48 protein-coding genes and 1 tRNA gene (1 of these 49 running past the window's edge) are annotated in these 57671 nt (G+C 60.4%); 31 read left to right on the plus strand and 18 right to left on the minus strand.

Features of this window, described 5'->3' with window-relative positions; genetic code table 11:
• The 5 genes from BV034_RS26470 to BV034_RS26490 all read right to left on the minus strand — a co-directional run.
• A partial coding sequence (locus tag BV034_RS26470) for a tetratricopeptide repeat protein (protein ID WP_265593500.1) occupies nt 1-2599 on the minus strand: 2599 nt, incomplete at its 3' end.
• Between the two features lie 82 nt (nt 2600-2681).
• Nucleotides 2682-3707 carry a polysaccharide deacetylase family protein gene (locus tag BV034_RS26475; protein ID WP_050029967.1) on the minus strand — a complete coding sequence of 342 codons (1026 nt, stop codon included), beginning with the start codon at nt 3705-3707 and terminating at the stop codon, nt 2682-2684.
• A gap of 51 nt (nt 3708-3758) precedes the next feature.
• Entirely contained in the window at nt 3759-4325 is a 567-nt protein-coding gene (locus BV034_RS26480) for a hypothetical protein (protein ID WP_265593501.1), read from the minus strand.
• Between the two features lie 159 nt (nt 4326-4484).
• Nucleotides 4485-5657 (minus strand): glycosyltransferase, encoded by a 1173-nt coding sequence (locus BV034_RS26485; protein ID WP_050029969.1) that lies wholly within the window; start codon nt 5655-5657, stop codon nt 4485-4487.
• Between the two features lie 33 nt (nt 5658-5690).
• Nucleotides 5691-7337, minus strand: coding sequence for a hypothetical protein (locus BV034_RS26490; RefSeq protein WP_265593502.1), 1647 nt, complete (start codon nt 7335-7337; stop codon nt 5691-5693).
• Between the two features lie 124 nt (nt 7338-7461).
• Between BV034_RS26490 and BV034_RS26495 the strand changes: the two genes are divergently transcribed.
• Genes BV034_RS26495 through BV034_RS26510 form a run of 4 tightly spaced genes read left to right on the plus strand, consistent with a single transcriptional unit; the run spans nt 7462 to nt 11580 of the window.
• Complete coding sequence (locus tag BV034_RS26495) at nt 7462-8487, plus strand: SDR family oxidoreductase (RefSeq protein ID WP_050029971.1); 1026 nt, start codon at nt 7462-7464, stop codon at nt 8485-8487.
• Nucleotides 8488-8547: 60 nt separating this feature from the next.
• Entirely contained in the window at nt 8548-9285 is a 738-nt protein-coding gene (locus tag BV034_RS26500) for a class I SAM-dependent methyltransferase (RefSeq protein WP_050029972.1), read from the plus strand.
• A gap of 18 nt (nt 9286-9303) precedes the next feature.
• Nucleotides 9304-10476, plus strand: a complete 1173-nt coding sequence (locus BV034_RS26505) for a glycosyltransferase family 2 protein (protein ID WP_050029973.1) — start codon at nt 9304-9306, stop codon at nt 10474-10476.
• A gap of 9 nt (nt 10477-10485) precedes the next feature.
• Complete coding sequence (locus tag BV034_RS26510; protein WP_050029974.1) at nt 10486-11580, plus strand: hypothetical protein; 1095 nt, start codon at nt 10486-10488, stop codon at nt 11578-11580.
• Between the two features lie 70 nt (nt 11581-11650).
• On the opposite strand, the gene BV034_RS26515 is transcribed toward BV034_RS26510, so the two are convergent.
• The 5 genes from BV034_RS26515 to BV034_RS26535 all read right to left on the minus strand — a co-directional run bounded on the left by BV034_RS26515 (nt 11651) and on the right by BV034_RS26535 (nt 18433).
• The gene (locus BV034_RS26515) at nt 11651-13936 is read right to left on the minus strand and encodes a polysaccharide biosynthesis tyrosine autokinase (RefSeq protein ID WP_050029975.1); all 2286 of its coding nucleotides are present in this window, start codon (nt 13934-13936) and stop codon (nt 11651-11653) included.
• 65 nt (nt 13937-14001) lie between these two features.
• Nucleotides 14002-14754 (minus strand): polysaccharide biosynthesis/export family protein, encoded by a 753-nt coding sequence (locus tag BV034_RS26520; RefSeq protein WP_050029976.1) that lies wholly within the window; start codon nt 14752-14754, stop codon nt 14002-14004.
• 197 nt (nt 14755-14951) lie between these two features.
• Nucleotides 14952-15797, minus strand: coding sequence for a hypothetical protein (locus tag BV034_RS26525; protein ID WP_050029977.1), 846 nt, complete (start codon nt 15795-15797; stop codon nt 14952-14954).
• A gap of 55 nt (nt 15798-15852) precedes the next feature.
• A complete protein-coding gene (locus BV034_RS26530; RefSeq protein ID WP_265593503.1) occupies nt 15853-18147 on the minus strand; it encodes a hypothetical protein in 2295 nt (764 codons plus the stop codon).
• Nucleotides 18148-18154: 7 nt separating this feature from the next.
• Nucleotides 18155-18433: a hypothetical protein gene (locus tag BV034_RS26535; RefSeq protein ID WP_050029979.1), complete on the minus strand. Its 279-nt coding sequence runs from the start codon at nt 18431-18433 to the stop codon at nt 18155-18157.
• A gap of 241 nt (nt 18434-18674) precedes the next feature.
• Between BV034_RS26535 and BV034_RS36485 the strand changes: the two genes are divergently transcribed.
• From BV034_RS36485 to BV034_RS26550, 4 genes are all read left to right on the plus strand, one after another.
• A complete protein-coding gene (locus tag BV034_RS36485; protein ID WP_265593504.1) occupies nt 18675-18833 on the plus strand; it encodes a hypothetical protein in 159 nt (52 codons plus the stop codon).
• Nucleotides 18834-18910: 77 nt separating this feature from the next.
• Nucleotides 18911-19183: a type II secretion system protein gene (locus BV034_RS26540; RefSeq protein ID WP_050029980.1), complete on the plus strand. Its 273-nt coding sequence runs from the start codon at nt 18911-18913 to the stop codon at nt 19181-19183.
• 33 nt (nt 19184-19216) lie between these two features.
• Nucleotides 19217-20359 (plus strand): endonuclease/exonuclease/phosphatase family protein, encoded by a 1143-nt coding sequence (locus BV034_RS26545; protein ID WP_081888130.1) that lies wholly within the window; start codon nt 19217-19219, stop codon nt 20357-20359.
• 26 nt (nt 20360-20385) lie between these two features.
• Nucleotides 20386-21690 carry a glycosyltransferase family 4 protein gene (locus BV034_RS26550; RefSeq protein ID WP_050029982.1) on the plus strand — a complete coding sequence of 435 codons (1305 nt, stop codon included), beginning with the start codon at nt 20386-20388 and terminating at the stop codon, nt 21688-21690.
• Here the strand turns inward: BV034_RS26550 and BV034_RS26555 are convergent.
• From BV034_RS26555 to BV034_RS26580, 6 genes are all read right to left on the minus strand, one after another.
• Nucleotides 21677-23203, minus strand: a complete 1527-nt coding sequence (locus BV034_RS26555; protein ID WP_265593505.1) for an O-antigen ligase family protein — start codon at nt 23201-23203, stop codon at nt 21677-21679. The genes BV034_RS26550 and BV034_RS26555 overlap by 14 nt on opposite strands.
• A 16-nt stretch (nt 23204-23219) precedes the next feature.
• A complete protein-coding gene (locus BV034_RS26560) occupies nt 23220-24065 on the minus strand; it encodes a class I SAM-dependent methyltransferase (RefSeq protein WP_050029984.1) in 846 nt (281 codons plus the stop codon).
• A gap of 5 nt (nt 24066-24070) precedes the next feature.
• Complete coding sequence (locus BV034_RS26565; RefSeq protein ID WP_050029985.1) at nt 24071-25534, minus strand: sugar transferase; 1464 nt, start codon at nt 25532-25534, stop codon at nt 24071-24073.
• A gap of 110 nt (nt 25535-25644) precedes the next feature.
• Nucleotides 25645-26772, minus strand: a complete 1128-nt coding sequence (locus BV034_RS26570) for a glycosyltransferase (protein ID WP_050029986.1) — start codon at nt 26770-26772, stop codon at nt 25645-25647.
• Nucleotides 26765-27586 (minus strand): class I SAM-dependent methyltransferase, encoded by an 822-nt coding sequence (locus tag BV034_RS26575; RefSeq protein WP_081888132.1) that lies wholly within the window; start codon nt 27584-27586, stop codon nt 26765-26767. The genes BV034_RS26570 and BV034_RS26575 overlap by 8 nt, the downstream gene beginning before the upstream one ends.
• Nucleotides 27583-28617 (minus strand): glycosyltransferase family A protein, encoded by a 1035-nt coding sequence (locus tag BV034_RS26580; RefSeq protein ID WP_081888133.1) that lies wholly within the window; start codon nt 28615-28617, stop codon nt 27583-27585. Before BV034_RS26580 ends, BV034_RS26575 begins: the two co-directional genes overlap by 4 nt.
• Nucleotides 28618-28789: 172 nt before the next feature.
• Between BV034_RS26580 and BV034_RS26585 the strand changes: the two genes are divergently transcribed.
• The 21 genes from BV034_RS26585 to BV034_RS26685 all read left to right on the plus strand — a co-directional run bounded on the left by BV034_RS26585 (nt 28790) and on the right by BV034_RS26685 (nt 50522).
• Nucleotides 28790-29518 (plus strand): glycosyltransferase family 2 protein, encoded by a 729-nt coding sequence (locus BV034_RS26585; protein WP_050029989.1) that lies wholly within the window; start codon nt 28790-28792, stop codon nt 29516-29518.
• 73 nt (nt 29519-29591) lie between these two features.
• A complete protein-coding gene (locus BV034_RS26590) occupies nt 29592-30125 on the plus strand; it encodes a hypothetical protein (protein WP_050029990.1) in 534 nt (177 codons plus the stop codon).
• A gap of 115 nt (nt 30126-30240) precedes the next feature.
• Nucleotides 30241-31242 (plus strand): glycosyltransferase, encoded by a 1002-nt coding sequence (locus BV034_RS26595; RefSeq protein WP_265593506.1) that lies wholly within the window; start codon nt 30241-30243, stop codon nt 31240-31242.
• Between the two features lie 36 nt (nt 31243-31278).
• Nucleotides 31279-32190 (plus strand): ABC transporter permease, encoded by a 912-nt coding sequence (locus tag BV034_RS26600; protein WP_081888135.1) that lies wholly within the window; start codon nt 31279-31281, stop codon nt 32188-32190.
• Between the two features lie 16 nt (nt 32191-32206).
• Nucleotides 32207-33487 carry an ABC transporter ATP-binding protein gene (locus BV034_RS26605; protein ID WP_050029992.1) on the plus strand — a complete coding sequence of 427 codons (1281 nt, stop codon included), beginning with the start codon at nt 32207-32209 and terminating at the stop codon, nt 33485-33487.
• Nucleotides 33488-33526: 39 nt separating this feature from the next.
• Nucleotides 33527-34342, plus strand: coding sequence for an FkbM family methyltransferase (locus tag BV034_RS26610; RefSeq protein ID WP_050029993.1), 816 nt, complete (start codon nt 33527-33529; stop codon nt 34340-34342).
• Between the two features lie 51 nt (nt 34343-34393).
• Complete coding sequence (locus BV034_RS26615) at nt 34394-35476, plus strand: glycosyltransferase (protein ID WP_050029994.1); 1083 nt, start codon at nt 34394-34396, stop codon at nt 35474-35476.
• Nucleotides 35477-35520: 44 nt separating this feature from the next.
• Nucleotides 35521-36549: a glycosyltransferase gene (locus tag BV034_RS26620; protein ID WP_050029995.1), complete on the plus strand. Its 1029-nt coding sequence runs from the start codon at nt 35521-35523 to the stop codon at nt 36547-36549.
• Nucleotides 36550-36596: 47 nt separating this feature from the next.
• The gene (locus BV034_RS26625) at nt 36597-37514 is read left to right on the plus strand and encodes a glycosyltransferase family 9 protein (protein ID WP_050029996.1); all 918 of its coding nucleotides are present in this window, start codon (nt 36597-36599) and stop codon (nt 37512-37514) included.
• A 92-nt stretch (nt 37515-37606) separates the two neighbouring features.
• A complete protein-coding gene (locus BV034_RS26630) occupies nt 37607-38725 on the plus strand; it encodes a glycosyltransferase (RefSeq protein WP_050029997.1) in 1119 nt (372 codons plus the stop codon).
• Nucleotides 38726-38730: 5 nt separating this feature from the next.
• Complete coding sequence (locus tag BV034_RS26635; protein WP_265593507.1) at nt 38731-39807, plus strand: FkbM family methyltransferase; 1077 nt, start codon at nt 38731-38733, stop codon at nt 39805-39807.
• Between the two features lie 127 nt (nt 39808-39934).
• Nucleotides 39935-40816 carry a glycosyltransferase family 9 protein gene (locus BV034_RS26640; protein ID WP_050029999.1) on the plus strand — a complete coding sequence of 294 codons (882 nt, stop codon included), beginning with the start codon at nt 39935-39937 and terminating at the stop codon, nt 40814-40816.
• Between the two features lie 204 nt (nt 40817-41020).
• Nucleotides 41021-41683 carry an FkbM family methyltransferase gene (locus tag BV034_RS26645; RefSeq protein ID WP_265593508.1) on the plus strand — a complete coding sequence of 221 codons (663 nt, stop codon included), beginning with the start codon at nt 41021-41023 and terminating at the stop codon, nt 41681-41683.
• 117 nt (nt 41684-41800) lie between these two features.
• Nucleotides 41801-42655: a hypothetical protein gene (locus BV034_RS26650; RefSeq protein WP_265593509.1), complete on the plus strand. Its 855-nt coding sequence runs from the start codon at nt 41801-41803 to the stop codon at nt 42653-42655.
• A 331-nt stretch (nt 42656-42986) separates the two neighbouring features.
• Entirely contained in the window at nt 42987-43682 is a 696-nt protein-coding gene (locus BV034_RS26655; protein ID WP_265593510.1) for a hypothetical protein, read from the plus strand.
• 79 nt (nt 43683-43761) lie between these two features.
• Nucleotides 43762-44943, plus strand: a complete 1182-nt coding sequence (locus BV034_RS26660; protein ID WP_081888141.1) for an acyltransferase — start codon at nt 43762-43764, stop codon at nt 44941-44943.
• Between the two features lie 102 nt (nt 44944-45045).
• Nucleotides 45046-46128, plus strand: coding sequence for a glycosyltransferase (locus BV034_RS26665; protein WP_265593511.1), 1083 nt, complete (start codon nt 45046-45048; stop codon nt 46126-46128).
• A gap of 8 nt (nt 46129-46136) precedes the next feature.
• Nucleotides 46137-47441, plus strand: coding sequence for a glycosyltransferase (locus tag BV034_RS26670; protein ID WP_050030005.1), 1305 nt, complete (start codon nt 46137-46139; stop codon nt 47439-47441).
• On the plus strand, nt 47438-48688 hold the full coding sequence (locus BV034_RS26675) for an acyltransferase (protein WP_050030006.1): 1251 nt from the start codon (nt 47438-47440) through the stop codon (nt 48686-48688). Before BV034_RS26670 ends, BV034_RS26675 begins: the two co-directional genes overlap by 4 nt.
• Nucleotides 48689-48709: 21 nt before the next feature.
• On the plus strand, nt 48710-49597 hold the full coding sequence (locus BV034_RS26680; protein ID WP_050030007.1) for a hypothetical protein: 888 nt from the start codon (nt 48710-48712) through the stop codon (nt 49595-49597).
• 94 nt (nt 49598-49691) lie between these two features.
• Nucleotides 49692-50522: a hypothetical protein gene (locus tag BV034_RS26685; protein ID WP_265593512.1), complete on the plus strand. Its 831-nt coding sequence runs from the start codon at nt 49692-49694 to the stop codon at nt 50520-50522.
• A gap of 4 nt (nt 50523-50526) precedes the next feature.
• On the opposite strand, the gene BV034_RS26690 is transcribed toward BV034_RS26685, so the two are convergent.
• Nucleotides 50527-51654, minus strand: a complete 1128-nt coding sequence (locus BV034_RS26690) for a glycosyltransferase family 2 protein (protein ID WP_050030009.1) — start codon at nt 51652-51654, stop codon at nt 50527-50529.
• A gap of 235 nt (nt 51655-51889) precedes the next feature.
• Between BV034_RS26690 and BV034_RS26695 the strand changes: the two genes are divergently transcribed.
• Nucleotides 51890-56407 (plus strand): PVC-type heme-binding CxxCH protein, encoded by a 4518-nt coding sequence (locus BV034_RS26695; RefSeq protein WP_081888144.1) that lies wholly within the window; start codon nt 51890-51892, stop codon nt 56405-56407.
• 224 nt (nt 56408-56631) lie between these two features.
• Here BV034_RS26695 and BV034_RS26700 read toward each other — a convergent pair.
• Nucleotides 56632-56706, minus strand: a tRNA-Arg gene (locus BV034_RS26700).
• Nucleotides 56707-56874: 168 nt separating this feature from the next.
• Between BV034_RS26700 and BV034_RS26705 the strand changes: the two genes are divergently transcribed.
• Nucleotides 56875-57671, plus strand: partial view of a DNA alkylation repair protein gene (locus BV034_RS26705; protein ID WP_050030010.1) — the 5' portion only. The gene runs 310 nt beyond the window's last position; the window shows 797 of its 1107 coding nt (coding positions 1-797); it begins with the start codon at nt 56875-56877; the stop codon falls past the right edge of the window.

The raw sequence follows: 57671 nt of genomic DNA on the forward strand, positions 1-57671 counted from the left end.
CAGGAGACTGAAGTTTCAAAAGCAGTTCATGACCGGCACGAAAGCGGGGAGCCTCCGCCAGAGCATCCAGCACGTGCAGACGCGCGGCCTTGGCATCCGTGGGCTGCAAGAGCCGTGCCAGCGCGAAGTTCACCTGCACAGGATTGTCCGGCCCCAAGGTCATGAGGTGCTTCAGGGCCACCACCGCGCCTTCGCAATCCCCCTGCGCTTCACAAGCCGCCGCCATCGCCTCGTGAGGGCGTTTTAGGAAGGGATCGATGGCCAAAAGCCGCTTCACCGCCACGAGCACACCCGGCCACTGGCGGGCCTCGGTCTCCAGTTCGATCAGGCGCAAGCTCGCCTGGGAGGCATCCGCCGTCCGCCCCATCCACTCCCGCAACATGCCAGCCTCCTCAGTGGGCTGCTTGAGCCCACGGTAAGCCTGGGCGGCCAATTGATAGCCGTTCGTTGGCTCAGGGTCTTCAGGGAACAACGCAATCAACTTGCGTGAGACCTCCAGCGCCTCCGACCAGCGCTCCCCGGCAAGCAAGCGGCGCGTAGCTTGCCGCAACCCCCAGAGATTGTTGGGCCGATCCTTGAGCCACGCCGCCATGGCCGAGGCGTCCCGCACATCCAGCGCATCTTTCTCCGGCTCGGTCCAGTCAGCCTTGGCCCCCAACTGTTGGGCCTTCCCTTTGAGGTGAACGGCAAAGGTGGCATCCATCTTTTGCACGGATGCCATGTTACGATCCAGCGCTTCGTTGATCCGCCGCCCCTCTGCCAAATCCTTCAGCACACCCTGGAACTTGGCCTCCCCATAGGTGGCGATCATCCAGTCCACCGCCTGCGCCGCCTCAAAGTAGGCAAACATGAGGTGATCACTGCTCTCCGGGTTCAGGAAAGCGCCGCTCATTTTGCTCAGCGGTGTGAAAGTCTTCTCATCCAGCACCATCTTCCGGTAGGTGCCGGACATCCGCATGCCCCAGGCCGGATCCCGCCGTTGCTCCTCATACACGGAGATGCCCTCGCTGAGCCAGCGCGGCATGCGATTCCGCGTCACCGTGAGGGTCACCACATGGCAAAACTCATGCCACAGCGTGCTCTCCCAGTTACTGCGGTTGGCCGCCACGCTGCCCGGGCTGTTCATCGTCACCACCGTGCCGAAGCACGCCCCCAGGATGCCCTGTCCGCCCAGATTGCCAAAGGTGCGGATCGCGAAATCCTGCTGCGAGGGGAAGAACTCCACCAGCACCGGATGGTCCAGCACCAGTCCATAGCGGGCACACAGCACTTCCTTTGCCTCACGCAGCAGTTGCAGAGCCCGGTCGCCGTAGATAGCTGCATCCCGCATGGGCATCTTGAGCACAAAGTCCGGCTCTGTCCTTACCGCGAACCCCTTCATCTCGGCCTCCAGCAGACCGATGTTGTACGCCTGGACGTTGTAGGCATCCGCCTTGCGGATCTCCTCGCCTAGCTTCCAGGCCTCCTCCTCACGGCCGAGGCGGAAGAGGGCGTGGCAGAGCTGCAGCTTGGCCTCCAGATGACTGGGGTCCATCTTCACCGCCTCACGCAAATGATCGCTGGCCTCCTGGAAGCGATAGGCACGGGACAGGCAGCGACCAATGACATAGTCCACCTCCGGGTTTTGCGCCCAGGCTTCCAGCGCCTGCTTCCTCGCACTCGCAGCCTCTTTCTCCCGGTTGGATACCAGCGTGGCCAGCACGGATCTCATGGCCCAGGCTTCGGGGTGATCCTCATTCACGGAGGTTACAGCGTCTAGGGCCTTGTCCGCCTCCGCGAACTGCTCAGCTCCAATGGAGTGCTCCGCAAGCAACAGCAGCGCCCCGGCGTGCGAGGGATTGCTCTCCACCACCTGTTGGGCCAGCGTCAGACTTTGCTTCCGGTCGGAGGACTGAAAGGCGCGTGCCAGACCGTAGCGAAGGTCATTGTTCTGGCTGTGCTCCTTGAGCCCTGCCCGAAATTCATCGGCCGCTTTGGCAAAGTCGGACTTCTGGAGCGCCAGTTCCCCACCCGCCAGATACGCGTCCAGCAGGGTGCGGTCCTTCTTTTTGGCAGGCACGTAGAACTGCGCCACCACCTTCTGCGGATCCGCCCCGGCAGCGAGGGCAGCACGCCCTAGCACCACCAGATCCTGGGCGGTGCGCTGGCTGGCAGACTGTTTCTTTGCGGCGGCATTCACCTGCTGGAGATACCCTGCGGCGGCATCCCTTTGGCCGTAGGCCAGCACGGCATCATGGCAGGCCATGAGCGTCTTCAAGTCATTGCCGTGGGCAAGGGCCGCCTCCTTGGCGACACGCAGCACATCGTCCTTCCGTCCCAAAGCTCTGAGCGCCTCCAATCGCAATATCCACCATTCCGGAGAAGGCGCACCGTTCTGGATATACAACTCGCTCAACCGGGCCACCTGCTGATACTCGCCCTCCTGGATGAGCACCCGCACCGGAGGCAGATTGCGCTCGTCAAAGACCCGCTTCAAATCCAGCGTCTGTGCAGGGAGCAAAGCGGCGGAGGCAAGGAATCCCCCCGCTACCAATCCACACCAGAGGACGCTCCACCGGCGGCTTGCACAGCCGTTGCCGGTGACTCGAAGTCGGAGCATACGTGAGGTTAAACGTATTCCGACAGAAAGAGATACGGGAAAAATTCATTTTGTGTCGCGCCCCCGACACACCAGCCGTCCCCTAGCCGTCCTCCTGCTGCAACAGCAGCAGTTTGCCATCGGGCAGCGCGTCGAACCGCACGGTGTGATCTGGCTGCACGGACACCTTCTGTTCTTTGCCCTCGTGGACGACTTTCACCTTCTTCCAACCTGCTGGAACACGGGTCACCCAGGTGAGCGGCAAGTCGTAATATTTTGGATCGGCCGTGGTGGTCAGCTGGAGCTTGATGGCCTTCTCACCCGCCTCCACCACCTTGGTGACAGCGGCATTCCGTTCCGTTTCATACTGATGCTGCGAGATGTGGTCCGTGATCCAAAGGTCGCCACGATCGCTCCGCTCCTTCAGGGCATCCAGCAAGGGGAAGAAAACGGCTTGCGGCAGAGGCCAGAAATCTTGATACCCGAGGCGCGGGGTGGTGCGCTCCACGCCATGCACCACGAGGTACTCCATGCCGCCTGACGCGATCGCCTTGTCCGCCAGCGCCAGCATCTCCTCGGTGGTCTTCAGATGATAAACCGCCCCGTGCCCCGTGAAGGGTGGCCGGTCGATCATATGGTGCTTCTTCAGCAGTTCCTCAAGCTGGGCGGGGGTGATGTTCCAGGCATCCTTGTCCACCCCGGGCTGTCCATAGGAAACAAGACGCTCCGCCTTTCCCGGCACCATCTCCCGGATGATCCGGGCGCACTCCCCGATCTCCCACTCCGCATTCTCCAGGTCCTTCACACCCTTGTGGGTCATGGTGTGATTTCCGTAAACCATGCCCTGTTTCCACAGCTTCTCCTGCCAGTCGGTGGCGAACTTGAGGTACTCCCCTTTCCCCGGATTGATGTAGAAGGTGGCGACGAGCCCCCGCTTCACAAGCTCCGGCGCAGCCACCTGCACGTGGCTCGGCCAGCTGTCGTCAAACATCAGCAGAAAAGCGGCCTTGCGATCGTCCTTCCACTTGGCGACCCGGGTCTCTCCCACCTGGGGCGTCTGACCGGGCAGCAAGGACGAGCAGAACAGCAGACAGAGGACGGTGGTGGCGAAAAAGAAGGAACGTGACATTCGCCCCATGCAAACACGGATCCCCGCACAAAGGCAAGCCTCCAGCCTGACTCAGCTCAGCGCCCCTCGTTTCCAGAGCCCCCAAAGCAGCAGCGCCAGATTCAGACCCGCCAGAAGCAAATGGGTGTTCATGTCACGCCTCACCCTTCGCCGATGCTGCTCCATCTCGATTGGGCACATTTTGCGAGAAAGAGCGGCGAACAATGCTCCCGCCACGCCGCAGGCCACGAGCGAACTCTGCACGGTCACAAAGGGCATCCTGGTGACGAAATTGTGCCAGAGCATCACCCCAAACGCGACCATCAGGAGGAGCATTGAAGCCATTCCAGTCCACATCACCGCCGGGTAGTTCGAGTAGAACTCCTGCAGACGCTTCCTTTCTGCTTCGATCGAGGTCTGCCCATTTTCGGGAAAGGGCGCCGCCGATGCCGGGTCGACCTCTGAAAGAGAATCGTCATAGGGGCGGGACGGAATGCTGGGCTCCGGCTTTTCAGACATCGGCCGATTGTGAGAGTTTTGCGAAGCATCGTCAAGCGACTGAAGCTGGCGAAAGTGGGAAGCTCTGTTTGTACTACAAGCAGAGCGTCGCTGACATTGTCGGGAGATGCTTGGGCTCATTGCGGGCAGGCGAAAGCGGAGCCTGGGGAACAATGGCTGAGTCATGGAAGCTGCCTATCGATCGCTTCGCTCACCAGCTGGTTGGGACAACCGGACTACGTCCGCAATGGATGCTGAAAGCAGTGCGGAGCTTTAGCTCGATTCACGGCTGCGCCCCCTTCACTTTTCCAACGCAGCGCGCAGAATCCCGTCGCATGCCCCGGCGGTGACACCCCAGGACAATCCAGAGCCATAGGCCGCAATGCGTTGGCGGTCAGGGGCCTCCTCCAGCACACGCTGGAGACCTGTGGTCAGTTCCTCCTCGTTCGCCGGCGGCACCAGCGCGCCTTTCCACGGGGCATCCACGATTTCGTGAATGCCGCCCACATCGGTCGCCACCACGGGCAGGCCACTCGCCATGGCCTCCAGAACCACGTTCGGCAGGCCTTCATTGTGGCTGCTCATGCACAGAACATCCGCCGCCCGCATCCAGGAGGCGATCTGCCCGGCATCCTGGGGACCAAGGAAATAAACACTGTCTGAAATTCCCAGCTCAGCCGCCAGCTTTTCCAGCCCTTCCCTCATGGGCCCCTTGCCCGCCAGCCGGAGCTGGAGCGGCGCGCCCTGCCATCCTGCCCGCAACCGGGCAAAGGCCCGCAGGAGCAGCTCGGGATTTTTCACCGGCAGGAGATTGCCCACATAGAGGATCACCGTGACCTTGTCCTTGAGTCCCAACTTGCCTCGCTCTTCTTCTCGGGAGCACCCATGAAACAACGAGACATCCACGCCATTGTGCACGGGATGAAGCTTGGACTTTTCCGCCCCTGCTTCACCCAGCAGTGTCGCCAGAGACCGGCTCCGCGTGATGACACCACGGCTCGCCTTCACGGCCTCCAGAATGGCCTGCTTGCGCCGGGGTACTTTCAGATACTTGTGCACGTCTGAGCCCTGGGCGATCAGCACCGTCGGCGTACCGGCCGAGGCGGCAGCGCGGGTGGCGACCCCACCGTCGGGGTAGAGCCAGCTCGCCAGCAACACGTCCCAAGCCCCCTCTGCCCTCACCTTCACCAACTCCCGTTTCACGGCCCGGTACATCAGCCCGGGGTTCCACGCATCCCCCACCTTGGGGATGTAAGGCACCGGGACATAACGCGGCTGGAAGACCTCATCCTGGGATCGAGGCAACAACTTCAACCCTGCCCCCCGCCATGCGCTCAGCGTGGGCCGCAGGGCCACCACCCGGATGTCCCAGCGATCCTTCAGATGATGCAGCAGCGTCACGTTGTCCAGACCGCGATACGGTTCTTTCGTATCGGGAAAAAGATTGGAGACAAAGAGCAGCCGGGGACGCATGCAGAATAGAGTTAAACTTTCGGCACATCTCCATTAAGGAGAATGCTCACGATGATATACCAGAAGCGTGCCCTGCTCGCGACCACGAACCACAGGCAGAGAATGAGAGAGCAGCCAGTCGGAGCCCGACTGTTCCAGCGCACGTTTGAGCTGGGAATAATAGGGCATGCGGTTGGCCCCCGGCACCCCTTCGTCAATCACCACATAGCTGACGGACTTCTTGGTCAGATGCTCCAGCAAGGCCGTCTCGGTGGCAAACGCGGGCGTGTAGTCACGCCCCAGCCAATCCATGCTGGCGAGCTCCTTGGTGGAACGCAACACGCGAAGGCTGGGACGCTGACGCACCTGCGCATCAAACGCGGCGGCGGCAATGAGCGCGCCCTCTCCTCTCGCGTCCGAGCAGATCAGCCACGCATCACTCACAGGTTTCGCCTGTGCAGGCAGTGTGGCGACCATGGCATTCACTGCCGCAGTGTAACCGTGCACGTTTTTGTCCTTCGGCATCCACTGCCCTGTCGTCACCAGCGAAAGGAGCAAGACCCCAAGGCCAACCACTCCGCCGATCCAAACCGGCCGCAGGGCCATCGCCCGGCTCCACACGCACAAGCTGTGCGCCAGCAGCAGGAACGCCGGAGCCACCAGAGGCACAAGGTAGCGAGCCGACATGCCGGCGGGCACCGTGAAGATCAGAACCAATGCGGCAAAGAGCAATGCCCACAGTGTCGATTCATAGGCCGAGGGGCGTCGGCATCGCAACCAACCCATCAACATGACAAGTGCGGCCAACCCCAGCAGGACCAGCACTGGGTACCCGAGATAGTGCGAGGCGGCATCGCCATAGTAGCCGAAAGCACGCCGAAAGTGCTCGGTCACAGGCAGTCCACTCATACCTTCCTTCGTGAACTTGTAAGAAAAGAGCTGCCACGGCATCGCGAAAACCACGACCGGCAAAGGGGCCAACCACAGCGAGGGCCGGAGCACCAACCGCCACTGACCTGAAATGGCAATCGCCAGAGGTGGCACCAAGGCGAGCATGAGACCGGAACCCTTGATCAAGATGGCCAGGGCGGCGGCAAAGCCGAAGCCAAGGGCGAGCCGCTTCGACGGCCTCTCCAAATAGGCTGCCATGGCCCACGTCGCCACCAGACAGGCCAACGCAAGAAACAAATCCGACATCACCAGCAACACAAGCTGCTGGATGGGCGGAGCCAGAATCACCAGCAAACCAGCCCCCACCGCCACCCACGGCGCAACCAGCTTCGCCCCTACTCGGGCCGTCACCGTCCCCAGAGCGGCCAGCAGCACGGCCTGCAACATCAGCAGCGCCCCTTGTGTGGGCTTGAACCCGAGCCACACCCCCGCAAGTCCGTAGAAGCCCGGCGGATAGTGCCCCAAAGCCACTCTGGGCAAACGGTCATAATATTGCTCCGCGAACCGCAGAGGATGCTGCCCCGGTGCCTGAAGGAGATAATCCCGCACCATGAGGCTGGTGACAGCGTGAGCCGCTTCATCAGGATCTCCGCCCAGATCGCTGCCATGCGCTCCGCCACGCCACTGGAGAAACAGGGCCACGCAAAAAAACGCGGCCCAAGTCATGGCCCAGACACCCCACCCCCGCCCAGCGGCCGGCTCGGGGAAAGTCTGCAGCGTGGAAACAGGTTCAGGTCCAGAATGGCTCATGGTGCGAACGGATGTGAAGCGCGCCATGCATGCCGCGAGATATTCGAATGTGCAAATTTATCCTTGCAAGCGACGCGGCAAAAGTCGAAGCAGGGCGCGCTGCAACCCCAGTCCAATCAAGCAAATGAGCCGGTACCAGAGCGTTCTCTCCACCCTTGAAGCCAAGCCCCGTCGCTGGGTGGTGACCGGGGCCGCCGGATTCATCGGCTCGCATCTTGTCGAAAAACTCCTCCGCACCGGCCAGACCGTCGTGGGAGTGGACAATCTGGCCACGGGCAAACTTCACAACCTGGAACAAGTGCAGCAAGCGGTGGGTGAGGAGGGCTGGAGTCGCTTCACCTTCGCCGAACGCGATGTGCGGCTGCTGGATGACTGCCTTCACATCCTGGAAGGAGCCGATCACGTGCTGCACCAGGCCGGCATCGGCTCGGTGCCGCTCTCGATCGAAAAGCCACGCGAGGTTCATGACGCCAACGTGACTGGTTTCCTGAACCTGCTCATCAGCGCCCGCCAGCACGGTCTGAAGCGGGTGGTGTACGCCTCCAGCAGCTCCGTGTACGGCGATGACCCCGTGTTGCCAAAGCGGGAAGACAGCATCGGCACGCCCCTCTCTCCGTATGCGGCGAGCAAGTACATGGACGAAGTGTACGCCGCGACATTCCAGAAATGCCATGGCCTGGAAAGCGTGGGTCTGCGCTATTTCAACATCTTCGGCCCCCGCCAGGATCCCCACGGAGCCTACGCGGCGGTGATCCCTCTTTGGATTTCCCTGCTGCGCAAACAGGAGCCAGTCTTCATCAATGGCGACGGCAGCACCACTCGCGACTTTTGTTATGTGGCGAACGTGGTGCAGGCCAACATCCTGGCCGCGACGGCAGAACATCCTGACCTGCAGTGCGAATCCTTCAACGTCGGTCTGGGCGGACGCACCACCCTGACCGAGCTCTTTGACGCGCTGAGAGACGCCGTGGCCCACCGCGCCCCAGAGCTGGCCGGCCTGACCCCGACCTATCGCGAGTTCCGCGCTGGCGACATCCAGCACTCCATGGCAGACATTTCCAAGGCCCAGCGGTTGCTGGGCTACGAGCCCACCCACTCCGTCGCGGACGGTCTGGGCGAGGCGCTGGAGTGGTACTGGGACAACTTGTGATCCTGCCCGTTCCGCCGTACAGCTAGGCCCGACCACGACCCAACTGAGTTCCCCTTCTCCATGCCTCCCGAACCGTCCCCAGCCAAAGCCCGCCAGGAGGAGTTCGACGAGTTTGCCGGTGACTATGATGCCGCCCTCAACAAGGGGCTGAAGTTCACCGGTGAGAAAAAGGAGTACTATGCGGAAGGACGCGTGCGCTGGCTGCAACAGCGCCTGGCCCACCTCAAGCTCGGCCAGCCCAAGATCTGCCTGGACTACGGCTGCGGCACCGGCACCTCCGCCCCCCAGCTTACTTCAGTTCTAGGGATCAACGAATACCTCGGCTTTGACCCCTCCACGGAGTCGGTCACTGAAGCGACGCGTACGCACGGTCAGCATGGAGGGTCGGGCTCTGCCCGCATCTCCTTCACCCACGATCTGGCCGGCATCCCGTCCAATTCCATGGACATGGCCTTCTGCAACGGGGTGTTCCATCACATCCCGCCCGTGGAACGCGCCGGATGCGTCCAGGAGATCGTCCGTATTCTCAAGCCTGGCGGGGTGTTTGCGTTTTGGGAAAACAACCCGTGGAACCCCATCGTGCGCCTGCTGATGCACCTGGTCCCCTTTGACCGGGACGCCATCATGCTATGGCCGCTGGAGGCCAGAAAGCTGGTTTCCGCAGGCGGGCTCACGTTCCTCGACCGGACCTATTACTTCATCTACCCTTCATCCCTGGCCTTCCTGCGCCCCACCGAACCCGCGCTCTCCGGCCTGCCGCTGGGCGGCCAGTATTTGCTGGTGTTTCAGAAGCCTTAGATCCACCTCTTGCCGTCCATGAGCGATCCGCTGGCCATGGCTGTCTTTGCCGGACTCGTGCTCATGCTGGCCTATGTCCACGTGGGCTATCCGGTGCTCATGGCCATGCTGGCACGGAAGTTTTCCCGCCCTCTCAAGCCGGACAACTCGGGATCGCCCCCCACATTTTCCGTGCTGCTCTGCGTGCACAATGAGGCTGCCCGCATCGAGCCGCGCCTGCAAAATCTCGCCTCTCTGACCTGGCCCGGTCCGGTGGAATTCATCGTGGTGTGCGATGGCTGCACGGACCAGACGTCGGAGGTGGCCCGTAAAGTGAGCCCTCTGGTCAAAGTCCTGGAGCAGCCGACGAAGTCCGGAAAACCGGCTGGGCTCAATGCCGCTGCGAGCGTGGCCACAGGCGACCTTCTCGTATTCTGCGATGCCCGCCAGACCTTTGCCCAGGACGCCATTCAACACCTCGCAGCTCCTTTTTCCGATCCAGAAATCGGTGCCGTGTCGGGCTCACTGGAGATCGCAGGCTCCGAGGCAGGAGGCGGCCAGGGCGTGGATCTCTATTGGAAACTGGAGAAGAAGCTCCGCGAATGGGAGGGGCAATACAACTCCGTGGTGGGCTGCACCGGAGCCATCTATGTCTTGCGCCGGGATCTCTATCTCCCCCTGCCTGCGGATACGCTCCTCGATGATGTGGTGCTCCCCATGCAGGCAGTGATGCAGGGCAAACGGGTCTTGTTCAATCCGGCCGCCCAGGCTTTCGATCCGCAAACCCTCGATCCTGAAGTGGAGAGCCGCCGCAAGCTTCGCACGTTGGCGGGCAACTACCAGATGCTGTTGCGTCACCCCGCTTGGCTGTTACCCGGACGATGCCCCATCTGGTGGCAGGTCATCTCGCACAAGTACCTCCGGCTCGCCGTACCCTGGATGCTGGGATTGCTACTCGTGGTCACAGCCATCCTCATTCACCATCCGCTGTTTGTCGCGGCGTTCGCAGGCCAAGTGCTGTGTTATGCCCTCGCCGTTGCAGGCATGCTTTTCCCGGGCATCAAACACAAGGCGCTCTCTATTCCCGCTGGTTTCCTCCTGCTCCAGACCGCCAATCTTCGCGCACTGTTTGCCTGGCTCGCTTCCCTGAAGGACCCCAACCGGCTGTGGCGTCAGCCTCCGGCCCGCCGCTCCCCTCCACCCACTCCGTGACCTTGTTCCATGCTGAGAGCATTTGACCGCTGGCTCATCCCCTATCTCAATCGCACCCGTCGTCGCTGGCAGGAGCATGAGACGTGGCACGTGATGCTCGCGGTCTGCGATCATTTTGAGCCGTTTCATGACACGGATCTGGAAGGAGCGCGCCGTGCCATGGCGGACTGGAACACCCGCCTGCCAGACCTCGCCGAACGCTACCGGGATGCCGCGGGAGTCGGCTACAAGCACACCTTCTTTTATCCCGTGGAGCAGCATCACGAGGAAATCGTCGGCAACCTGGCCGACCTCTGCCGCCGAACGGGCAGCGAAGTGGAGGTGCACTTGCACCATCACCATGACACTGCGGCAGGCCTCGAGGAAAAACTCGATGCTGGCATCGCCGACCTTCGTCGGATGGGTTGCCTGGGAACAGATCGAGACGGTCGAGTCCGCTTTGGATTCATTCACGGCAACTGGGCGCTCGACAACTGCGGCGACGCGGACGGACGCAACTGCGGCGTATCCGACGAACTAGGCATTCTGCGGCGCAAGGGCTGCTATGCCGATTTCACGATGCCTTCCGCGCCGCACTTCACGCAGACGCGCACCATCAACTCCCTCTACTACGCTCAAGACACGCCGGCAGCGAACTCACATGACACCGGCACAGCGGTGAAGAAAGGCACCACCGCGCCACTGCGTGATCGCGAGGATCACCTGCTTCTGGTGCAAGGGCCGCTGGGGCTCAACTGGGACCGACGGAAGTGGAACCTCATCCCCCGCGTGGAGAATGCTGAGATCTCCGGCGCAAATCCCTGGACCGCGGGGCGCTGGCAGCTCTGGCTGGAGCTATGCCCCAGCGTCGTAGAAGGTGCCCCCTGGATCTTCGTCAAGCTGCACACCCATGGCGGCATCCCGCGCAACTACCACACGCTGCTGGGATCGCCTGCCGAAGCCTTCCACTCCGCCGCCAAACATCAGTTGCCCAATGGAAGCAAAGTCCAGCTTCACCACGTGACCAGCCGGGAGATGATCAACATGCTGCACGCTGCGGAGGACGGGCACGAAGGAGATCCGGAGCGCTACCGTGACTACCTGTACAAAGCCCCTGCACCGTGAGGTGACAGGGGCCTGGAAGATTGAGGATCCAATCCTCCCCTCCACATCTGGAGGGGGCTGAATCAGGAAACTACTTCAACGAAGTGCTGGAGATCCGCACCTTGGGCTTGCCAGCGTTACGGGTCTGAGGCTGCGACAGCCCCTCTTCTTCGTCATCGAACATCTGGTAGTAGTGCGCCGACGAGTAGTAGTAGTTGTAGTAGTTTGAGATCTTGGAAAGGTCCACGCTGTTGAGCACAACGCCATAGAGCTTGGCCCCGGCTTTCTGGATGTGACCGATGGCCTCGATCACGTCGCGGCGGTGGGTGATCTCTGATTTCACCACCAAGACAACCCCATCAGCCACCCGTTGCAGGGAGGTGGTCTCGCTCAATCCCAATACAGGAGGGGTATCCAGCAAGATCCAGTCGTAGTCGTGTTTCCACTCCTCGATCGCCTGCTCAAGGCCAAGACGGCAGAGCAGTTCCGATGAGCCCGCCACGGTGTCGCCACGGGAATAGTAGTCCAAAAGAGGAAGCGGTGTGTGACGCTTCATTTCCTCCAACGTCATCTCACCCGTCAGCGCCTGGCAAAGGCCGGGACCACGAGTTTCTCTGAAGAGACGGTGCACACGGCCGCGGCGGAAGTCGAGGTCCACGAGAAGCACTCGCGCTCCCGAAGACTGGAACGCCCAGGCCAGGTTTGCGCACGTCGTGGTCTTGCCTTCGCTCGGCCGGGAGCTGGTGAGCATGATCACCTTGGCACCTTCTTTGTTCCCCGCCTGCAAGGCGAGGTGGGCCCGGATCACCCGGTAGCACTCCAGAACGTTGTTGGGCTTCTTGGATTCATCCTCCACCGGTCGGGTGATGTTTTCCAGGATCTCCGGGGTGGATTTGGGCACCACACCGATGCCTTTGATCCCGGTCGCCTTCTCAAACGCCTCGAGACTCGTAAACTGGTCGTTCAACTGCTCCAGGGCAAAGGGCACGCCCAAGCCCAACCCCACGGCAAGAACCAGCGCCATCATGGCCAGCTTGGACTTGGTCGGACTTACGGGGTTGTCATCACGCAGTGTGGTGAACTCTCTGAACCGGATGTCGACGCGCTCTTTGTCCACGCCAAACTCCATGGTGGTCACCAGCTTGGAGAGATCGGTGTAGGCTTTGCTCCAGGCAAGATCCCCTTCCTGGCCCAGCGTGTACTCCTGACGAAGTTTGTTCAGCTTCTCCGTGGACTTGGCGTACTCGGGAATCTTGGTCTCCAGTTGTACAATCTCCTGCTGCACACGACGGTAGTCCACGTCGAAGCGCTTGCGCTCCACGTCCAATTCTGCGGTCAGGCTCTCGTTGATGAGCCGGAGTTTCTCCCGCAGTTTTTTCATCACATCGTGATCTTCCAGGTAGGTTCGGGAAGCTTCTTCGACGTCCTTTTCTACCGTGCGTTTGTCACGCTCAAGCTGCTGCCAGGGGCGCAGGCCTTCCATCATCGAGGGCTGCACCACCACCTGTTGTGCGGAGGGCAGACCAAAAGCCAGGGCGGGATGAGTCAGGGCATCCTTCATGTCGCCCGTAGCAGGCAGCACCTGGCCGACGGTGCTCTTTTCCGTGGCGATGCTTTTGGAGTTCTCAAGGATGGAAAGTTCTTCCAAAGGATCGAGTCCGACCGCCCGGCGAGCAGTGATGACGCTGCGCACGTCATCGTATTTGCGGAGCTTGTGCTGCGCACGGAGCAGATCCACCGGCACCTGGGCCAGGGCATTCTGTTCAATCATCAGTTCCGTGATGGCATTCGTCCGCTCGAAGTCCACCTGGCCCTTGAGCTTGGCGTCAATCTTCTGCTTGAGCAGCACCAGCTCATCCTGATACTTCTTCACCGCCACGTCCATCCACGCGAGGCGCTGCTCGCGGTAGTAGGATTCATATTGGTCAACAAGAGCCTTGGGGAACTCACGAACCACCCAAGGGTGGGGCGAATACACATCCACCTGCAGGGTGGCAAAGTCGAGAATACCCACCGACACCTTGCGGAGCGGACCATCACGCAGCTTCTCATAGCTGTCCGTGGACTGACCAATGCCAAGACGGTGAGCCGTCCAAGCCAGCATCTGACGGGAACTGAGCTGCCCCGCGACATTGCGCTGGGCGCGAGCCTGACTGATCGCCTCAATGCTGTCCGAGGTGATGGGCAGCGCGAAGAACTTCATGTCGATCAGCCCTCGGGAGTAATAAACCGAGGGGGTGAACATGAAATAGCAGACCCCAAGCAGGCACCCCAAAATCATCAGCAACACCATCAGGCGGCCGTATTTGAGATAGCCTAAAACCTGAGTAAGAATATTCAGCCCCACCGGCAGGGCTTTCTGGTTGCTGGTCTGCATGTCGCGTCTCTGAAAGGATGGATGGGCCGGCTTGGAAAGGGAGTCCCAAGAAGCGGCTTGAGTCTCTAGAATCCGAATACTTTTTCTGGCACTACCACAATATCCCCCGTTCGAATGGGAATGTCTGGAAGCTTGCCATCTGCCACAGCCTTCAGATCAATGGGCATCTTCTTCTTGGGCTGGGACGGAGCCGCCTGGCGCAAAACATAAGCCTTGGCTTCGTTGGAGAAACGGGCGAATCCACCGGAGATCAGAATGGCTTCATAGACCCCCATGGTTTTACCAATCTCCACCGTAAGGTTGTGCTGCCCAGGGCGGGCCACTTTGCCAGTGATGTACACCAGCATCTGTTGCGTCGTGGCACTGGACTGGCTACCACCCACCATGGAAGTCCGGTCAAGGATGACAGTGGCCACCCGCAGTTTCTGACTCTCCAGAAGCTCCTTCATCCGTGCCTCTGCCTGGGAGGGCGTCAACCCGGCCAGCTGAATTCTCCCCATAGTGGGGAAGATGATGTGCCCCTCGGCACGCACGGTGTAGCCACCATTAAGCGTGGCATCCTCCAGGACATAAATGTCCACGGACTCACCAGGGCGGATGGGGATGTTCTTGGGATCCGTAGGAGCTTGGGCTCTTGGAGCCGAATACGGGTCGAACGGAGGAGTGTCGAGAGCCGGCTTGGTCTTGCAAGAGACCAGCCCCGCGATCAGAAACGCCAGCAGACCGGCGGTGCATCGTGCTGCTCTACTAAATTCAGCGGGTTTTCCGGGTGAGGAGAGGTTGGGCTGGGGGCGGAGCATCAGAACGGTTTTCGACATTTAATTACTGGGGCCTGGGAACCTTTGGGTGAAATCTCGATGCCAGTCACAGGAGTACTGTCAAAACTATCACGTGGCCTAAATTTGAAGCGACCGCCAATAACCTGGCGGTCGCGAAAGTCGCCCTCCGGATCAAAAATGCAACACTTGCACTAGCTAACCGTTGAGCATCAAATCTGGAAACTCCGGTGCGAAGATTACTTCGTCGAGCGGGAGGCTGGGCTGACCCAAACCCCTTCGGCGTTGTTGTTAACGAAATCTTTGCGAACTGGCTCTTCTTGCACAGTGATCAGGATGTGATCGAAGGCAGTGCGGAAGAGTTTGAGCGGCGGGCTGGGAGTATCCACGCCACGGGTGGGATCCCCTTTGCCGCGGTGGGCTACCGTTCCCAGAATCCGAACGTCACCGAGATAGGCACCGGAGGGCTTCACGCCTTCCACATACACGAACCGGGGAATGATGCTCGGAAGGTTGGCAGGATAGCGCTCGGCGCTGATTGCAAACTCGATGAGACGCATTTGAGGATTGGCCGAGTCGAGCAAAAGCTCCGTGCGGGCGGCATCACGCCAAACGCGAACGCGACCCACAGACTGCTGCTCTTCTTCGAAGGAACCAAACTCGCCCGACTCTGCCGCACGATTGATGCCGCAAACTTCGAGCCCCACCACCACATCACCTTCAAAGTCAATGCGATAGGGCTTCACTTCGATGACGATCTTCGACATTTCCCCTTCCCCGAGAATCAACCCTGGAGGAGTTTGCTCAAAGCCGCCCTGGTCCTGTGCATCCCCCTGGCGGATGGAGCCGTCATAGTTGAGGTCTGCATCCAGGTCGATACGGGCGATGCGACGATTCAGGTCACGATAGCGGTTGAGCTTCTGACCGTAGTAGGAATGAAAGTCGCCAGGAAGATCCTGCTTGGTTTCGGTTCCTTTGTTCCGGTTCGAGATCCCACCACCACTTTGAGGCTCGCCACTCAACAGAGTGGAGATCGTGACGGTCAGGGCCGCGAAGGAGCAGATGGCCTTGGTTGATAGTTTCATGGCAGAGGTGGTTAAGCTTCGGAGGAGGATTGAATCCAAGGATGTGGGAGCCGGATCAGTACACGTAGTTCACGCCCATGATTAACAAATGTTCTTTCACATTACTGCCCTTCGCACCCCGCTGATCCAGATACTGGTAGGTGACGTTGCCGTTCAAGCGAGCCAGTAGAGGACGCTGGATCGTAGCGTAGTAGATCCAGATTTCCTCATCCGTAGTGCCTTCCTTGGCAGCTTCGTTGTTCTGATAGGTGATCCCGGCGGTGATCCCTGTGTCATCACCCAGGCTGTAGCCAGCCTGAGCTCCGAGGGTCCAGCCCTGGAATTCCGCGCCATCCCCAAGACGACGGGAGTCTTGATACTGGCCGTAGGCTCCGAGACGGAGGCGCTCATTGACCGAGTGGTTGATGGTGTAGCGGACGTATTGGCCGAGGTATTCGTCAAGCTGCTCGGAAAGGGTGTAAACCTGCCCACCAGACAGAGAGTGGCGGGTGTACTGCGTAAGGTCGTGGCTCACCCCCACATCCCACGTGAAGGAACCGTCCTCGCTGGCGTTTTCACCGTTCTGCCAGAAGTAACCGACCTGACCGTACATGGAAAGGTACTCGGTCACGCGCCCTGTGACACGGGCAAACACCTGGTGGGACATGGTGTCGAAGTGATCCGGGGTGACCCCTTGATAACCAAAGCTCGGGGCGAACATCCAGTCGTCTCCCATGTAGCTGTACATGAGGCTGAACTGATCTGCGTCGTTGTGGTCATCCAGATCCGCTTGTGCCCAGTAGTCGGAATGAATCACGTTGCCCAGGAGCCACCACTCGTTCTGGAAGGGACGCTGGAACTCAAATCCAATGTCATTGCGGTAGCCGCCAAAGCGGGGATCCCAGAAGGATTCGCTACGGGACGTGCTGTCGAGGATCTCAGAACCGAAGCGATAGCGTCCGACGGCATCCACCTCACCCACTTCCCAACCTTCATAGAAGTCGGCAAGGGAGTTGGAGACACCGAAGTAGTCATACAGACGGAACATCCAGGGGCCATTCTCCCACTCCACGTTGAGCCGGGCGTTCGTGCCCAAAGCCCAGCCGGAACCGATCCCTGTGGAAAACCCAACCTCCCCTTCCCCGGGCAGGAAGTAGAAGAACATGGAGGAAGTGATGTAAATCTGGTCGGTGATCCGCAAGGCGGCACGAATGGGAATGCCGATGATGCTGATCCAGCCATCATTGTCCACTCCCTCTGGCAACGGGGCGTCACCGGAGTAGTCCGTGTACAACATGGACGCGGACACGCCCAAGAAATCAAGGTACAACGGGCCAAGCTTCAGCATCACGCGATCCGCCGCGATGTCTTCCGAGAAGATTCCAAAGCCGTAGTCCAGATCGACCGTCAGGAAATCTGGATCTGGTGAATGATAAAGCGCGTTGTTGCCCGGCATCACCGTGCGAAGACCCCGCTCCAACCGGTCGTAGAACGCCCCATTGCGCTGGTAATAGTTGTCTGGAGCTGAACGCACCGGCCAGAGACCAGAATAAGCCCAGTAGCCGCGGTCACCCTTGGCACGGGGATAGTCCGCATTCCCGCCAGCGAGAATCGGAGACTCGGCCTGGGTCGGGAAATAACCACCCTGCGATGGCGGGGCAGAGTTTTCAGGAATGGGTCGCAACGGGCTATCCACCCGGGACTGGCTCAGGGCTTGAGGCACTTCATAGCGCTGGCCGATCACGCGGCCCGCTCCTGACGAACGTCGGCCCATTGGACGGGCCTGGACGGCCGGAGCCGTCTCATAATAAGAATCCGCCTGCGTGTTGACCATGGTCTCACGGGCGGTGTTGACTTCGGCGGGGGCAGCTTGAGGAGCCTTTCTGGCTTGATAGGGAGCCGGATCTTTGGTCGCACTCTGCACCGGCATCGCAGGCGGCACTTGCGGATCCAACGGGGCCACGGAAGGCGCTGGCACCACGGGAACCATCTCTGGAGCGGGAGTCGGAGCCGGCGTAAATGTCGGCGGCGCTACCGGAGCAGGGGCCGGGGCTGGCACCTGGGTCGGGACGCCCTGAACAGGGGCAGGAACCGGGGTAACGGGAACGGCAGGCGCCGGAACAGGTGCAGCAGGCTGTGCCGTGGGCGGCAGTGGCTGAATGGTCTCGAACTCAGGTGGACGGAGGTTCGGAGGGGCATCACCCAGCGGAGGAGCTCCTTCCGCAGCCTGGAAGGCAGGAGGGAGGAGCAAATTCACTGCCACGGTATTTCCACCTTGCTGGGCGCAAAGCGGTGCCGCAACAAAAGCAGTGGATGACAGCAGGATGGCCAGCTGAGTGCGGGCGAAGTAGTGCGGGCGAATAGATCCCATAACGCAGTCAGTCCTGAAGCTTCCTCCTGAAAAACCCAAACCGTTCAAAGGCCGAGTAGTCGGCGGCAAATAAGCAATAGAACAAATAAATGTAAAGGCCCACTAATGGAAGAAACAAAATGATGGCGGACCAAAACAGTTTCAAGACGTTGTTCTGAGCCCGCCCCCAAATGCTGGCAAGGCTGGTGACCACCAGCCCCAGCCAGGCAAATACGATCGCCCAATAGATGGGATCGATCAGGTTCTGCACCTTAAGCTGAAGAAAATTCAGGGCGGCTTCTCGCATACAGGGTTTACTTCAAGTAATAATCGACAACCCATTGATAAAAAGCAGATTTCGACGCCTGACAAGCCTTAGTTTCGCTAACAAAACGTCAATTCGAGGCAAGGACCGCTCCAAGTTCGCCAGCAGCTTCCAAGCCACCTGCATTACCCAGTTGGATACCCAAACTGCATTTTCTCATTTTCTCTTCTTGGTTTTTGCCAAGCCAGCGGTAATGGGACGCTGTTTATATCCGCCCGCAGCCATGAGCAATATTACCAAGCCACGGATCGCCCTCCTTCTTCTGATCGCCTGTGTGCTGAGCGGGTGTGTCTCTCGAAGGGACTACAAGTACCCCTACTTCGGCGGCGGAACCAATTCCAGCGTGCCGCCACGCGGATCTGGCGTGAGCCGCGGCCTCTAGTTTTCAAATGCCTGAAGCGCTTCAAAGCTCCCGCCTTCTACGACGGCTGGGTTTGAAGCTCTGCCCGCCCTGACTCTATGCTCGTCCTCTCTGTCTCCTCAACCGCCAGCCTTTCCGCCTCGCCCCGGCTGCGCCAGAACGGCTTTACCCTGCTTGAAACGCTGGTTGCCCTCGCGGTGTTGATCACGCTGACCATGGTGGTGGCCTCGATCTACAAGCACCACACCGGTGCCCCGGCCAGCCCTGAACCAACCCCGGTCGAGATGGAAACCCGGCCCAGAAATCTGTCGCCTACGGAGATGCCCACTTTGCGCGATCCTGTGGACACTCCTGCGCCCTCCCGCCAATAGGCACCCGACGCGGCTCTCTAAGCTTGGTGCCCGATGTCTGGCTCTGACGCCCCCTCCGTCGAAAACGCAACGGTCACTCCCATGCAGGGGTGCCGATGGCTTCTCAGCCTGATCCGCGGTGTCATCCGCTTTTTTTCCTGGATGAGCCTGGGTTGGCTGTTCGTGGCAGCGCTGGCGATCCACTGGGTGGGACAACACAACCCCACCCCCGCATTTTTGCTATTTCTTCCCGCCTGGCTCTGGTGCGCTCCGGGGCTGGCCATGCTTGTTCCAGCTCTGCTGTTTGACTTCCTCCGGTCAGGGGCGCCCCTGCTTCTGGCCACCCTTTGCTTCCTGGGGCCGGTGTTGGGCTACGAGTTCTCTTTCGGGAGCCCTTCGCCTCAAGGCGCCCGCACGCTGAAGGTTATGACCTACAACCGTGGTCAAAGCCAGGGCACCAGCCTGCAGCCTTTCAAGAATCAGAATCAGCCGGACTTGCTCGCCCTGCAGGATTCCGGCGGTCGAGCCCAATCCTACCTGGAGGCAGATGGCTACAAAGAGTTTTCCCACGGCTCCAGCTCGGGCGAGTTTCTGCTGCTCAGCAAGTTCCCGATCCTCAGCACACAGCCAATAGTGTTCGAGCACCAGCCCAACAAGCAGGGCCAGATTCAGCGCACCGAGCTGGGGGCGCGGTTTGAGCTTGATTGGGCGGGCACCCGGGTTGCCGTGTACAACATGCACTTCCCCACTCACCGGGGTATGCTCCAGTCTGAACGCAACGGGGGCTTTCTTTCTGGAGTGCTCGGGATCCCCGGCACTCCCCTGGCCCAGAAGCGTCACAACCGCGAAGCGTACTGGGAGGTCACCCTCCGCCAGATCCGCCAGGTTTCCGACCAGATTGGCAAGGAGACGATTCCCGTCATCCTCGTTGGGGACATGAACAATCCCCCCTTCGGGCCGTTTCATCGCACCCTATGTGAACATCTCGTGGACGGCCATAACGAGGCTGGCCAGGGCTATGGCTACACCTTTCCCGGGCAAACCAACAATCCTCTGGCCCTGTTCCGCCCCTGGTTGCGCATCGACTACGCCCTCCACTCAAAGGGTGATTGGGCAACCCTGCGTCACGAGGCCGAGCCGAGCCGCACCTCACAACACCGCGCCCTCTTTGCCGAATTCGGCAACGTCAGCCGCTGATCGCGGACCCGCAATATCACCCGCCGATGGGCCCCATCCAGAAGACCTTCCTCGCCCCGCCAACCACTTCCGGTCCCGCACGACCGAAACTGCTGTGGATCAATTGTCGCCTGCTGCACCCGCTGATCGGCGGAGACCGCCTCCGCACCTATCACATGCTGCGGATCCTGAAGCAGGATTTTGAGATCACCTATCTTTGTCCGACCACGCCCGACGACACCCCGGATGCCGCCGAGAAGGCGGGCGAGTACTGCGATCACCTGATCGCCTTCCCCCATCGCTTCTCCCGCCGGGGCAGTCTGGAGTTCGTCTGGGGCGCTCTCAGGAATAGCCTGTGGGGGCAACTGCCCTACATGGCTCAACGCTATGTGTCCCCCGGCATCTCCAATTGGATACACCAGCACGCTGGCGGCACTTCGTTTGACCTGGTCGTCTCAGATTATCTGGTTTCGTGGGTGCACCTCAAACATCTGCCCTCACCTCCCCAGGCCCCGGTGGTGGCATTTCAACACAACGTCGAATCGTTGATCTGGCGTCGACATGCCACTTCGGTCAAGAACCCACTCAAACGCTGGATCTTCCAGCGGGAAGCACAGCTCACTGCGGCCATGGAGTCCGACTGCGCATCCGCAGTCGCCGGCCAGGTCACCGTCTCTCCTGAAGAAACCCACTACTTCAAAGTGGAATGCGGCATGCCCAATGTACTGGGCGACGTGCCCACCGGTGTGGACGCGGTTTACTTCAGTCCCTCTGCAAATCCCGAACCGCACACCGTGGCGTTTCTAGGTTCGATGGATTGGGAGGCCAACCGCCAGGCCGTCCGCAGCTTTCTTAAAGAGTGTTTTCCAGCGATTCGCGAGGCGTTTTCAGACGCCAAGTTTCTCATTATCGGGAGAAACCCACCTGCTGACCTGAAAGAACTCGCTGCACAAGATCCCAGCATCGTCGTCACCGGCACGGTGCCCGATGTGCGCCCCTATCTTGCCCAGGCCTCCGTCATGATCCTCCCTCTACAGGTGGGAGGCGGCACGCGCATCAAGGTGTTCGAGGCCCTCGCCGCTGGACTGGCGGTGGTGTCCACTTCCGTGGGAGTCGAAGGATTGCCGGTGAAGCATGACGAGCACGCCCTGATTGCCGACACCCTGCCTGCTTTTACGGACGCCACCCTGTCCCTGCTTCGAGAACCTGAAAAGGCCCGGAAACTAGGCTTGGCAGGACGTCGGTTGGTGGAAGAGAACTTTTCCTGGCAGGCCGCCTCCCAGAAGTTCAAGACGTTGTGCGAGCCGCTCATGCACCAGGCTTCGCAATCGGCCGTGGCTAAAGGTTCTTGAGGATGTAGTCCCAGAGAAAGAAGACCAACCAGGCCCCGAGGGCCGCCAGTCCAATATCGGCCAAGGTTGGCCTTACCAGCCACCTTGGCAGAGTCTTCAGTACCTCTTCAGAGATCTGCCAGATCCCAGCAACCCGACCACGGGTGCCGCCCTCATTCGGATCAGAATCAGAATCGGAATCAACAACTGCCCCTGAGCCACTCATGGCCATGGATCCTGAATAGTCCGATCCGCCTGGAGCATTGCCAGCCATGGCCAGCACGGGCATCGGCTGAGGAGGCCACGGCACAATGTTTGAAAGAGGTTCGGGCAACCCCGCGCCCCCGGCCTTAAGGCCAGCCGCGCTCTCCTTGGCCTTGTCAAAGAGCATGATCCGGTGAAACGCCGAGATTCCGGCAAAGAACAGGAACAACTCCGTGTGATAAGCACGGTCAATCATCCAGTTCGAGATGGCAAAACCGACGAGCAGGGCAAAAAGACATCGTCGACACGACTCTTCCATCTGGTTCTTGGTCTTGCACAAAACGAGGGAGCGAAGTCCAAGCCAGAAGAGGCCCACGTACAAAGCGAGTCCCATGGGTCCCAGTTCCGCCCCCACCTGCACGTAGCCGCTGTGAGTCGCCTTGTTCAGCCACATCTTCTGCCATTGGATCGTGGCACGAAATGTCTTCCACCCCTGACCCGTGAAATGGTTGCGACTGGCGGTTCGCGCCTGCTCCCAGGCCAGCAAGCGGCCTTGCACCCCTTCGTCCGCACGAAGGTTCCCCATTTCACTCATACGCGGCATGACGCTGATGGCGGCACCGCCCCCCGCGAGTGCAGCTGTGATGGCCAGCACTTGAACGATCTTGGACTTCCCGAAGACCCAGGCCAGCACGAGGGTGGCGAAACCTGCGAGCACAGCGCCTTTCGATTCCGTCAGGTACACGCACTCATAGGCGATGACCCAGAGGATGATCGCCACCGTCTTCTTCATGACCCCGCCCTTCCAGAAAAACAGGAAATACGCCAGCGGGACAATGACCACGACGGAGTGCGCCAACGAGTTGGGGTTGTTGTGCATCCACGTCCCCAGCGCCAGACGGCCCTTGTTTGAGGCGGTAAGCGCTTGGGCTCCAGTGGGATCAATCCCCACCTTGCTGAGCAGGCCAAACATGGCCAGCACGGTGAGCGCAATCAGCCAGTAGATCAGGTACTTGCGCAACCGCTCCACGGAACGCAGAGCCTGTACCGTCACAAAATAGAAGGCGAACAGCGGAAGCGAGTCCTTAAAAGCCCCATACGGATAGGGGTGCGTGACGCCGATGAAGATGTAGAGCGCCAGCACCCACCAATCCAAAGGGGTGAGGAAAAGCTGCAGCTTCCTTCCCTCCTCCTTGGCCCGGGAGACCATGGCAAAAATCGCCACCGCCATGATCGGGGTGACGATGCCGACGCCGATGAGTCCAGCCACCCAGTCCTGAGGACGGATGTAGTAAACCAGCAGGACGAGGACGACGGTTACGAAATCCATGGACAGGGTTCCACGCTCAGCGCTCCGCCCCACGCGTCGCACTCACCACCACATTATTGAGGATCTTGCGGGCTGCAACCGTCCGGAGCTTTTGAGGAAGAAAGCGCAGCGTGGTCTCGATGATCAGCCAGAGCCAAAGGCCCCGTTTCTCCTCGTGCTGACCCCGCACAAAAGCCCCCACCCAGTCAAAACCCGCCTTGCGCAATTCTGCGCTGAGGCCGGCGTAGGTCCATTCCTTGAGGTGAAAGGTCTCCAACCCGGAGGTGAAGTACCGGGAGATATCATGCGGCCCGGAGAACTCGTGCGGAGTACTGAGCACGTAAGTCCCCCCCGGCTTGAGGATTCTGGCAGCCTCGGCCAGATGCACGGGCACGTCATCGGGGTGAACATGCTCCAGGACCTGATAGCTGAATGCCAGGTCGAAGGTGCGATCAGGCAATGGGATGGACAATCCGTCGTGGTAAACCCATTCCACCCCCTCTTCACTGGCAGGCTGACGATCCCCTTGCTCACAGACCTCCACGGCCACCACACGCCCCGCCTTTCCGCGGACTGCACGTGAAAGCTCTCCGCTTCCGGCACCGAATTCAACAAACTGGCACTTGGGTCCCATGAAGGAACTCAGCAGGCGCAGCTGGCTGCGAACCGCCGCTGCGGCAGCCTCGGGACTTTTGGCACGATCTGTTCGAGGATGATCCGGCACCCGCTTGTAGAGTTCCGCATACAGACGAGGCACCAAGACAGGCCGCTCTTCCCGGGTGCTCGCCCTCAGCCGGTTGGCCAGTTCGCGTTCGACCTCAAAATGATGACGTAGGGATTCAGGGGAGCGTTCCACAGGCAGACAGTCGGCGGCGATTAACATCCAGATCAACCAAGGGTGTTGGCCGTTGCATCCACTCTGGAGGCCACACCAGCAAGATCCCGCACGACCGATTCCAGTTCTGAGCGCTGATTGACACCGCCACCGATCACAATGCGGGCGGTATCCAGCAGGATGAAGAGATCCAACGTGATCGTCATGTGCTTCATGTAGTAGAGGTCATACTCCAGCTTCCGGCGGGCATCATCCACCGTGGCCCCATAGGGATAGTTGACCTGCGCCCAGCCCGTGAGGCCAGGAGCCACCAAGAGTCGTTCACGGAAGTAAGGAATCTCCAGAGCGAGCTGATCTTCAAATTCCGGGCGCTCAGGACGCGGCCCCACGAAGCTCATCTCCCCGCGGAGGATGTTCAACAACTGCGGGATCTCATCCACCCGGAACTTCCGAAGCAATCCGCCGCCAGGAAAAGTGCGGTTGTCGTTCTTCTTCGCCCACTGCGGGCCATTAGCTTCCGCATCCACGCGCATGGTGCGCAGCTTCAGCACCTGGAAAGTTTTGCCCAGACGACCGCTGCGGATCTGTCTAAAAAAGACCGGACCGCCTGGCGAAGCAAGGCGCACCCAAATCATGCCTGCCAACAAGATGGGGAAGGACAGCAGGCCTACCACCAGAGAGATCACTACATCGAAGAGGCGCTTCCACTTCCGCACATAGGAGCGGTGCGGCAGGGTGCTGGCGTGGAGCAGCCACTCCAGGTCCACCAGAGAAAGTGGCACCAGCCGGTAGGCGTCCTCCATGATGTCGGCCAGGGTCACCAGACGCACTCCAGAAAAGGAAACATTGCGAAGCACGTTTGCCAGCCGGGGATCCCGGAGCTGGGATTTGGTGCACAACACACTGTCAATGCGCAGGTTCGTCACCAGTTCGGGCAAATCTTCCAGGACGGAATGCCCCGGATCAACGGAGGCGCCGCCCTCGGTGAACTCCTGCCGGGTGTCCACCAGGCCAGTGAGCTGATAGAACGGAGCGCCCACTTTCTTGAGCCGCTGCCAGACCAGCATGTCCGCATCACTGGAGACAAGCATCACCACCCGGTCACGCACGCCCAGACTGCGTCGGATCAGCAGCCCGTGATGCAGCACCAGCATCAGATAGGTGAGCGGCATCGAGATCAACAACACACCGCGCCCCAGACGGGCATTCAGAATGAGCGACCCCAGCGAGAGCATGAGGATCAGCGACCCACCATAACAAAGAGCCAGCACGACCAGCCGATAACGGTGCCGGATGTGAATACGATTGGAGTACAGCCCTGCCCCGTAGATCATGCACGGAAGGGCAAACCCCGCCGCCAAAATTGCTGGCAGGTAATCCGTAAGCCGCTCGGGCAGTGGGTCATTGAACCGCAGCACCGACCCCAAGGCCACACCCAACATCAGGATGAGCCCGTCCAGCAAGAAGTGTGTCCTCACTGCAAGCCAGATGTCCTTGCTGTGAGATCGGTTGGTCATGAGGGGAGAGAAAGGTAATGCTGGAACCCGAAAAAAATCAGGCGCGTGTCACCTGATGTCCGGCAGATAGGCATTCTGTCGAGCGAAAATAAAGCTTGTCAGGTGAAATGTCATTCCCCTGCCCCAGAAAGCGACGAATAGAGCGCATCATAAGCATTTACCATGGCATCGAGCGAGAAAAATTGTTCCACATGCTTCCGGGAGTTCCCTCCAAGCTCTAGAAGCTCCTGGGGTGAAGCCGTCGCCGCAACCGTCAACCCCTGAGCCAGCGCGGGAATGGTGCCGTAGTTACCCACCCACCCATGATCCGGCGTGCGGACGATCTCACGCACCCCGCAGACGTCATTGGCCACTACAGGAAGCCCGGTGGCCATGGCCTCCAGCACCGCATTCGGCAATCCTTCGTTGGAAGAGGACACCACCAGCACATCCAGCGCCTGATACCAGGGCGCCGGATCCTGCTGGAATCCGGCCCAAACCACGCGGTCTCTGAAGGGACTCTGCTCCATCCGCTGCAACACCCGCCCCTTCTCTGGCCCCCCATCGCCCACCATCAGCAGGTGGACTTCCGGGTGCTCCGCCGCCATCGCGTCAAAGGCCTCCAGGAGATCCATGTGCCGCTTCTGGGCACCAAACCTCGCCACAATCCCCAGCCATCTCCCCGCTGGGGCAAGGCCAAGACGACGACGCACCGCTTCTTTATCAGGCGCAGGAGCAAAACGGACGCAGTCCACGCCATTTAAAATACGGGACAGCCGCCGATGCCCCGGCCCAATGGCAATCATTTGATCCATCTGCTGCTGCGAGACGGAAAAGACCGCCGATGCTCGCGGATAGAGGAAGCGACGCTGCCAGCGGCGTTTCGACGAAAGCTCGGCTCCGTCCCAGATGGTGTGCTCGGAGTGCACGAGATGCGGCGCACCACGACGGGGACAGGCAAGCGTGGTATAAATGAGCCCACCCAGGTGGCGGGTGTGCACGACGTCATAGCCCCGCGCTCTCACCAGTTGCCGCAGAGCCGTGACCGTGCCCCAGGAGAATCCCGGCGACTTGCCAAGCACATGTACCGGCATGCCTGATGGCAGGCGCGCTTCGAATGGCCCGCCCCTCGTCAGGCAGCAGACCTCAAACTCAAACTTTCCCGGATCCATGCGGGAGACCATCTGAGCGAGGACATTTTCCATGCCCCCCGGCTCAAGACTGTCTACCACCTGGAGGATCCGCAGTCGATCAGCCATGCCCGGGCTTCTCCAGAGTGGTGATGATGTCCTCGTAGAGGCCAGCGGCATGGAAGGTGCCCCCGTCCTGCCAGCCATCGATCTGGCTTTTCACCACCAGACCATGTTTGGCAGCAAGTTCGTTCATCTTCGCGGTGGTCAGGTTACTGCGCCATCCGCCGTGCGCCCCGCCGGCGGAGCCGTGGTGCAAGACGGTCCTCCCACCCGGCTTGAGCACCCGGGCAATCTCCCTCAGGTACGCCTCCACATCAGTATCATTGATGTGAACGAAGACGTCAAAGGACCAGACCAGATCCACGGACTGGTCCGCGACTCCGGGAAGAGAGTTTCCATCGGTGAGCCCGATGCGAAACTTTGGATCTTTGCCAAACTTCTCCTGACAGACCTCCACACAGGTAGCGGAGATATCGAGCCCTTGGTACGAGGAGCAATGCTTGAGCAACTCCCCTGTCCACCGTCCGGCACCGGGCCCAATCTCTACCACCACGGCACCCGCTGGCACCGCAGGAATGAGGATGTGCTTCATGAGGCTGGCCTTCCACTCTTCATTAGGAGTCCACTCGTCACCACCACCGTCCCAGTTCCAGCTTTCCCAGATCGCACGGTTCATCGCCCGGCTGTTCATTCCAGGAATGCCACGCTTTTCCCGCAGGACCTGCATGCCCCCAAACGCCTTGTTGGCCACCGCGCTGGCGGCTCCGTAAACCCCCAGAAGCAGGGTCCAGGTGAGTCCGTTCTCGCGCACGGCAAGGCCTGCCAGATTGAGTTTCTGGCCCAGGGTCATTCGCCGGCGATTCTGTACAAGGTCTTTCATGAAGTGGTGGTGTAGTCGGCAGGACGTTTTTCCAAAGTTGATCCAGCCATAGCAGCCGGCTGGCCAGGAGGATTTGTCGATCCCCGAAAAAGCGAGAGAAGGCCGAGGGCAAGAAAGCGGAACCGGAACCCCCGGGGATAACCGCAGGCGGCGGCGTGCTGGACCCAAAAGCGTCGGCCGACCGAGCGGAAACACTGCCTCATGGCCGCGGCCCGATCTCCCGCTGCCAGATGCATGCGGGCAGACTGATAAAGGCAAATAGCTTCCGCCTCCCGGCGCAGGTTACTCGTGAGAGCCACTGCAGGATTGGCCGCAGCCTTGGCCAGCACCTGTAGAATGGAATCCGTCTGGCGGACGGCGTGACGGGACATGTTCGTCCCATGGTCACGCTTGCGATGAAGCACGCTTTTCAACATCAACACGGGACCGGCCGTGGCGGCACGAATCCACATGTCGCGATCCTCAGAAGCCTTCAGCGCCGGATCAAACCCTCCAAGCGAGAGCAACACCTTCCGATTCGCCAGGACAATCGGCGCAAAGCGGTTTCTCAATACAAAGTCATGAGCCGTGAAGCTGCCCACCTTCCCGCCCACCTGTGTGGAGGCGGGTGACAGCCAGTCGCCATTGGCATCAATCATGCGCCCCAGCGAGCCCACCACCACTGCCTTGCGATCGCTGTTGAGCTGTGCCTGCACCAATTCCGCGACCGCCTGCGGCTCCAGTTCGTCATCGGCATCTAGGAACAACACCCACTCGTGTCGGGCGAGTTCCATCCCGGTGTTTCTGGCCGCAGACAACCCGGCATTGTTCTTCCGATGGCAGGTGATCTTGGGAGCAAAGGCCGCAACGATCCCAGGCGTGCCGTCGGTGGAGCCATCATCCACGACCAAGACTTCCAGCTCCCCGGCATACGCCTGAGCCAGAGCGGTGCGGATCGCCTGCCCTACAAACCTCTCATAATTGTAAACCGGTATCACAATCGACACCCCTGGGAGAGTGCCGCTTGATTCGGTTGAGTGGTCAGAGCTCATGGGATGTCCAGAATTTCCAACGGACGATATGCCAGAGGGTGCCTTTGTCTGCAACAAGATGGAGAATCCTTGTCGACAATGACACGCAAATTGACGAGCATTTGCGTGACAGGTTTTAAGGTTTTTGCGTGCACTTACCTACTGAAAGTGAGAAGGATGCACGCCCTGCTCAATGCCACTGCTTTTCTCCGTCATTCTCCCCGTCCTGCACGCCGATGGCAAGCTGGGGAAGACGCTCGACTCCATTGCCAGTCAGGATTTTGACGATTTGGAGGTCCTGGTGATGGATGGCGGAGCTTCCCCATCCACAGAACTGCTGGTAAAGCGCAGCCCTTTGCACCGGGAAGGCCGCCTGCACTACGTGGGAAAACCGGACCGCGGCATCTATGATGCGATGAACGAGGCTCTCAACCTGGCCGCAGGCAGGTACATCTATTTCATCGGTGCTGGCGACGCCCTGCGCCCCCAGGCCCTCGCCGCCGTGCGAGACCAACTGCCCGCGAGCGACTCCAGTCTGGTGTACGGGAATGTCATGCGGGGAGCACAGGTCTATGACGGCCCTTTCGACGCCTGGCGGCTCTGCCACCGGAACATCTGTCACCAAGCCGCCTTTTATGGGCGGGACATCTTCCAGCTGGTGGGACGATTCTCCCTTTCCTACCCGGCATGTGCAGACTGGGAGTTCAACATGCGCTGCTACGGCGATTCCCGCATCGCCAAGCACTACATTGAGACTGTGGTGGCGGACTTCGAGCAGGGCGGCCTGAGCGCTCACGGAGACCCGGCGTTTAACCGCGATCACGGCCACCTCATCCGCCGGCATCTGGGGCTGCTCCCCTTCTTAAGATGGGCAATTGGGGTGACCAAGACCCGGGCCCTCACGCGGCTGCGCCATGAGTAATCCGGCAAATAACGAAGCAATGGGAACAAATGTCAGTTGCAATTCGTTGGGAACGTTCAAAATTTTCTGAACAATGTTCTCCAACTCCTCGACCCACCAGGGCCTTTCATGGGCGGCAGAACGACATCGTTTCATTGAAGCAGGAGGAAACACCTCCCATGCCTTCGGATTGGGCCGGATGATCGGCAGAGCCTATGCCATGCTATACCTCGCGACGAGCCCGATGTCGCTGGACGAGATTGCCGCGACGCTCAGGGTCAGCAAGGCCAGCGCCAGCACCGTGCTTCGGCAACTCGCCTCCTGGCAGGCAGTCCGCCAAATCTGGGTGGCGGGAGACCGCAAGGACTACTACGAGGCGGAGACGGATTTTGCGGTGATCTTGAAGGAAGGGCTGATGCCGGGAGTCCGGAAGAAGCTGCAGACGGCAGGCACCCAGATCGAAAAGACGCTGCAAAGCTCCACCCAGAAAGCGTCAGCGACACCGGCAAACGAAGAGGTGTCCCCCGCCGACCAGGCGGAAATTCGGCGGCGGCTGCGTTCGGCGCAGCAACTCCATCAACGTCTGGATAAAGTGCTGGGGAGCAAGCTGCTCGCCCGGTTTCTTTGATCCAGATCAGTTCAAATCATTGCGACAGGAGCCCTCTGAGGACTGCTCTCCACCCAATTCCAAGCATGGCCGCAACTCTCTGCGACCAATGGCGGCAGCGTGACGAAATCTGATTGTGCCAGCCGCTGCCCCTACAGTCTCGATTGTCATTCCCGCTTATCGGAAAGCGGCGACTCTGGCCAGAGCGCTCCAAAGCGTGGCCAACCAGTCGTACCGGGACTTCGAGCTGCATGTGGTGGATGACTCAGGCAACGAGGACCTCAGGCCTTTGGTGGCGCAGTACGCGGTCACCAGCTACACACCCCAGAACTGCCAGGGCCCGGGAGCCGCTCGAAACCGGGGTCTGACCCTGTGCACAGGCCGCTATGTCATCTCTCTGGACCACGACGATGAGTGGGATCCGGATTTTCTGGAACGGGCCGTCGAGGCGATCGAGCATCACCATGCGGACACCATCTGGATGAACTTCCGCATTTCCGGCATTCGCGACCGCGCAGACTGCCTCGCCACCAGCCCGTCTCGACGGAAGTTGTTTGCCCACCAGACGGAGAAGTCGTGGCTCATGACCCACGATCAGGCCTGTCGTTTCTATCTGGGCAGGATGGCCCCCCTCTCCAACAGCGCCATGCTCTTCCGTAGAGAAAAGCTGGGAACCGGCTGGTATGAGAAGGCCATGATGGCAGACGACTGGCTGCTCATGGCCCGACTGCTGATGGACCCTGCAATCAAAACCGGCATCGTGGCCGCCCCTTCATGGACCAAACATGAAGACGGAAGCCACCGCTCCCTCTGGTCTCAGGAAACCGGCAGACGCTGTGTGCATGATGTCACCTATGCCTGGCAGCACTACGCGCCCGCGATGACACCTGCGAACCAGCAACAGGTGCGACTCTACCTGGGCAACCTGCACTACAAACTTGCCTACCACTGCTTCTGGGCCGGCGACCACACAGAGGGCCGGGACAATGTCCGGCTCGGGAGAGGCCTGGCTGGCATCACAGGCCAGTCGCTCCTCCTCGTCATGATCTTCGCCCTCCGCAAACTGGCAAGAGCGGCGGGCCTCCCACCCCTTAGCACTCTGAATCGGGCTCCCAAGCAAACCAGTACGCAGCCCTGATTCTGATTCCCCTGCCCCCGAGCTATTTCAGTCATCATGGAAAACCCGCCCTCTCCAACCCAGGCCTCTGCGGCTGACATCGCCCCGCTGGAAACCGGCGACGACGAGACTTGGGATCTCATCATCCGGCCGAAGTCCGGCTGGCTGGAACTGCACCTCGAAGATCTCTGGCGTTATCGCGACCTGCTCTGGATGTTCGTCCGGCGCGACTTCGTGGCGCAATACAAACAGACCATTCTGGGCCCGCTCTGGTTTCTGATTCAGCCCCTGCTCACGACGCTGACGTTCACCATCATCTTCAGCGGGGTGGCCAAGCTCTCCACAGACGGCCTGCCGCCCCTGCTCTTCTACCTCGCCGGCACCGCCCCGTGGAACTACTTCGCCACCTGCGTGACCAAGACGTCCACCACGTTTGTTACCAACGCGAACCTGTTCGGAAAGGTGTACTTCCCTCGACTGGTCACGCCCATCTCCATCGTCATCTCCACCCTCATCCAGTTCGCCATCCAGTTCGCGCTCCTGCTGGGCACATTGATCTGGTACCTGGCGAAAGGCGAACCCATCACTCCACACTGGACGGGCATTGCTTTGATGAGTCCGCTGCTCATTGTCATGATGGCTGCTCTGGGCCTTGGGGTGGGCATCATCGTCTCCGCCCTCACCACCAAGTATCGCGACCTTTCCTTCCTCGTGACCTTCGGCATCCAGCTCGCCATGTATGCGACGCCGGTGGTGTACCCTCTCTCATCCGTTCCGGAGCGCTACCGCTCCTGGATGGAGCTCAATCCCATGACCCCGGTCATCGAGGCCTATCGCGCGGTTTACCTGGGGGTCGGGGCCTTCGACTGGGGCTCCCTCACTTACAGCGCCGGGTTCACCCTTGCCACCCTTCTGGTGGGCATCATCATCTTCAACCGGGTGGAAAAGACGTTCGTGGACACCGTTTGAGAATCCTTTCTACCCCATGCCGAGCGACACTGTCATCTCCGTCCGCAATCTCTCCAAACTCTACCGTCTGGGGGAGGTCAGCACCGGCGTGCTGGCCCACGACCTGAACCGCTGGTGGCACCGGTTCCGGGGCAAGGAGGATCCTTACACCCGGCTGGGTGCCGTCAACGACCGCACCGCCAAGGCCAGCAGCGACTACGTGTGGGCCCTGCGTGACACGAGCTTCGACGTGCGGCGCGGGGAGGTGCTGGGAGTTATTGGAAAGAACGGCGCCGGCAAGAGCACGCTGCTGAAGCTGCTCTCCCGGGTGACCAGCCCCACTGGCGGAGAGATCAAGGTGCGCGGGCGGATTGCAGCCCTGCTTGAGGTCGGAACGGGCTTTCACCCGGAACTCACCGGAAGGGAGAACATCTTCCTCAACGGCGCCATTCTGGGCATGCGCAAGCCAGAGATCGTGCGCCGGCTCGATGAAATCGTCGAGTTCAGCGGATGTGAACGCTACGTGGACACCCCGGTGAAACGCTACAGCTCCGGCATGTATGTGCGGCTTGCCTTCGCCGTCGCCGCCCACCTCGATCCCGATATCTTGATTGTGGACGAGGTTCTGGCCGTGGGTGACGCAGAGTTCCAGCAGCGCTGCATCGGCAAGATGAAGGATGTGGCCGCCACCAGCGGGCGGACGGTCATCTTTGTGAGCCACAACCTCAGCGCCGTGCAGTCCCTCTGCAATTCTGTCATCCGCATGCAGGAAGGCACCCTGGTCTCCGCCACGCGGGATGTGCAGACGGAGATCAATCTTTACCTGAGCAATGCTCAACGGGGTAACAGCCACTTCCCCAAACGCCTCTCGGCAGAGATCACTCTGGACGCGCTCAAGGTCTCACCGGGTCAGGTGGCGAGCCGTTCCCGCGCGGAAATCACCGTGAGCCTGGAGACCTCCGTCGCCACACGGATGACGGACGCCTGCATCCTCATCTATGACGCCAAGGGCACACGGGTCGCCATATTAGATGGGCGGGAAACAGGGCTCGCTCCCATGAGACTCGCGGCAGGTCGCACCGATCTGGTGTTTGATATTGCCACCGCCAACCTGGTTCCCGGCACCTACAATCTGGGCCTGTACTTTCACTCCGGCCTTACCAACGTCAATCTTACAGACCTCATGGAAATGACCGTCCTTGAGACCTCCGCCCTGGGCGTGCCCACCTACCCGGCTGAGCACCGTGGCTTTGCCCTGCTCGACTTCAAGACCCGCTGGCAGACGCCTGACTCTGCTCCGCCAACCGCCTCAGCTTAAACACTACCTCTTCCCGCCACCATCTTCCGAGACCCCGTCATGCTGTCCTATATTTCCAAACGCATCAACGACCGGATTGGCCACCTCCGGTTCAATTCCCGCGGCTACTTCCCCTACTTCGGCACCCAAGTCTATGCCCCCAAGGGATGCGTCCTCTACACCCGGCTGCGCCATGAGGGTGTGTTTGAGAGAGACACCTGCCACTATCTGGTGAAGGCGGCGCGGGAGGGCACCTGGTTTCTGGATGTAGGAGCCAACCTGGGACTGATGTCGGCCCCGGTCCTGGCCCAAAAGCCAGGCGTGAAGGTTCTTTCCATCGAACCGTCTCCCAACTCCCACCCCTATCTCAAACAAACGCGGGACCATTCTCCCTATGCCGACCGGTGGCAGACGCTGAGCAAGGCCGTGAGCCGGAACACGGGCACGGTGGACTTCGTCCTGGCTGATGAATCGCACGCCGCCTTCGAAGGCATGCGCGACACGGGACGCGTCTCCATGAAGCGCAAGGTGCAGGTGGAAACCGCGCCGCTCGACGCCATCTGGGAATCCATCGGCTCCCCGCCGGTTTCGCTGATCAAGATCGACGTGGAAGGAGCCGAGACGGAAGTGTTGGAAGGTGCCAGGAAATTGCTCGCAAGCTGCCGCCCCACGGTGGTGCTGGAGTGGAACCCTCTCAATCTTCACGCCTACGGCACGCCGCTGGGTTGGCTCCTCGATTTCGCTGCGGAGACCGGCTATTTCTGCTGCGACATGACCACCATGGCGGCCATCCACAACCTGGAGCACCTGGAGCACCTCTCCTCTCAGGGTCGGGAGAACTTCGTCCTGTATCCCAAGAACACGCAGGCGTCCTGAGCTGTCCTGCGTACGCAGGTTCGCTCCCTCCTTCCCTCTCATCCATCGTTCGTGGCATCCAACGCCCCCCAGTTGTCCGCGCCCAAGTTTTCCATCTGCCTCCCCACGCTGAATGCCCGTGCATTCCTGGAGGAGCGGTTGGAGTCCATCCTGTCGCAGACCCTGACAGACTGGGAACTGATCGTATGCGACAGCCACTCCACAGATGGCACCTGGGAATACCTTTCCCAATGGGCGAACGATCCGCGTGTGCACCTGCACCGGGTGCCCAAGGAGGGGCTCTATGCCGGCTGGAACGAGTGCCTGAAGCGGGCCACCGGGAAGTATGTGTACATCGCCACGGCGGACGACACCTGCGCCCCAGAACTGCTGGAGCGGCTGGCCGAACCGATGGACGGCAACGAAAACATCGCGGTGGCCTACTGCGGGTACCGGGCCATCGACGGCCGGGGCCAGGAACTGACCGTGCGCCGCACCACCTTTCAGAAGTTCATCGAACCGTGGATGAACGCACGCCATGATGTGGATGGGCGGGCGCTGTTCCTCATCACCTGCGCTTTCGATCACAATTGGGGCAGCGTGACCGGGTTTGCCTTCCGACGCTCGCTCCTGGACAGGACTGGCCTCTTCCGCACGGATATGGGAATGAACGCGGACTGTGAGTGGGCCCTGCGGACCTTGCTGGTCAGCCCGCTGGTCGCCTTCATTCCCGGACGGCTGGCCACCTGGCGACTCCATGAGGCCCAAGCCAGCCGGGACTGGGGCATGGACGATGCACGACTCTGCCGCGACAGCATGAGAGATCTGCTGAACGATACCCAGGCCGGGCTCCCTGAAGCATGGAAGACGGTCCCGGGCTGGCGTGACCAGTTGATGCTCAAGCGCGAATGGAGCTACAAGGAGCTCTCTTCCCTCTTCCGGTTTGTGGCCCGTGCCACCCCCCGGCGGTTCCTCGCCCAGTGCTTGAGAGTGGGGAGAAAGGATCCCCAGTTGTTTTTCCACCAGTTGTTCCGGTTGTTTGCGTTCCCCCCGATGCCGACCTCCTCCTGGGAAGAGCATGCCAACCATTTACTGGCCACATTCCCGTGCGACTGGCCACCGGCCTTGGCACTCGCTGCCGACCGGCCTTCCTGACCGCAACACCTCCCAGTTTGACCTTCGCCTCATCCTGTCCTCCGATGTCCTCTAGCGCCAGTCCCCTCGTCGAAGTCCGCGTCATCACCTACAAGCGCCCGGAACTCCTGGTCAGGGCCTTGCGCTGCCTGCTCGCCCAGACTTATCCCCACTGGAAGGCCGCAGTGTTCGACGACTCCGCCGGCCAGGAGGGCAGTCAGGTGGTGGAGTCCATGGCCGACCCGCGCATCGAGTACCTCCCGAATCCGGAAAACCTCGGCATGGTGGGCAACTTGAGCAAGGCCTTCGGTCCGGAAAAGTATTTCCCGGAATCCCGCTATGCCTGCGTGCTGGAGGATGACAACCTGTTTGGCCCGGAGCTGATTGAGCGCAATGTCGCCAGCATGCAGCAAGCCACCCAGCTGCCCGTGCTAGTGAGAAACTACAGCGTGGTGGACATCCATGAAGATGGCACCATCACGGAAACCGACCGCCAGCCCATGCGCGAAATCTGGGGCGACGCTCCGCGCGAGATCACCTTTGATGACCGCGTGATCGAGGCCTTTTTCAGCTACACGCTGGGGACCATGAGCTACTTTTGGGATCTGAACAGCAAGGTGGACCTCTCCATCAGGTACGAGCTGCACAACGGTGCCATCGCAGAAGGCTGCCGGGCCATCAGTTTCCGCGAATCCTGCTGGTATGAACCGGATCCGCACTCCGTCTTCAGCCGCTTCATCTGCAAGAAGCAGACGCCCCGCAAGGAGCGCAATGATGGGTTGAAAGGGAACCGGCTGGCCCGCCTGAGCCGGCTGCGCCTCACCCGCATGCTGCATCGACATGTCCGGCAGGAGATGAAGCTACCCTTTGCCCAACTGCTCAAGAAAACCCGCTCTGAAGCCGAGGCCAGGTGGCTTACGCTCCTGCTTGCGGAAATAGGTTACCTCCCCGCCCTCCTTCACTTGCGCGGCGGCAAGGCCTGGTCAGAAGTGCTCAAAGCCATCCCCCTCAGGCTTCTGTATGAGAAGGATCACGTACGCCTTTCCGCCGCTGCGGAACAGGCCAGACGCCCTGGTACGCCGGTGAATGCCTAGGCCTGACCCACGAGTATCATGACAAGTGTGCGACGAACCAGCCCTCCATGCTGAAGTATCTGGCCAGTCCCGTCTGGAAACGGCGGGCAACCATGCTGCAGCTCGCGTTTCAGCGAACCTGGCGGACGAACATCAGCGCCCCCTGGAAGCGGCGCGAGCTGGAGGTGTACGCCATCCCCAGCGGCCTGGGCGATGAGGTCATGGCAGCAGGAGTGGCGCAGGCAGCGTCCCGCGCGAACCCTGAACTGCGATTGATTTTTCACACCCGGCATCCAGATCTGTTCGAAGGCATGGCGGGGTTCTCTGCAGTGCAAAGGCTGGCACCGGGGACCACACCGAAAAACGCCCTGGGTCTGACCTACGCTGCCAAGCACGATGCCCCGGTCATGGTTCAGATGGCACAGTACCTGGGAATGCCGCTCTCAGAGTTTCGCATAGATCTGCCGCGGCGTCCGGAGTCCGAAGTGCCTGCGGAATGCCGCCAACCCGGCCCCCTCATCACCATCCAAACCACGGCCAGCAACTGGACGCCCAACAAACAGTGGCCAGAAGCCCACTGGAGAACCTTCCTGGAGGGGCTGCCCCCCTCCTGCACCGTCGTAGAACTGGGAGCCCGCAGCATCTTCACCACCCCGCCCTCCCATCCCGGCTACCGGGAGTTGTTGGGGCGAACTTCCCTCGCTCAGTACGCCGCCGCCATTCAGGCAAGCCACGTGTTCGTCGGCCCGGTCTCGGCCGGAATGCATCTCGCCCACGGCTATGGAGTACCGTCCTCCATCATCATTGGTGGATACGAGGTGCCTCATCCCTACCCGCTTTCGAAGCAGTTCTACCGGGCGGAACCCTGCGCCCCATGCTGGCTCCGGGATGCCTGCACCTACGGTAGAAAATGTCTTCAGGAAATACATCCTCGTGAGGTGCTGGCCGCCACACTCCAGTTGCTGGAGCGTCCACCGCATGCGTAGTCTCGAACCCGGCTCACTCCCTGCTTCCATTCTCAGCCGCAAAACTGCCCACACGTATTTTGACACGCCCCGTCCTCCAGCCAAATCCAGCATTGAAGACTTCTGAGCGCCCGCTTGTATCCATCTGCCTGCCCACGCTGAACGCCATTGAGTTCCTGCAACAGCGGACAGATTCCATCCTCTCCCAGACGGTGCGCGACTGGGAACTGATCGTTTGCGACAGCTATTCAGACGACGGCACCTGGGAGTATCTCTCCAAACTGGCATCAGATGCGCGGGTACGTCTCTACCAGGTTCCCAAGGAGGGGCTCTACGCGGGCTGGAATGAATGTTTGCGACGGGTTCGAGGAGAATTCGTCTATGTGGCAACGGCGGACGACACGATGTATCCACGCTGCCTGGAGATTCTGGCCGCCCCGCTGCTGGCCAATCCGGACGTGGACATGGTCATGACGGAAGTCGATGAAATTGACATCAACGACCAAATCCTGCCCCGTCCGCAACCCCGCATCTGGAAGTATCTGGGCGCGGCGCTGCAAGGTCGCCCGGGCAGAGTTTCCCGCGAGACCTTCGCGCTGCTCCTGGCTGGCTTCCCCCTGGGAATCGGCAGCATCACAGGCGTGCTCATCCGCCGCCGGCTGCTGGAGAAGTCCGGCCTCTACCCCACGGATCTTTCCTATCTGGGTGATGCAGAGTGGGCTCTGCGGGCCGCGCTCGCCTCAGATGTCATTGCCCTTCCAGACCGGGTCGCCACCTGGCGCATCCGGCCCGGCCAGGCATCGAGGAAATTCGATCTGGGGCAGTCTCTGATCTTCCGCAAGGCCCTGGAGCGCGTGCTGGATGACCCCCAGAGCGGCGTGCCCGACCACTGGAAGCAGGTGCCTGGATGGCGCAAGCGCGTGCTCGGCCCCAGATCCTGGGCCGCCGTTGAGTACTCCGGCCTCCTGCGCATGCACCTGCGCAGAAATGCCCACCTCTTCCCACGCCGGTTGATGAACACCTGGCGGCAGGACCGCGCCCTGTTCTGGGAACGGGTGACCTCCCTGTTCGCCCTCCCGGCAGGTCTGCGACGGGACTATGAAACAATTGTGTCAGAACTTCTCAAAGATTTTCATGCAGAGTGGCCGCCTCGCATCGTAGAGATCCCCGCGGACCAAACGGCGTCGCCCGCCCAGGCCACCTCATCCGTCAGCCATTCATCATCGTGGTAGTTTCCGTGAATTCATCTTTGAGCGATCAGCAGGAGTATCCCAGCCGCCCGGTGGTGCCCAGGAATCCGTTCAAGATCGCGTCCCTGCCGTGGCAGGCGCGCCTCTATGCCTTTGCCTATCACGGGGGCCGGCGCACCCGCAGCGGGAATCTGGCCGCGGCACTGGCCCGCCGGGCCTACCGGTTCTCGCAACAGCTCCGCCTCCCCTCCACAGGCCGCTTTGAACTGGCGCTGCCCAAGGGGGGCAAAACCATCGCCTTTGACGCTCACAACACCCAGTTTCATGCGATCTACCTGCCCAAGTACCGGTCGGGCTACGAGGTGGAAACCGGCACGCTCATCGACACCTTTGCCTCCGAGACCTCGAGCTTCTGGGATATTGGAGCCAACTGGGGCTACTTCAGCCTTCATCTCGCGGCCCATCCGGAGTTTTCAGGTTCAATTCACGCCTTTGAGCCCTTCCCGCGGTCGCACTGGGATCTGGCCAGCGCCGTGGAACAAGCAGGCCTGCAGAAGGTGATCACTTGCCATGAGGTAGCCTTGTCAGACAAATCCGGCCAGGTGGGAATGAAACTGGCGGACAATCTCCACAGCGGCCTGGGCATGGTGGATGAATCCAGTGGCGGAGCCAGGATGGCCTGCTCCACCGCTGACAGCCTTCCTCTCCCCCCTCCTTCATTGATCAAGATGGACGTGGAAGGCCACGAGCTCGCCGTGTTGAAAGGCGCCTCTGCCACCATCCAGTCTGCCAAACCCTGGATCATCCTTGAGAACTGGCGGGAAAAGCCGACCAACACCCTCTCCCCCCTCCATTGGCTGGAAGACGCAGGGTACCAGCTTTACATTCCGGCGTGGATTGACTCCAGGGAGCCAGGGATGCCCCACCTGACCCAGGAGTTCCATACCCAAGGCGGCCCCGGCGTCGAAAGCACGAAACTTCTGGCTCTGGTACGCATCCGCGCCGTCCAACGTTACCTTTTCAGTGAGCACGTGAACCTCTTCGCCGCCCACAAGGACAAGGCGGAGGCACTAAAGTTGAAGTTCCCGGCCAACCGGCTGTCGAACATCCTGATTGATCCCTAGTAGGCGGGTGTCCACCCGCCGGATCAGAAATGCCCTCTCCGGATCAGTGGTCGGCAAAATTCCAACGATAGTGCGTCGAGTCGCAGCGAAGCTGCAGCGGCAGGTCTTTGTACGTTGCATGCGAGCGATGCCTCGCACCGTCCTGGCCTGCATGCGGTTGCGAGCTCGCTTCCTTCCTAGCAACCTCAGCACATACTCCGTGGCGGGTGGATTGGGAGATGAACTGATGATCTGGGGGGTCCTGCAGAGCTTTGCCGCCCGCAGGCCTTCTGCAAGGGTCACCTTCCACAGCCGGTTCGCGGAAGTGCTCAAGCAGGTTCCCAGCACCATCCAGGTCATTCCCTATGACGCAGGAAACCTCCCCAAAGGTTCCACAGGACTCGGCTATGTTGGCAAGACCCAGCAGTCCATCAACGAACAGATGGCCTCCCGCCTGGGACTGGTTCCCGACAAGTACCCTATTCCTCTTCCCAGCTTCCCAACCGGTACTCCGGGAGGCCAGTATCCGACAGCTGGCAGAATCATCGTCATCCAGCCGGTGGCGAGCGCCTGGACGCCCAATAAGCAGTGGCCCCTGGCCTATTGGACAAAGCTGGTGGAATCCCTCCCTCCGGATGTGACGGTGGTGGAGCTCGGGCAGAGCTCCTTTTTCACCACTCCACCCCGGCATCCGCACTTTGTCTCCATCGCAGGCTCGACGTCTGTGTCAGCCTACCTCGCAGCCATATCGCATGCCACGGTGTTCGTGGGCCCGCCTTCCAGCGGCATGCATGTCGCCCATGCCTATGGGGTCCCATCCGTCATCGTTGTCGGCGGGTACGAAGCGCCAGTCTATCCTTACCCGCTAGCCATCCAGTTGCACACGAACATGCCCTGCTCCCCCTGCTGGCTGTGCTCTGCCTGCCCTTACGACCGGGCGTGTCTTCGAAAAATCAACCCTGAGGTGGTCCTGGACGCTGTGCTGACTCAGCTGGAAACTGTCAGTAGCAAGGCCTCGTCCCATGCGTGATGCTCGCGGACGTGTCCGCAGCCGCCTCCGCCGTGTGGCCAAAAACACGCCCTCTCACTTTCGCGACGTCTCTACCCACTGATGCCCCTCCCCTTCCACAGGCAGTTTGCGAATCTCAGGAGCTACCTTGCTGCCTACGGCGGCCCATACGGGATTTGGGCTTATTTCAAACTGCGCCTCGGTCAGAAAGGCAGGCTCGTGAGCGTGAAACCTCCCAGGGCACGGTATCCGGCCACGGTCCGAAGAGGCACCGTGGATGTCGGTGTTTGGGATGAAGTGTTCATTTCTGGAGAATATGCGGCCCCTTCAGCCGCCTCCTCCCCCAGGTACATCGTCGATGCAGGAGCCAACATCGGCCTCACCTCCATCTTCTATGCCATCGCCTTTCCCGAGGCCACCATCATCGCGATCGAGCCAGCGGAGGAGAACTGGGACCTGCTCCAGCGCAACGCCAGCGCCTATCCAAAGATCAAACCCACGCTCGCGGCCCTCTGGCCCACCACGACCCGGGTCAACATCGCGAACCCGACCGATGCCAGCGTGTCCTTCTTCTGCAGTGAATCGACCGGTGACGGCACGGTGCAGACGGTGACCGTACCGGAGTTGATGCAACAACATGAGATGCCCCACATCGACATCCTCAAGGTGGATGTGGAAGGAGCCGAGAAAGCCATTTTCTCAGCAGCGGCTCCGTGGATCGGAAAGGTGCGCCGGTTCGCCATCGAATTTCACGACCGGAAGGTGCCCGGATGTCGGGCCAGTTTTGAGGCCGTCGTGCCTCCCTCAACAAGCGAGTGCATAAGAAAGGGACAAACCGATCATATCACGATGAAGAGTGAATCGATCCCCCTCAATTCTTACCCTTGATATTGAGACAACAAATCAAGAACATTCTCGCTTAGCACTTGTTTTCGCTGTAGCATTGCTATTCTTGCAAAGCGCCCGTTTATGGTGCGTTTCTCCATGCCCGCTCCTTCCACATCCATGCCTCGCCGTTCACTGCACCGGGGTATCATCTATGTGGCCACAGGCGAGAAGCACCTTCAAGAAGCGCTGATCTCAGCGCGGCAGGCGACGAAGTTGATGCCTGACCTTTCGCTCTCGATCTTCACCGACCAGACCGTGCCGGAAGGATTGTTTGATCATGTCTTTCCGGCTGCAACAGGAGAGATGGGACGGCGGGCCAAGATCCGGGCCATGATGGAGAGCCCCTACGAGCAGACCCTCTATCTGGACACTGACACCTACATCTGCCAGCCCTGTGAGGATATCTTCTGGTCGCTGGAGCGGTTCGATCTGGCAGTGGCCCATGAGGTGTACCGGAACGAGTACAAGTTCGAAGAGTTTCCGGGCACCTTCCCCTCATTCAACACCGGGGTCGTGGTCTTCAACAAGAATCCTCTGGTGTCCAAGTTCCTCGCTGACTGGGAAACAAGCTACGAGACGGTGTTCTCCAAGAAGCGCAAGGCGGATCAACCTGCGTTCCGCCACACGTTGTTTCACTCCAAAGTGAACTTCTACGTGCTCCCAAACGAGTACAATTTCCGGACCAATTATCCGGTCGTGCTCGGAGGTTTTGCCTCGGTGAAGATCCTGCATGACCGAAGCCCCTGCCTGGAAGATCTGGCTCAACTGCTAGGTCACGACACCAGCCACCCGCCACTCTACTATGGCCCGGTGCACGTCAGGTTCTTCCTCACCTGGTGCCGCATCCGCCTCAAGACCTTGGCGAAACGTGCCCAAAGCCTGGGTCTGACTGGCACCATCAAGCGTGTCTTCGGCCGCAAGTCGGCCGGAGGGAACACCAGCGGCTCGGAAACGAGCACTGCCCGGCAATAAGCCGCATGGGGCTGGAGCAAAAGAAGCATGCATACACCCATGGGAGTATATCACGGCAGCTTTTCGACTTTTATCGTCTCCATTAAAATACATACTTGCATTTCAACTGTGATAGAGTTCTTATGCTCTAAAGCATCGCCCTATATCCCCCTCGGATTGGAGCTTGATCGCTTATCATGCCCTCTCACAGGAGGTTTTTCCACTCACGCTGAATGCAAGAAGCTATCGCTGGCCCTTTTGAAATATGAGCGAGGTAGGGTTGCACTACGTCGCGACTGGCTTGCGACACTTGCAGGAAGCGGTGGCCTCTCGAAGAAGTGCCAAGCTTCAGATGCCTTCATTGCCAGCAGCGATTTTCACCGATCTGGTGGATCACCCGGTGACCAAGGAGTTTGATTTTGTGTTTCCGGTGGTGAAGGCAGAACATTCCTTCCACGATGTGGTGGAACCCCTGCTGCGCAGCCCCTTTGAAAAGACGCTGCATCTGGACACGGACACCTATGTCTGCGACGACTGCAGTGAGATCTTTGAGGCGCTCAACCACTTCGAGATCGCCGTGGTTCATGATCCCTGGCGCAGTGATCTCGCCATGGAGACGCTCCCGCAGAGTCTCCCGACCATCAATGGCGGAGTGATCGCCTACCGGATCACTCCTTCTGTACGGGCTCTGCTGGAAAGCTGGCCCCGCATCCACAAGGACAAGTTTGCCTGCGGCACACGCCAGAACCAGCCTTCCCTGAGAGAGGCGGTGTACCTGAGCAACGCCCGGGTGCTGATCCTCCCGCCTGAGTACAACCTGCGCGTCTGGCATCCCGTCGCGATCGGCGGCTTCTCCAAGGTGAAGATCATCCACGACCGGCGGAATGATCTGCCCAGGCTGGCGCAGGAGCTCAACCAGGGCACCCGGCCCAGAGTGTTTGGTCGCATCGACTGGAGACTCTATTTCTACTACCTGCGGTCTCGCATCGTCAAGGTAGTGGGCCGCATGCTTGGCAAAGCTGGCCTGAAGAGCAAGTACTCTTTCTAAGCACCCGGCGTCAAAAAAAGCACCGGGAAGAAGGGTTGCTGCTGCACCCCTCCAAAAAAAGCAGCTATCAGCGGTTATCATGACCGAAGCCGTCCGCTCCGCACCTGCCGTGTGCGATCACTCCGCGTCAAAGGGAGAGACTGCACCGGCACCGCCCCCGCGAATGCAAGGGCAGCGGCAGCCAGGGCTGGACATCCTGCGCTGCCTGGCCGTGGCGCTCGTGCTGGGATCCCACTTCCCTGTGTGTCCCGAGGAAACCAGCCGCCCCCTGCATCAGGTGACTCAGATGCTGCGCACGGGCGGATGGGTAGGGGTGGATCTTTTCTTTGTCCTGAGCGGTTTTTTGGTGTCTGGATTAATATTTGCGGAATGGCATAAAACGGGGTCGGTCAGGGTCGTGCGGTTCATGGTCCGCCGTTCGTTCAAGATCATCCCCTCCCTGTATTGCCTGATTGGCGTGACGGTGGTCGTTCAGTATCTGTCGGGCGGGGGCATCCCATGGAAGGCTGTGGCGGGTGAGCTTCTGTTTCTACAGAACTACTATCACCGGCTTTGGCAACACACCTGGTCTCTGGCGGTGGAGGAGCATTTCTACACCCTCGTGGCGCTGGTAGCGGCATGGTGCCTATGGGAGCGGAAGCCTTGGCACAACGGGAAGGCACTGTCTGCGTCACTCCTGGCGGTCTGCGCCATCTGCTTGGGAGTGCGAATCTACAATGCCTCTTTGCATCCGGGCTTTGCTGAGTACCTGCACTTGTACAAGACCCATCTGCGGCTGGATACGCTGGCCTTCGGAGTGCTCATTGCCAGCTACTGGCACCGGCCGAACTCCAAGCTTCCCGCCTGGGCGCAAAAGCACACGCTGCCGCTCAACCTTGCAGGCGTCCTGGGATTCCTGCCCTTTTTCCTGATCACCCGCCAAACTCACTGGCTGATGTACACCGCCGGCCTGACCCTCCTGGCCCTGGCCTCCGGAGCACTGCTGCTGGGACTGGCAACAATGAAGCCAAGCAAACAGTGGGCCGTGGCAGCATTGACGTTTGTGGGTCGGAACTCCTATGGGATCTACCTCTGGCACCTGGCCCTGCCACGCTGGCTGGGGTTGATACCCGGGCTCAATGAGGCGGGCGGCTTGAACTGGTGGACGCTGACCGCCATCTACTGGGCAGGTGCCATCCTCCTGGGGGTGATCTCCACCCGGCTGGTGGAAACGCCCTTCCTCGCCCTGCGCAATCGTTTTTTCCAGGCACGCACGGCTTGAGCCGCCTGCCCGGTGGTGCTTTCAACTCTGTCCACTTCGTCCCACTTGTTGATGCCAAGTTCCTCCAACACCCGTAGAGCCAGGCACCGTGTGCTGCTGGTCATGGATCTCATTCCTCGCGGTCGTCGCACCTGGGAGGCGTGGCTGCTGGATCTGACGGCGACGTTGGCCGCAAGGGATTCCCAACTTTGCCTGCTCCTCCCAGAGGTCGGGCCGGAATGGTTCCAGCAAGAACTGGAAACTGCAGGAGGCCAATTGAGGGCGAATCCCGCACTGCGCGGGCGATTCGACAAACCAGTGGTTCAGGCGGCAATCACCGAGCTCCAACCCACCTCAGTGGTAGTGGGATTCTATCCCATGCTCAGCCCGACCGTCTTGAGCACTGTGAGAATGCGACCGGTGACCGAGGCCTACTACATTGATCAGAGCTCCCTGGAGATCCCGGTGCGCACGGGATGGAAGGGGCTGGCGACCCGGTTGCGGGGGCGGATGTTTTCCAAGCGATATCAAAAGATCATCACGGTCTCCGACTTCAAGGCAGGCCGACTGACGAGCCGACTGGGGATACCTGGAGAACGGCTAAAACGCATCTACAACGGCGTGCCTCTACAGCGTTTCCAAACTCCCCCTACGCCAGGTGAACTGCGGGACGCGATCGTCTTTGCCGGGCAGATGGCTTCCTACAAGGGAGTGACCACCCTGCTCCAGGCCTACCGCCTGATGGCGGAGCGATGGCCGGACTGTCCCACGCTTCAGTTCGCCGGCGAGGGCCCGCTCAAGGAACCACTCATCCAGGAGATGCGTGACAGCCCGCTCGCGGGCAAGGTGGAGTTTCTAGGGCAGCGACAGGACGTGCCGGAACTGATGATGAGTGGACGTTGCGTGGTGATCCCCAGCGAGTGGGACGAAGCCTGTGCCTTTTCTGCACTGGAAGCGATGGCCGCAGGACGGCCTGTCATCACCTCTGATGCTGGCTCGCTCCCCGAACTGATGGGCCCCGACGGGGTCGTCTTCAAGAAGAAGGACGTCTCCGGACTCTCCAGTGCGCTGGAGAAAGTGCTGCGGGGTGAGCTGTCCCCATCCCCGGACGAAAAGGCCGCCCGACTGCGCAAACGGGCGTTCGAACACTTCACGCTGGAACGCATGACCCGAGAATACGCGGACCTGCTGGCTCCGATGAAATAACGGCGCGGATGCAGCTCCTCCAAACCAGACTGAAAGACGGGCTGACGCACCACCGCGGCCTGCGCAATGCCAAGGCCCTGCTGCAGCATGCGGCAGGAGTCCTGCGCAGAGACCCGGTGCAGAGCCTGCTGGCCTATCAGGGTGCGGAGTCCCCTTGGGTCGAAAGACGCGTCAATCCCCACCGGGATGGAAAGGCGCTCCTGAATGAAGCGGCGGTGATTCCCCTGCTGGAGCGCTACCGGCAGATCTATGAGGGCGACCCAGTGCTCTCAAGAAGTTTGATCCTGAAACCTCCGGGACTAGACGGTGAAAAAGGCGTGCTCTATGTGGCCTTCGAATACAATCTGTACCGCCTGCTGCGAGGGCTGGCCGACCCGGCCGAGCTTCTGAACCGGTATGATCTAGTACTCTCCACAAGCTGGTCCCCCACCAGCTACGGGCTGCTGGAATGGGCGCTGCGGATTGTGCCGGGTACTCTCTACCTGGAGGCCGGCAACCCTGCGGAGATCGCCAAGCTGGAGGCCTATCACCCGAGGATCCGCTGCGTCAGCACCATGCCGTGTGAATGGATCCATCCCGACAATTTCAACCCCAAGCCCCACGCAGCCCGCGCCTATGATATCCTGATGGTGGCCAACTGGGCCCCATTCAAACGGCACTACGAACTCTTCGCCGCGCTGGCGAAGCTGCCTGCATCGCTCAAGGTCGCCCTCATCGGCCAAAAGGAGGCGGGGCGGACCGCGCAGAGCATCACCGCCACGGCGCGCAGCTTGGGGGCGAAACAAGAGCTGGAGGTCTTCGAAAGCCTGCCCATCCAGAAAGTGCGGGAGATCCAGTGCGACAGCAAAACGGCGGTGCTGATGAGCCGCCGCGAGGGCAGTTGTGTGGCTGCGATGGAGGCCCTCTTTGCCAACACGCCGCTAGGCATGCGGGCAGACGCCCACGTGGGATCAAGGAAATATGTGAACGAACATACAGGGAGGCTCCTCAACCCGCAGCGGGGCATTCACCATGAACTGGCGGCGCTGCTGGAGGCTGCCCCACATTTGGAGCCACGGCAGTGGGCGGTGGACCACCTTTCCTGCCACCACGCGATCACCAGGCTCAACAATGAGCTCAAAAAACACGCAGTCGAACAGGGTTGTCGCTGGACGCGGGATCTGGCGGCCATGTGCTGGAATCCCTATCCCGGCTATGTGCGGGAGCAGGACTGGCAGGAGCTGCGCCCGTTGTATGAGGGGCTGCACAGCGAGTTTCCCAATGTCTTTCCATTGAACCTCGTGGAATCCCCCCGGGGCATCCGTTCATCATGATCACGAGTTCCAGCCAGCGGAATCTGATGCTCGATGTCATCCGGGCGTTTGCCGTGCTCATCGTGCTGGTGCATCACATTGATGGGAATCTGAGCGTGAGCAGGGCGGAGCAGGCATCCTTTGCCCCTTATGCACCGCTCTTCGTTCCGGGCTGGGTGGGGGTGCCGATTTTCTTTGTCCTTTCAGGATTCCTGATCGGCTCCCTCTTGATCCAGGAACATGTGCGGACCGGTTCCGTCAACGTTGGACGGTTCCTCGTTCGCCGGGGTTTCAAAATCTACCCGCCGTTCTACATCCTGCTGGCGGGCTACATCCTGCTGATGGTGGCCGGAGGTTCCCGCCCTGAACCCGAACGGCTGATGCGGGAGATCCTTTTCCTGCAAAACTATGGCTCAGGGGGGCTCATGGATGTGACGTGGTCCCTGGCCGTGGAGGAGCATTTTTATTTCCTCTTTGCCGCCCTGGTGTGGCTCAGCCTGAGTCTGCGGGGTCGTTCGAGTGGTGGTCCGGATGCTGCAACACAGGTGACCACCGCCAAGGTATTTGGCTTCCTGCCCTCGCTGGCAGCGGGTTTTGCGCTGGCGTGCCTCGTGCTTCGGATCGTGGAGTTCGCCCCGTATGTGTCGGGCTCGCTGGACAACACTATGAAGAACACCCACCACCGGATTGATGCCCTTTTCATCGGTGCGGCGCTAGCCTATCTGCACTGGCGGGGCGCCACCTGGCGCTTGCTGAGCCAGCCCGTTTGGAAGGTGACCGCGATCACCCTGACGCTGACGACCTTTGTGCTGGTGGCCTTGTCTGGTGGCAGCAGCATTGACCGGTTCCACAAGGTGACCTGGCTGTACCTGCTGGTCTCTCTCGCCACGAGCTATGTCGTCTACTTGGCCCTGGTGTGGCAGGGCCGCAGCCATGCCTTGCTCAAAGGTCTGGCCTCGGTGGGAACGGCCTCATACTGCATCTATCTGGTCCATATACCGGTGTACCGCGTGGTGGCCAAGCTGTCGTTTTTCCAGTCCCTGCCTTATCCGCTTGCCGCCAAGATCTTCTGTGCCCTGCTCCTGGCCATTGTGGTCGGTTTTGTCATGACCCGCATCGTGGAGGTGCCCTTCCTGCAACTCAGGAACCGGCTCTTCCCCTCCACCACCACAGCGCTGGGAACTCCTGGGCCAGCCGGATCCCTCCCTCCCGGGAAAGCAGCCGCTCCCGGTCCACCTCCAGAGCCCCCGCCCAACCAAATCTCGTAGCTCTGGCTCCTGCCAAGTATCATGTCTCTGGATCTTCTGCGTAAATTCCTCCGCAGCTGGCTCTCACTTTCCGCACCCATGGCCGTGGCCATGGATGCCGCCCAGTCTGACTTCGATGTTCACTTGCTCTGCTGCAGGAAGGATGTGCCGATGGCCACGGCAGGGCTCATGAGCTTCTGCAAGGCCTGGACCGGAGCGCCATTCGGGCTCCACATCCACAGTGATGGCAGCCTGGAACAGGAGGACATCGACTTTCTCCAGAAGCGCTTCACTGGAGTGCGGGTGCATTCCAACATCGATCCTGCCATCCACAAGGCCATGACGGCCAATCTGCCAACGGCAGCGCGTGTGCGGTACTCGCTGAAGTCGGTCCTGTTGCAAAAGATCCTGGATCCCTACTGCGTGGCCGGCTCCCGCCCCATCATGATCCTGGACTCAGACATTCTGTGGTTCCAGCCCCCCCAGCTCATGGTGGAGCACCTCGAACGAGGATGTCCTCATCCGCTGGTAACCCGGGGCAATGGGGATACTCCTTTCGAGTTCGGAGATCATGCGGGATTCCCGCGAGAATGCTCCCGGGTGAACTCCGGGGTGGTGCTGTATCGCCGGTCACAACTCGACAGCGAAGTCCTGGAAAGTTTCCTTGAATCCGCTGATCTGGATCGCCGCCTGAATGCCCACTTCGTGGAGCAAACAGCCTATGCGCTGGCTCTACGCGACTTTCAGTTCCTGCCCTACCAGCAATACACCATTGACCTCCCGAAAGACGCTCACACCGTCTGCCGACACTACACGGGACCGAGGCGGGATGAATGGCTCAAGGAGAACCTGCAGTTCCTGCTGACACTCCCCTTCCGGCGGCCAGCACGAAAAGTGACGGGCATCGAAACGGCACCGATTCCGATCTGACCGTACTCTTATGCCGCTCGCGATGAAGCAAGGGCTCCCTTCATTCTCCAAGCTGGGAATCTTTGGCCCTTGCGCACTGATTCTGGGAATCAGCGTGGCGTTGCTGCTCCCCCTGCCCCAACCTGGGGACTCTGGCTGGGGGCCTCTCCTTTGGGACTGGGGTCATGTGCCCCTCTTTGCCGCGCTGGGATGGAGTCTGGCACCCCGACGAGGGAGGCCGGGCGAAGGATTCCGCTGGTTCCTCGCGGTATCGTGCCTGGTATTGCTTCCCTTTTTGATGGAAGGAATGCAGGCGCTGACCTCCCGCAATCCGGACTGGCGCGACGGGCTCCACGGCATGCTTGGAGGTCTGGCTGGCTTGACGTTCCGTTTTGCGTGGTATCAGTCGCGCCGTCGGAAGTGGGGACTGCTCGCCGTGTCTGTGCTGCTCGTGCTCACCGCCTCCTGGCCGTTGATCAGGTACGGAAGCGCATTGATCCCGGGGAGAAAGGCGTTTCCGCATCTGACTCCTTTCACCTGGCTGGGAACGACACCTTTTTGGGCGATGGAGGTAGGTGGAGTAGAGCGTCCTCTCGAATACGAGGCGGGTACCGTGGTTTTGCCAGTAGAACCGCGTGGCCACACCAGCCTGCAGTATTGGCCGCCGACCGAACGCTGGGCAGACTTCGCCCAGCTTTCCATCCGATGCAGGTCAGGAGCGGCCGCCCCTTTCGTACTAGGGGTGCGGGTGGACGGACAGGAATCTTCCCGCCGTCTGCGACTCCAGGCGACGGTGAACCCGGGTGACAATGACCTCCTGATCCCCCTCGAGGAGGGAAGTGATGCCGCGGAAGTGCTCCGCGCCGTTCACAAACTGACCCTGTTCTCTCAAGATCCCGGCACTCAGGGCTGGCTGTCGATTGAGAGAATCGCCCTTATCCCGTAGGCATTTACCGCTCGTACCGCTTCAGCGTGTGCAAGCCCAGCAGGCCGAGGCACAGGAGGAGCGGGACGCTGAGGAAGTGGACAATGGCCACGAGGGTGTGGGTGAGATTGAGCCCCGCGAAGCTGGAGCCTGCCCAGATGACGAAGACGGAGAGCACCACGAGGGCGATGGCCAGCATCACGCCTGAAAGCAGGAAGAAGAGAGTGCCCTCGTCCATGTTGATCAGCCAGCGCGTGATGCCTGCCGGCTTGTCACTGGAGCGCAGGTAGCACATGCAGGAGTACATGTAGAACTGCGTGCCGACCAACCCGGCCAGAAGGAGGAGCGCCTGGCTGTGGAGGTCAAAGATATTCAGCCCCAGGAAATTCACGGGACCGGTGATGACAGCGAGGATCTGCAGCAAAGTGGCGAACACGACGGCAATGAGGCCAAGCCACTCAAACATCTGAGGCCGCTCTGAGAAGATGAAGAGCAGGTGCCGCATGCCATCCCGCCAGGTGCGCAGATGCGGCACGCGATCCGGCGGGTTGGGATTCAGGCCAGAGGGGATCTCCACGTATTGGGCGCGGTGTTTGAGCGCCTTGATGAGCAACTCGGAGGCGAACTCCATGCCGGAAGAACGCACCGCCCAGGCCTGAAACGAGGTTTTGCGCAGGCAGCGGAAGCCAGAATTGCAGTCGGACAGTTTCCCCTGGAAGAACAGGTTGATCAGGGAGGTCAGCACCGGCGTGCCCAGATAGCGGTGCAGTGTGGGCATGGCACCAGGCTTGATGACCCCTTTGATGCGCGAGGCGATGCCCATGTCCGCATCGGCAGTCGAAGTCGCCTCATAGAGCGGCAGGGCGTGCTCGTAGAGGTAGGTGTTGTCCGCATCGGCGAACATCACATACCGCCCCTCTGCCGCCTCAATGCCGCCACTGAGCGCGGCTCCATAGCCTCTCCTCGTGACCGGCACGACCCGGGCTCCCAGCGAGGTGGCGATTTCCCTTGAACGGTCGGTGCTGCCGTTGTCAGCCACGACAATCTCATAGCGGAGCCCGGCCGCTTTCTCCAGCGACTGGCGAACCTTGGTGATGCACTCACCCAGGGATTTTTCTTCGTTGAGACAGGGAAAAACAAACGTCAGATCCACGGCGCGGCAATCTGGGGAGTTTGGTGAACGACGCGAGTCTTTTTTCGCTTCAAAATTACCTCTTACGGCAGGTGGATTCACGGTCTCCACTCACGCCCGAGTGGCGTCCGCAGCCAGAATCGTCGGGCGTTTTATCCAAACAGATCCTAAGAAAGTTCCAGGGCGGGTCTGAACCAAAAGTTGTCCTAATCGGATCACCAAATGTGATTGCACGGTACGTATTGTCCATCCTCCTATGAATTTACTCCCTCGCTTCGCCGGTTTATTGACGCGCGCCTTGCTCGTTCTTGCTGTGTCTGCAGGCCTGGCGGACGCGGCGCCCCTGGTCTTTGAAGGCACCACTGGGCCAGGAAAGGGCAAGCATATTGTCTTCCTGGCGGGTGACCATGAGTACCGCTCGGAGGAGTCGCTCCCGGCACTGGCCCGCATCCTGGCGAAACACCACGGCTTCAAGTGCACGGTGCTCTTCGACATCGACGCCCAGGGGGACATCGTGGCGGGCGAGGTTCCCAACATCCCCGGCATGGAGGCACTCGATTCCGCCGACCTCGCGGTGGTGTTCCTGCGCTTTCAGAACCTTCCCGCAGATCAGATGAAGCACTTCGATGCTTACCTGAACCGCGGCGGCCCAGTGGTCGGCCTGAGGACGGCAACGCATGGCTTCAAGATTCCAAAGGACGGTCCCTTTGTGAAGTACTCGTTTGATTACAAAGGTGTCGACTACGAACTGGGCTTCGGTCATCAGGTGCTCGGCCAGACATGGGTGGGGCACTATGGCACCAATCACAAGCAAAGCACCCGCATTGCCATCGTGCCGGACAAGGCCTCACATCCCATCCTGCGTGGGGTGAAGGACGTGTGGGTGCAGGCCGGTGGCTATGTAGGCAAGCCGACGAGCGGCGAGATTCTGACCATGGCGCAACCGCTCAACGGCATGACCTCCGACTCACCTGCGGATGCAACCAAGCCTCCCATGCCAAGTGAGTGGACGCGCACGTACAAGACGGCGTCTGGCAAAGAAGGCCGCGTCTTCACGACGCTCTACGGCACCTCGGAAGACATCACGAATGACGGATATCGCCGCCTCGTCGTGAATGGCATGCTCTGGGCAGTTGGCCTGGAGGACCAGATCAAACCGGATCTCAACATTGAGTTCGTCGGCCCCTTCAAGCCCAACACCTTCGCCGGTGGCGCGTACGCCCGCGGCATCAAGCCAGAGATGTATGCAGGCTACGAAAGTCCGATCCCGGCAAACAACAACACCAAGGGTGCCCCCAAACCCCAGCCTGCAGCCAAGCTCGAACCCGCCAAACCAGCCGCTCCCACCGCCGCGCCTGCTCCTATGGTGACCGGCAAGCCAGCCCGCTTCGTGCGCATCGAACTCCCCGGAGACCGCGAGACCCTGACGCTGGCCGAGGTGGAAGTCATCGCAGGAGGCAAGAACATCGCTCCCACCGGCAAAGCCACCCAATCAACCACGACTCACGGGGGCAGCCCTGAGCGGGCGCTGGATGGCAACAAAAGCTCTGACTGGGGCAAGAGCGGCCAGACCCACACTCAGGAGAACAAGCCCAATCCCTGGTGGGAACTCGACCTCGGCAAGGCGACGGATATTGAGAAAATCGGCATCTGGAATCGCGAAGGACTCTCCGGCCGCCTCGATGCTTTCACGCTGCGGCTCCTGAATGCGGATCGGAAAGACGTCTTCGTCGCCACCAAAGTTGAAGCTCCAGAGTCGATGACCGTCGACATCAAGGACAAGGGCAAACTCACTTACCTCACCTTCGACGGCAAGCCGGGCAAACCTGCCTCAAAAAACGGCAAGTCAGGCAACACCAGCGGAAGCAGCCCCTCCGGCCCACCGGAACCGCCGCTTGCCGAGGTACCTGCTGACTACAAGGACCCTCTGCCGTTCACGTTCAGCAAGGGTGAAGTCGTCGCGATTCTCGGCAACGGTCTTCCGGAGCGCATGCAGCACGATGGCTGGATGGAGACAGTCTTGCAGAGCCAGCTGGCGAACCAGCAGGTGCGCTTCCGCAACATGACCACCAGCGGGGACCGCCCGAACTCCTACCCGCGCAGCCCGGGCCAGATCTCGATGGCCACTTACTTGCAGCATGTGAAGGCGGACGTGGTATTCGGCTTCTTTGGCTACAACGAGTCCTACGACAACAAACCGGATGAATACAAAGCGCAGCTTCTTGAGTTCGTGAAGAAGACGCGCGGCACCAAGCCGAATGGCAAGTCGTTCCCGCGCATCGTCCTCTTCAGCCCCATCGCGCACGAGGACACGCACAATCCGAATGTCCCCGACGGCAAGGCGCACAATGTGCAGCTCGAAGCCTACACAAAGGCCACGGAAGCCGCGGCGAAAGAGGCGGGCGTTGCCTTTGTTGATTTGTATCATCCTTCGCTGGCGCTCTTCAAGGCCGCGAAAGAACCGCTTACGATCAACGGGGTCCACCTTACCGATGAGGGCAATCGTCAGCTCGCAGAAGTGATTGGCACCGCCCTGCTCGGCAAAGTGGTGAGCGCGTCGGCCTCTCTGGATCCATTGAGAGAGGCCGTGCTCGACAAGAGCTACCACTGGTATCAGCGCTACCACGCCTCTGATGGCAATGACGTCTGGGGCAGCCGTTCGACGCTGGCCTTCGTGGATGGCCAGACCAACGGCGTGGTCCTGCAGCACGAGCTCTCCATGCTCGATGTCATGACCGCGAACCGTGACGAACGTGTGTGGGCAAGGATCACCGGGGGAGACAAGAAGATCGATGACAGCAATGTGCCCACTCCTGTACCAGTGAAGTCAAACGTCGGCGGCGCCAGCAAGAGCAGCAGCGCGCAGAAGGAAGGCCGCCTCACCTACATCAGCGGCGAGGAAGGCATTAAGCACATGGCCGTGCGGAAGGGCTTCGAGGTGCAGCTCTTTGCCGATGAGCAGAAGTTTCCTGAACTGGCGAATCCTGTGCAGATGCAGTTCGACGTCAAAGGCCGCCTCTGGGTGGCGGTGTGGCCCGACTATCCAAAGTGGGAGCCGCTGAAGGAGTCACGCGATGCCTTGATCATCCTTCACGATGACAACAACGACGGCAAGGCTGACCGCTCTACCGAGTTTGCAAAAGTGAACAACCCGCTCGGGTTCGAGTTCTGGAATGGCGGTGTGCTCGTCACCCGGCAGAGCGAACTTCTGTTCCTGAAGGACACGGATGGCGATGACAAGGCGGACGTGCGCATCATCATGCTGCAGGGTCTCGACAGCAGCGACACGCACCATGGCGCCAACAATCTCATCTACGGCCCGGATGGTGGCATCTACTGGCAGAGTGGCGTCTTCATGCAGCACAACCACGAGCATCCGTGGGGACCGTCACTGCAGGCATCTGCAAGCGCCATGTACCGCTTTGATCCCCGCCGCTTCACCATCTCAAAACACGCAGACAATTCCCCAAATCCGCACGGCACCTCGTTCGACTACTGGGGGTATCAGTATGCCACCGACGGCACCGGCGGTCGCGCGTATCAGGTGCGCCCCGAGGGCAGCAGCTTCAAGATGTATGAACTGCTCAAGAAGGAAGTGCGCCCCGTCACCGCAAGCGAGGTGGTGAGCAGCCAGCACTTCCCCGCGGAAATGCAGGGCGATTTCCTGATTTGCAACGTCATCGGATTCCTGGGCGTGAAGCAGTATCACCTGGAGCGCGATGCGGAGAAGGCTTCCGTCTGGGGTGAACCTTCGGGCGAGGAACTCACCGTCAAAGTCACCCAAGCAGACGGCACCGTGGCGGAGGAGAAGTCCCGCGGCTTCCTTATGAGCGGCGACAAGAACTTCCGCCCCTCGGATGCGGTCTTTGCTCCCGATGGCTCGCTTTATCTGGCCGACTGGCACAATGTCATCATCGGCCACATGCAGCACAACGTGCGAGACCCCAATCGTGACCACGCCCATGGACGCATCTACCGCATCACGGCGACCGGACGCGAGTTGCAGAAGCCTGTGGCCATCGCTGGCCAGCCCATCCCTGCGTTGCTGGAAAATCTGAAGCACCCGACGGACAGCATCCGCCACCGGACCCGTATCGAACTCAGTGCCCGTGACTCGAAAGAAGTGATCACCGCGACAACGGAGTGGCTCAAACAGTTCGACTCAAACAAGAAAGAGGACGCGCATCACCTGCTGGAAGGCCTCTGGCTCCACCAGCAGCACAATGTGCGCAACGTTGAGTTGCTCGGCCAGCTCCTGAAGTCCCCTGAGCCGCATGCCCGCAACGCTGCCCACGTGGTGCAGCACCTGTGGTACAATGTCGAATCCACCCTGCATGGCGGCATCATCGCCGGCGATGTGGAAGCGAAGGCTCAGAAATCCGGCATCCTCAGCGACACTCCAGAGCTCACCACCATCCGCATCGCCACCGTGCCTGAGCGCATGATGTATGATGTGAAAGAGCTCACCGTGAAACCGGGTAAGAAGGTGAAGCTCATCTTCGCCAATCCCGACTTCATGCCGCACAACATCCTGCTGGTAAATCCCGGAAAAATCGATGAGGTCGCCAACAAGGCCCTGGTGATGGGTGCCCAGGGCTTTGAGACTGGTTTCATTCCCGAGAGCAAGGAAATCCTCTGGCACAGCAAGCTGCTGGATCATGGAAAAGAACAGATCATCGAGTTCACCGCCCCCGAGAAGGCTGGTGAGTATCCCTATGTCTGCTCATTCCCGGGACACTCCATCATCATGCGCGGGGTACTGAAGGTGAAGTAAGAGCCGGCATCTGCTCAATCGTCATGGCTTTCGGTGGAGGGGCGGCAGTTCCGTCTCTCCACCTCGTTTTTGTGAAGTGCGCTTCAGCCGGGACCCGTAGAATGGCTCACCTGAGAGGGTCTGGCTGCCCCCCCCAGGGAAACTGAAGGTGTCTCCCCTACCCCGGAGCCTCCAAGGATCCTGGGGGACACTCACGCCAGTCGTTCAGTTGGAACCGTTTACACTGGCGTCCCCGGCAAGAATCGAACTTGCATTTAAGGTTTAGGAAACCCTCGTTCTATCCATTGAACTACGGGGACACGGGAGCGGGCAATATGCGCGGTGATTTTGCCGTGGCAAGGAGTTCCTCGGGGTGGCGACCTCACGTGGGAGGCAGCCAAAAAGTCTGCTGGACTCCTGACATAGGATTGTCAGTCTCAGCAGCTACTTTCTGGAGAACCTCCGTTTCCCCCTCCATCTGCCCTCCGATGCCTGAATCCGACGCACCTCCCTCCGCTCCCGCTCTGAAAGACTGGTTTGATGAAGCTCGATTCCGGCGGACCGGGCAGGAGATGGCAGCTGTGCTCCCTGCCTTCAAGCAGAAGACATATCTGGCCCAGGCCCTGCCGGGACTGGATGATCTGAGCCTCATGCAGCGACTCCGCAGGATGACGGAGAGTCTCCATGCCGGGCTCCCAGGGCCCTATCGGCATTCGCTGGATGCCTTGCGGCAACTGGCTCCACGGATCGATCACAACTTTGTGACGCTGGTGCTGCCGGATTATGTGGGTCTGTATGGGTTGGAGGACTTCGAGGCCTCCATGGCGGCGCTCAAGGACTTCACGGTGTATGGCTCCTCGGAGTTTGCCGTGCGGGAGTTCCTCAAGCGCGATCTGACCAGGACGCTGAAGGTGATGAAGAAGTGGTCCGGGGACGAGCACGAAGCCGTGCGTCGGTTGGCCAGTGAGGGTTCACGCCCGAGACTACCGTGGTCGTTTCGACTGGAGGAACTCGTGAAAGATCCCTCCCCCACCCTGCCGATCCTGGAAAATCTGAAGGCAGACTCCAGCCTGTATGTGCGCAAGTCGGTCGCGAATCACTTGAATGACATCGCGAAGGATCATCCCGAGTGGATGATGGACCGGCTCTCGGGCTGGCCTCTGGGGGAGGTGCATACGGCATGGATTGCGAAGCGGGCCCTGCGCACGCTGATCAAGCAAGGGGATGCACGGGCACTGGGTCTGGTGGGAGCAGGCGAGGCTCCAGAGGTGGAGGCACTGGTGTT

The organism is Verrucomicrobium sp. BvORR034, from assembly GCF_000739635.1.
In the GTDB taxonomy this organism is placed as follows: domain Bacteria; phylum Verrucomicrobiota; class Verrucomicrobiia; order Verrucomicrobiales; family Verrucomicrobiaceae; genus Verrucomicrobium.

Coding starts and splice junctions, on each gene's coding strand:
- BV034_RS26505 (WP_050029973.1), top strand. CDS start 9,304: ATGAGCGATCCGCTGGCCATGGCTGTCTTTGCCGGACTCGTGCTCATG.
- BV034_RS26545 (WP_081888130.1), top strand. CDS start 19,217: ATGTCTGGCTCTGACGCCCCCTCCGTCGAAAACGCAACGGTCACTCCC.
- BV034_RS26585 (WP_050029989.1), top strand. CDS start 28,790: ATGCCACTGCTTTTCTCCGTCATTCTCCCCGTCCTGCACGCCGATGGC.
- BV034_RS26520 (WP_050029976.1), bottom strand. CDS start 14,754: ATGTCGAAAACCGTTCTGATGCTCCGCCCCCAGCCCAACCTCTCCTCA.
- BV034_RS26660 (WP_081888141.1), top strand. CDS start 43,762: ATGACCGAAGCCGTCCGCTCCGCACCTGCCGTGTGCGATCACTCCGCG.
- BV034_RS26500 (WP_050029972.1), top strand. CDS start 8,548: ATGCCTCCCGAACCGTCCCCAGCCAAAGCCCGCCAGGAGGAGTTCGAC.
- BV034_RS26590 (WP_050029990.1), top strand. CDS start 29,592: ATGTTCTCCAACTCCTCGACCCACCAGGGCCTTTCATGGGCGGCAGAA.
- BV034_RS26555 (WP_265593505.1), bottom strand. CDS start 23,203: ATGGATTTCGTAACCGTCGTCCTCGTCCTGCTGGTTTACTACATCCGT.
- BV034_RS26625 (WP_050029996.1), top strand. CDS start 36,597: ATGCTGAAGTATCTGGCCAGTCCCGTCTGGAAACGGCGGGCAACCATG.
- BV034_RS26620 (WP_050029995.1), top strand. CDS start 35,521: ATGTCCTCTAGCGCCAGTCCCCTCGTCGAAGTCCGCGTCATCACCTAC.
- BV034_RS26515 (WP_050029975.1), bottom strand. CDS start 13,936: ATGCAGACCAGCAACCAGAAAGCCCTGCCGGTGGGGCTGAATATTCTT.
- BV034_RS26530 (WP_265593503.1), bottom strand. CDS start 18,147: ATGGGATCTATTCGCCCGCACTACTTCGCCCGCACTCAGCTGGCCATC.
- BV034_RS26670 (WP_050030005.1), top strand. CDS start 46,137: ATGCAGCTCCTCCAAACCAGACTGAAAGACGGGCTGACGCACCACCGC.
- BV034_RS26525 (WP_050029977.1), bottom strand. CDS start 15,797: ATGAAACTATCAACCAAGGCCATCTGCTCCTTCGCGGCCCTGACCGTC.
- BV034_RS26665 (WP_265593511.1), top strand. CDS start 45,046: ATGGATCTCATTCCTCGCGGTCGTCGCACCTGGGAGGCGTGGCTGCTG.
- BV034_RS26695 (WP_081888144.1), top strand. CDS start 51,890: ATGAATTTACTCCCTCGCTTCGCCGGTTTATTGACGCGCGCCTTGCTC.
- BV034_RS26640 (WP_050029999.1), top strand. CDS start 39,935: ATGCCTCGCACCGTCCTGGCCTGCATGCGGTTGCGAGCTCGCTTCCTT.
- BV034_RS26675 (WP_050030006.1), top strand. CDS start 47,438: ATGATCACGAGTTCCAGCCAGCGGAATCTGATGCTCGATGTCATCCGG.
- BV034_RS26490 (WP_265593502.1), bottom strand. CDS start 7,337: ATGAGCCATTCTGGACCTGAACCTGTTTCCACGCTGCAGACTTTCCCC.
- BV034_RS26580 (WP_081888133.1), bottom strand. CDS start 28,617: ATGAGCTCTGACCACTCAACCGAATCAAGCGGCACTCTCCCAGGGGTG.
- BV034_RS26535 (WP_050029979.1), bottom strand. CDS start 18,433: ATGCGAGAAGCCGCCCTGAATTTTCTTCAGCTTAAGGTGCAGAACCTG.
- BV034_RS26650 (WP_265593509.1), top strand. CDS start 41,801: ATGCCTCGCCGTTCACTGCACCGGGGTATCATCTATGTGGCCACAGGC.
- BV034_RS26565 (WP_050029985.1), bottom strand. CDS start 25,534: ATGACCAACCGATCTCACAGCAAGGACATCTGGCTTGCAGTGAGGACA.
- BV034_RS26480 (WP_265593501.1), bottom strand. CDS start 4,325: ATGAGCCCAAGCATCTCCCGACAATGTCAGCGACGCTCTGCTTGTAGT.
- BV034_RS26570 (WP_050029986.1), bottom strand. CDS start 26,772: ATGGCTGATCGACTGCGGATCCTCCAGGTGGTAGACAGTCTTGAGCCG.
- BV034_RS26540 (WP_050029980.1), top strand. CDS start 18,911: ATGCTCGTCCTCTCTGTCTCCTCAACCGCCAGCCTTTCCGCCTCGCCC.
- BV034_RS26655 (WP_265593510.1), top strand. CDS start 42,987: ATGCCTTCATTGCCAGCAGCGATTTTCACCGATCTGGTGGATCACCCG.
- BV034_RS26605 (WP_050029992.1), top strand. CDS start 32,207: ATGCCGAGCGACACTGTCATCTCCGTCCGCAATCTCTCCAAACTCTAC.
- BV034_RS26550 (WP_050029982.1), top strand. CDS start 20,386: ATGGGCCCCATCCAGAAGACCTTCCTCGCCCCGCCAACCACTTCCGGT.
- BV034_RS26475 (WP_050029967.1), bottom strand. CDS start 3,707: ATGTCACGTTCCTTCTTTTTCGCCACCACCGTCCTCTGTCTGCTGTTC.
- BV034_RS26510 (WP_050029974.1), top strand. CDS start 10,486: ATGCTGAGAGCATTTGACCGCTGGCTCATCCCCTATCTCAATCGCACC.
- BV034_RS26575 (WP_081888132.1), bottom strand. CDS start 27,586: ATGAAAGACCTTGTACAGAATCGCCGGCGAATGACCCTGGGCCAGAAA.
- BV034_RS26485 (WP_050029969.1), bottom strand. CDS start 5,657: ATGCGTCCCCGGCTGCTCTTTGTCTCCAATCTTTTTCCCGATACGAAA.
- BV034_RS26560 (WP_050029984.1), bottom strand. CDS start 24,065: ATGTTAATCGCCGCCGACTGTCTGCCTGTGGAACGCTCCCCTGAATCC.
- BV034_RS26495 (WP_050029971.1), top strand. CDS start 7,462: ATGAGCCGGTACCAGAGCGTTCTCTCCACCCTTGAAGCCAAGCCCCGT.
- BV034_RS26610 (WP_050029993.1), top strand. CDS start 33,527: ATGCTGTCCTATATTTCCAAACGCATCAACGACCGGATTGGCCACCTC.
- BV034_RS26680 (WP_050030007.1), top strand. CDS start 48,710: ATGTCTCTGGATCTTCTGCGTAAATTCCTCCGCAGCTGGCTCTCACTT.
- BV034_RS26600 (WP_081888135.1), top strand. CDS start 31,279: ATGGAAAACCCGCCCTCTCCAACCCAGGCCTCTGCGGCTGACATCGCC.
- BV034_RS36485 (WP_265593504.1), top strand. CDS start 18,675: ATGAGCAATATTACCAAGCCACGGATCGCCCTCCTTCTTCTGATCGCC.